This is a genomic window from Zoogloea ramigera (assembly GCF_006539865.1).
Taxonomy (GTDB): Bacteria; Pseudomonadota; Gammaproteobacteria; order Burkholderiales; family Rhodocyclaceae; genus Zoogloea; species Zoogloea ramigera.
The window spans coordinates 1-47,456 of sequence record NZ_BJNV01000037.1 but is presented as its reverse complement, the minus strand read 5'-3'; the positions used below and the strand labels follow the sequence as shown (position 1 = coordinate 47,456).

Sequence of the window (47,456 nt, the reverse complement as noted above, 5' to 3'; positions counted from 1 at the left end):
AGGACACTTGGGGCGGCCCTGCGTTTCCTTGAGAGCGCCTGACGGGCCAGGCCGCCCGCCAGCGCCGTGGCGCTGCGGCGGATGGGCCCGGCGGATCAGCCGCCGCCTGCCGGGTTGCGGCGGGCGACCCAGTAGATCGCACCCTCCGGGCCGTAGCGTTCGGCGTGGGGCAGGCCGGCGGGCAGGCTGAAGCGGTCGCCGGGCCGCAGGTGCTGCGTCTCGGCGCCCACCTCCAGGTGCATCTCGCCCTGCACCAGCACCGCCTTCACTGCAAAGGGGTGAGTGTGCTCGGCCAGCACCGTGCCCGGCGCCCACACCCGCTCGAGGACTTCGTCGAAGCCCTCCGCCAGGGCCTCGGCCTCGAATGCTGCAAAATCCGGATCAGGCATTTTCGCCTCCTTGATATCCGCGCGTTGCAAGAAACGGCGTGTCGAGCTTAGGTCATCCGCGGCGCCCGGGCCAGCGACGGATCGGTAAGGCGTGCCGGTTGCGGCCTAGCGCGGCCTGGGGCGCGCCTAAAGATGGGGTGCCGGTTTCCGATATAGGCAACATGACATTTCTCCCGTTGTGCTGAGCCCATGGGCCGCACGCTTGCCTTTTCCCCGGGGTGCGGTCGCCGCACGTGGCGTGCCGTCCGGCTGCGCCGCGTCGCCGCCGCGCTGTGCGGGGCGGGCTTGGCGCTGGCGCTCCTGCAGCCCTTGGCGGCGGGCGCCCAGGCGGTGCCCGAGCCCCAGCTGCGGGCGGCCTACCTGGTCAACTTCCTGAAGTACGTCGAATGGCCCGGCGGCGGGGTGACGGCCACGATCTGCCTGTATGGCCGCGACACCCTGAGCGCTTACCTGGCCCCCTACGAGGGGCGCAGCGTGCAGGGGCGGGAGCTGCGCGTGCGCCGCATCTTCCAGTTCGATCAACTGGCCGATTGCCAGGAACTCTACGTGGCCGAAACCGACGAGGAGCGTCAGGCGGCGGTGATCAAGGCCGCGGCGCGCCTGCCGGTGCTGACCGTCGGCGAGACCGCGGCCTTTGTCCAGCAAGGGGGTGCGCTGGCCCTGCTGCGCCAGGACGGCCGCATCGTCTTCGACGTCAACATGAGCGTCGTCACGCGGGCCGGCCTGCGCGTCAGCCCGCAGATGCTGCGGCTCGCCCGCGACGTGTCGGGGGGTGCGCGATGAGCCGGCGCTTGCTGCCCGCCCGGCTGCGGGCGCTGATCCGGCGCCTGCCGATCCACCGCAAGCTGTCGGTGATCGTCGCCATCGCGGTGGCCACCAGCCTGGTCTTCGTGTTCGTGATCGTCGGCGTGGTGCAGCTGCAGGAGCAGTACGCCGCGCGGGTCGCCAAGCTGCGCGCGGTGGCCGAGGTGGTGGCCTTCAACGCCTCGGCGGTGCTCGAATTCCAGGACCCGGTGGGCGCCGGGCATCTGTTCCGCGCCCTCGAGGGCGACCCGGCCATCGTGGCGGCCCATCTGGTGCAGCGCGACGGCCCCTTCCGCCACACCTATGTGGCCAGCGGCTGGGCCGAGCCGCTGCCGCCCGAGGTAAGCACGCTGCACCACGAGATGGCCAGCTACCTGGGCGGCTCGACCCTCGCCGTGGCGGTGCCGATGTACCGGGACGGCGAGCTGATCGGTTCGCTGTCCGTCGTCAGCCGCATCGACAACATCTGGGGCGCGATGCTGATGCGTTTCGGGCTGTTCTCGCTGGCCCTCGGGCTGGCCTTCCTGCTCGCCACGGCCATCGCCCGCTGGCTGCAGGGCGGCATGACTCGGGCCATCACGACCCTCACCGAGACCGCCCAGCAGGTGTCGGCGCGGCGGGATTTCTCGCTGCGGGCCAAGAAGACCAGCGACGACGAGATCGGCCAGCTGGCCGACGCCTTCAACAGCATGCTGGCCGAGCTCGCCGCCCGCGACCGGGAGCTCGCCGCCCACCGGGAGCTGCTCGAGGAGACTGTCCAGCTGCGCACCCGCGAGCTGCGCCTGGCCAAGGACGCGGCCGAGAGCGCCAACCGCGCCAAGAGCCAGTTCCTGGCCAACATGAGCCACGAGATCCGCACCCCGATGAACGGCATCATCGGCGTCGCCGAGCTGCTCGAGGCCAGCGCCCTCGACCCGCGCCAGCGCGAGCTGCTCGGTAATCAGCGCTCGTCGGCGACGACCTTGCTCCACCTGCTCAACGACATCCTCGACTTCTCGCGCATGGAGGCGGGCAGCCTGCAGCTCGAGTCACTGGTTTTCAACCTGCGCGAGATCGTCGTCCAGACGGTGGCGGTGTTCCTGCCGATGGCGCGCAAGAAGGGGCTGACCCTGGGCTTCGAGATCGACCCTTCGATGCCCGACCTGTTCCGCGGCGACGCGCACCGGATGCGTCAGGTGCTCAACAACCTGCTGAGCAATGCGATCAAGTTCACCGAGCACGGCGAGGTGCTCGTCACCTGCCGTCAGGGCCAGGCCGACGGCGCCCCGGTGGTGCTGGAGGTCCGCGACAGCGGCATCGGCATCGGGCCGGCGGCCCTCGACAGCATCTTCGACCCCTTCCGCCAGGCCGACAACAGCACCAGCCGGCGCTACGGCGGCTCCGGGCTGGGGCTGGCCATCGTGCGCGATCTGGTCGAGCTGATGGGCGGGCAGGTGTCGGCGCACAGCCGGCTCGGCAGCGGCTCGGTGTTCACCCTGCGGCTGCCCCTGCCGCAGGCCGAGGCCGCGCGCAGCCGGCCCGGCTGGGCCGAGAAGCTGCGGGGCCGGCACATCGCGGTGATCTGCGGCAGCGCCGAACGGGCCGGGCACTGGTGCGCCATGCTGGCCGCCGGCGGTATGACGGCCACCGCCTTCACGGCCTGTGGCGACATCCTGGCCGGCCTCGCCGAGGCGCCGCCCGACGCGATCCTCGTCGAGGAGGACATGTGTCTCCGCATGGCGGCCGAGCACCCCGATTTCGCCGGGCCGGGCGGGCTGCCGGTGCTCTTCGTGCGCAGCTGCCTGCTGCCGGCGGACGAAGACCTCGGCCTGCCGGGTTGGGTGAGCGGCGAGATCCACGAGCCTTTCTCCGACAGCGGCCTGTGGCGGGCGCTGGCGGCCCTGTGGGGGCTCGACCCGGACGCACGCCCGGGGCGCGCCGCCGCGCGGGAGAGCGGGCGCGGGCTGAGCGTGCTGATGGTCGAGGACAACGAGGTGAATCGCCTGGTGTTGAGCGAGATGCTGCAGGGCTTCGGCTGCCGGTGCACCGTGGCCGGCAATGGCCAGGAGGCCCTCGACCACCTCGCCGCGGCGCGTTTCGACGTGGTGCTGATGGACGTCCAGATGCCGGTGATGGACGGCCTCACCGCCACCCGCCGGCTACGCGAGCGGGAGACCGCCGAGGGACTGCCGCATCAGCTCGTCATCGCCCTCACCGCCAACGCCCTGGCCGGCGACCGGGAGATGTGCCTGGCGGCGGGCATGGACGACTACCTCACCAAGCCGGTGACCTTCGACAACCTGTGCGGGGCCTTCCGCCAATGGCTCCCGGACATCCCGGCCGCCAGCGCGGAAGCTGCCGCGACGCCGGCCGCCGCGCCTGCGCCCGGGGCGGAATCCGCCGTGCTCTTCGACGTGGATTACCTGCCGAGAACCCTCGGCGAAGGTGCCGAAAAGATCATCCCGGCGGTGCTCGCCTCCTACCTGAAGGAGGCTGGCCGCCACATCGAGGCGCTGGCCGACCCGGCCGGCGACTTCGAGCCCCGGCGGACGCTGCGCCGCCTGCATAACCTGAAGAGCGCCAGCGCCTCAATCGGCGCCCAGGCCTTCTCGGCCCTCTGCAAGCAGGCCGAGACCGCTGCCCGCACCGACGCCTGGGACGAGGTGCACGCCCTCCTGCCCGCCCTGATCCACGAGTTCGCGCCGCTGCGCGATGCGGTGGACGAACATCTCAAGTCCCTCGGAGGGGCTGCCCATGAATGAAGTCCGCATCCTCGTCGTCGATGACGAGCCCGTCACCCGCATGATCACCGAGTCGGTGCTGGCGGCGCAGGGTTTCATCGTCGAGGCCGCAGAAACGGCCGAAGTGGCGCTGGAGATGCTGGCCGACGGCTTCGTGCCGCAGGTGATCCTGCTCGACGTGATCATGCCGGGCATGAGCGGCTACGAAGCCTGCCGCCGGCTGCGCGCCGACCCGCGCTTCGAGCACCTGCCGATCGTGATGCTGACCGCCCTCGACGACCAGAAATCCATCGACGAAGCCTATTTCAGCGGCGCCACCGACTTCATCACCAAGCCCCTCAACATGCCGCTGCTGCCGCACCGCATCCGCTACCTGCTGCGCTCGGCGATGACCTTCCAGCAGCTCCTCGAGAGTCGCGAAACCCTCATCAACACCCAGAAGATCGCCCGCCTCGGCGACTGGGAGCTCGACGGCGCCGGCGCCCTGGTCAATTGCGCCGAGCAATACCGCGCGCTGCTCGGCATTGGCCGCCTCCCGCGGCCGGCGGCGGCGCTGCTGGCGCGGGTGCACCATGAAGACTGCGCCGCGCTCGAGGCGGCGCGCAGCGGGCTGCTGAAGGGCTTCCCCTACCAGCTCGACTACCGCGTCACGGCCGCTGACGGCAGCGTTGCGCACCTCCACGAGGTGGGCTACCCGAAGCCGGGGCAGGGCGCGACGGGCGGCTACGGCTACACCCAGGACATCACCCAGCGGGTCGTCGCCGAAGAGCAGGTGCGCCGCCTGGCCTGGTACGACCCCCACAGCGGCCTGCTCAACCGCTCACGCATCAGCGAGCTGACGGCCCGGGACATGTCCGGGCCGGAAGGCCGCCCGCTGCCCCTCGGCCTCTTGTTCATCCAGCTCAGCGGCCTGCGCAAGGCCTCGCTGCTGCTGGGCCAGGCCACCGCCGACGCGGCCCTCTTGATGTTGTGCGAGCGCCTGCGTCAGTTTGCCGAGCGCGCCCTGGTGACCACCGCCGACGGCCCGCAGCAGTCCCTGCGCCGGGCCCGGCTGGGGCGCTACGACGAGGCGGATTTTTTGATCGCGCTGCCCGGCGAGCTGCCCCGGGCTGCCTGGCAGCAGCTCGCCGAGCAGCTGCTGGCGGAGATCTCCGCGCCGCTGGAGGTCGACGGTGAGGCGCTACAGCTGGCGCCCTCGATCGGCATCGCCCGCAGCCCCGACGACGCCGCCGACGTCCAGGAACTGATCCGCTGTGCGATGCGCAGCGCCAACCTGGCGGCCGGCGACCCGGCGGTGCACATCGTCTTCTACGACCCGGCCCACGACGCCGAGGAGGCCTCGCTCCACCTGCTGGAGCGCCAGCTGCGTGCCGCCATCGACAGCGGCGACCAGCTGCAGCTGTATTTCCAGCCCAAGGTGGATGCCATCAGCGGCCTGCCGGTGGGCGCCGAGGTGCTGATGCGCTGGCCCCAGCCCGAGCGGGGCATGGTCAGCCCGGGCGAGTTCATCCCGCTGGCCGAGCGCACCGGCCTGATCCGGCCGATGACCGACTGGCTGCTGCTGCGCGCAGTGGAGCAGATCGCCGCGTGGCAGGCGGCCGGGCTCGAACCGGGCAAGATCAGCGTCAACGTGTCGGCCCACAGCTTCTACGGCGGCGGGCTGGTGCGCCATATCGACGAGCTGCTCGCCAGGAGCGGTGTGGCCGGCGAGCAGCTCTTCATCGAGATCACCGAGAGCATCCTGATGCACGACCGCGAGGCCGCGGTGCAGGTGCTCAGCGACCTGCGCGAGCGCCACATCGGCATCTCGGTGGACGACTTCGGCACCGGCTATTCGTCCCTCGGCTACCTGCAGCGCTTTCCGGTGGACGAGATCAAGATCGACCGTTCCTTCGTCATCGACGTGGACAGCAAGGCCGGCAACCAGGCCCTGGTCAGCGCCATCGTCGGGCTGGGCCGGGCGCTGGGCCTGTCGGTGGTGGCGGAGGGGGTCGAGACCGATGCCCAGGCGGCCCGCCTGCGCCACCTGGGGTGTGACGTGCTGCAGGGTTTTCTGTATGCCCGGCCGATGCCGGCGGACCAATTCACGGCCTATATCGCGGGTGCTACCGGGAGGGCTTCGCCACCATGAGCCGCCGACCCCTCGCAGTTTCACTCCCTCGCCGGCTGCTGGTGCTGGTGCTGGCCGGCTGCGCGCTGGGCCCCGCCACCGGCCAGGCCACCGCCCGCCTCGATGCCCTGTCGATGTCCCTCGAAGAGCTCACCGCGGTGCGCATTCTGGCCACGCCCAAGTTTGCCGAAGACGCCGAGCACTCGCCCAGCTCGGTCTCCATCCTCACCGCCGCCGAGATCCGCAGCTTCGGCTGGCGAACCCTCGCCGACGTGCTGCGCTCGCTGCAGGGCTTCAACGTCACCGAGGATCACACCTACGCCTACGGAGGCGTGCGGGGCGTGTCGGCCCCGGGTGATTACCGCCAGCGCTTCCAGGTGCTCATCGACGGGATGAGCGTCAATGAGAACGTCTATGCCAGCGTGCCGGTGGATTCCGCCTTTCCCCTCGACCTGGAGCTGGTCGAGCGCATCGAGGTGATCCGCGGGCCGAGCGCCTCGGTGTATGGGGGCGACTCGATGTTCGGCGTGGTCAATGTGGTGACCCGCAGCCTTGACGGCGGCGAGGCCTCGCTGGCGGCGGGCAGCGGCCGTCACCTCGAGGGCCGGGTCGCCCGGGGCGGGCAGACCGACGGCGGCCTCGGCTACCTGCTGTCGGCCAGCGGCTTCCGCGCCCACGGCCACAGCCTGGCGTTTCCCGACATCGCCGCCGGCGGCTACGACGGCACCGCCCGCGAGCTGCGCGGCGAGACCGGCGGCCGCCTGTTTGCCCGCCTGCGCAGCAGCGACTGGCGCGCCACCCTGGTGCACTCCGAGCGCGACCGCGTCGTGCCCACCGGCAGCTACGAGACCGAGTTCAACGACCCGGCCCACCGGGAGCGCGACGACTACACCCTGGCCGAGTTCGCCGCCGACCAGTCCGCCGACGCCCACACCACCCTGCACCAGCGTGTTTACGTCGGCAGTTATCGCTACCGCGGCAACTTCCCCTATGCCGCGCCCAGCTACCACCTCAACCGGGACGGCGCCGAGGGCCGCTGGTGGGGCCTCGAAGGGCGCCTCGTCAGCCGGGCCCTTGCCGGGCAGCGCTGGACGCTCGGCTTCGAATACCGCGACAACCTGCGCCAGTACCAGAAAAACGCCGACCTCGGAAACAGCTGCTACGACGCCAGCCTCGCGCTGCTGCCCGGCGCCTGCCTCGACAGCCGCACGAGCAGCCACCTCGCCAGCCTGTACGCCCAGGACGAGATCAGCCTGAGCCGCCAGACCCTGCTCACCGCCGGGCTGCGCTTCGATCACCGCAGCCGCGGCGGCGGCCAGTGGAGCCCGCGCCTGGGCCTGGTCCACGAAACCGAGGGGGCGGGCATCTTCAAGCTGCTCTACGCTACCGCCTTCCGCGACCCGTCGGCCTACGAGCGCTTTTACTCCGCGCCCACCTTCGACTACGGCAACTCCGCGGTGCACTCCGAGCACATGCGTTCCCTCGAGGCGGCCTGGGAGAAGCGCCTCGGCAACGGCCGGCTGAGCGCCTCGGCCTATTTCTTCAGGCTCCACGACATGATCGCCCCCGACGCCAGCGGCATCGTCCGCAACAGCCGGGCCCTCACCGGGCGCGGGCTGGAACTCGAGTTCGAGCAGCGCTGGGCCGAGCGTTTCTCCCTGCGCGCGGGCTACACCCTGCAGCTGCCCAGCGGCGAGGGCGGCCGCCCGGACAACGCGCCGCGCCAGATGTTCAAGGCCAACCTCGCGGCGGAGCTGGGCGGCGGCTTTCATGGCGGCCTCGAGGCACAGCACGTCACCCGCCGCCTGGCCGCCTCCGGCACGCAGGCGGTGGGCGCCTACACGCTGGTGAACCTCAACCTGCGTTACCAGCCACCGGCCCGGCGCTGGGCGCTGTCGCTGGGGCTCTACAACCTGCTCGACCGGCGCTTCAGCGATCCGGTGGCCGAAGACAGCACCATCGCCGGGCCGCGCTGGAGCATGCCCCAGCTCGGGCGCACGGCGCTCCTGAGGGGCAGCGTCGATTTCTGATCACGCCGCCCGCCTCGTAAGGCCGGGCCGCCAGTGGGGTTTTCACGAGGTTTCCTTTGCTTGGATCAAGGATTGCTCCCGAATTGGGGCGTAGAATCAAACAATCCCGTAATCCCGAGTCAAGCCCATGGATGTTTCCCGTCGCCGTTTTCTGGGAGGTCGCAAGCCCGGCCCGGCGCCGTTTCGCCCGCCGTGGAGCGTTCCTGAGGCTCGTTTTGTCAACACCTGCACCGCCTGTGACGACTGCCTGAAAGCCTGCCCGACCGGCCTGCTGCAGCGGGGTGAGGGCGGTTTGCCGGTGGCCGATTTCGCCGCCGCGGCGTGCACCTTCTGCGGCGACTGCGCCCGGGCCTGCACCACCGGCGCCATCGGCCGCGACAGCACCGCGGCACCCTGGGCCTTCGGCATCGCCATCGCCGAAGGCTGCCTGGCCGCCCAGAACGTCGAATGCCGCGTGTGCGGCGAGGCCTGCGACGTCTCGGCGATCCGTTTTCGTCCCCGCATCGGCGGCGTGCCGCTGCCCGAGGTGGACAACACCGCCTGCAACGGCTGCGGCGCCTGCATCGCGCCCTGCCCGGTGAGCGCCGTGCAGCGCATCGCCGGCGTCGGCGGCGTAACCCCCAACCCGGAGCTTCCATGAACATCGTCAGTCTCGTCCTGCGTATCCACCCCGAGACCCGCGCCGAGGCCGAAGCGGCGCTCACGGCCTATCCCGGCGTCGAATGCCACGGCATGTCCGACGACGGCAAGCTCGTGGTCACCGTGGAGGACGCCGAAGGCGCCGCCATGTCCGACACCCTGATCGCGCTCCACCGGGTGCCCCAGGTGCTCGCCGCAACCCTGGCCTACGAACACACCGACGCGATGCTTTCGGCCCCCGTGCCCGCCAGCCAGTCCCAAGCCACGTAATTCACGCCATCACCGAATCCCCCTGCGAGGAGGCTCAAATGACCATCAACCGACGCGACTTCATCAAGACCCAGGCGATTGCCACCGCCGCCGCCACGGCAGGCATCTCCGTGCCTGCATTGGCAGCCAAGGAGGCCGCCCCCGCCGCCGAAAACACCACCGCGGTGCGCTGGGACAAGGCCGCCTGCCGCTTCTGCGGCACTGGCTGCTCGGTGCTGGTGGGTGTCCAGAACGGCCGCGTGGTGGCCACCCAGGGTGACCCGGACGCGCCGGTCAACCGGGGACTCAACTGCATCAAGGGCTACTTCCTGTCCAAGATCATGTACGGCGAAGACCGCCTCACCAGGCCGCTGCTGCGCATGAAGGACGGCAAGTACAGCAAGGATGGCGAATTCACCCCGATCAGCTGGAACCAGGCCTTCGACATCATGGCCGAGAAGTGGAAGGACGCGCTGAAGACCACCGGCCCGGCCTCGATCGCCATGTTCGGCTCCGGCCAGTGGACGATCTGGGAAGGCTACGCCGCCTCCAAGCTGATGAAGGCCGGCTTCCGCTCCAACAACCTCGACCCCAACGCCCGCCACTGCATGGCCTCGGCGGTCACCGGCTTCATGCGCACCTTCGGCATCGACGAGCCGATGGGCTGCTACGACGACATCGAGCAGGCCGACGCCTTCGTGCTGTGGGGCTCCAACATGGCCGAGATGCACCCCATCCTGTGGACCCGCATCACCGACCGTCGCCTCACCAAGACCGACACCCAGGTGCACGTGCTGTCCACCTTCGAGCATCGCAGCTTCGAGCTCGCCGACAACGGCATGATCTTCGTGCCCAACACCGATCTGGCGATCCTCAACTACATCTGCAACCACATCATCCAGTCGGGCAAGGTGAACCAGGAGTTCGTCAAGGCCCACGTCAACTTCAAGGCCGGCGAGACCGACATCGGCTTCGGCCTGCGCCCCAACCATGCGCTCGAGAAGGACGCCAAGTTCAACGGCTACCCCGGCGCCGACGGCAAGCCCAAGAACAACCCCAACGACGCCCGGCCGTCCACCTTCGAAGAGTTCAAGAAGTTCGTCTCCACGTATACGCTCGACTACACCTCCAAGCTCTCCGGCGTGCCCAAAGACCGCCTGCAGAAGCTCGCCGAGCTGTACGCCGACCCGAAAAAGAAGGTCGTCAGCTTCTGGACGATGGGCTTCAACCAGCACACCCGCGGCACCTGGGTGAACAACATGATCTACAACGTCCACCTGCTGGTGGGCAAAATCTCCACCCCGGGCTCCGGCCCCTTCTCGCTCACCGGCCAGCCCTCCGCCTGCGGCACCGCCCGTGAAGTGGGCACCTTCGCCCATCGCCTGCCGGCCGACATGGTCGTCACCAACCCCGAGCACCGTCACCACACCGAAGAAATCTGGCAGCTGCCCGAAGGCACGATCCCCGACAAGATCGGCCTCCACGCCGTCGCCCAGAGCCGCGCCCTCAAGGACGGCAAGCTCAAGTGCTACTGGACCAGCACCACCAACAACATGCAGGCCGGCCCCAACATCAACCAGGAGATCTACCCGGGGTGGCGTAACCCGGCGGCCTTCGTGGTGGTGTCGGACGTGTACCCCACCGTCTCGGCGCTGGCTGCCGACCTGATCCTGCCCTCCGCCATGTGGACCGAAAAGGAAGGCGCCTTCGGCAACGCCGAGCGGCGCACCCAGGTGTGGCGCCAGCAGGTCAAGGCACCGGGCGAGGCCAAGTCCGACCTGTGGCAGTACATGGAGTTCTCCAAGCGCTTCAAGGTCGAGGAGGTCTGGCCTGCCGAGCTGATCGCCAAGAAGCCCGAGTACAAGGGCAAGACCCTCTACGACGTGCTCTACGCCAACAAGGTGGTGAACAAGTTCCCGAAGAGCGAGCTGGCCCGGGTTAACGAACACGCCATCAAGAACTACACCAACGACGAGTCCGAGGCCTTCGGCTTCTACGTGCAGAAGGGCCTGTTCGAGGAATACGCGATCTTCGGCCGCGGCCATGGCCACGACCTCGCCCCCTTCGACGTCTATCACAAGGCCCGCGGCCTGCGCTGGCCGGTGGTCGATGGCAAGGAAACCCTGTGGCGCTTCCGCGAAGGCTACGACCCCTACGTCAAGAAGGGCGAGGGCGTGAAGTTCTACGGCCACAAGGACGGCAAGGCGGTCATCTTCGCGCTGCCCTACCAGGACCCCCCCGAGAAGCCCGATGCCGAGTTCGACATGTGGCTGTGCACCGGCCGCGTGCTGGAGCACTGGCACACCGGCACGATGACCCGCCGGGTGCCCGAGCTGCACAAGGCCGTCCCCGAGGCCCAGGTCTTCATGCACCCCGACGACGCCAAGAAGCGCGGGCTCCAGCGCGGCATGGTGGTCAAGGTCCAGTCCCGTCGCGGCGAGATGATCGCCCGCCTCGAGACCAAGGGCCGCAACAAGCCGCCGGTGGGCCTGATCTTCGTGCCCTTCTTCGATGAATCGAAGCTGGTGAACAAGCTCACCCTTGACGCCACCTGCCCGATCTCCAAGGAAACCGACTACAAGAAGTGCGCAGTGAAGGTGCTTCGCGCCTGATCGATCCGCCTGCCCGTAGGTCGGGTTGCAACCCGACACCCGACCTCCTGGCGGCGCACGCATCAAAGAAGACACATCATGGACACCGGCAAGAAACCCGCTCGTCCCGCAGCCGCCGAGCCTCCGGCCTCGGTTGCCCGGCGGAAGTTCATCAACAGCGTCGCTGCCGCGGCCGGTGGCGGCTGCCTGTTGGCGCTGGGGGCAGGGCTCTACTCAAAGAGCGCCTCGGCGCTGCCGGCCCAGGCCTTGCGCCCGCCCGGCGCGTTGCCCGAGGCCGACTTTCTGGCCGCCTGCGTGCGCTGCGGCCTGTGTGTCCGTGATTGCCCCTACGACACCCTGCGGCTCGCCGACCTGGGCGACCCGGTGGTGGCGGGCACGCCGTATTTCAACGCCCGCCAGGTGCCCTGCGAGATGTGCGAGGACATCCCCTGCGTCAAGGCCTGCCCGACCGGCGCTCTTGACCGGGAGCTCACCGACATCAACAAGGCCCAGATGGGCCTCGCCGCGCTCGTCGACCACGAGAGCTGCCTCAATTTCCTCGGCCTGCGCTGTGACGTGTGTTACCGCGTGTGCCCGGTGATCGACAAGGCGATCACCCTCGAAACCCAGCACAACCCCCGCTCCGACCGGCACGCCATGCTGCTGCCGACGGTGCATTCCGATGCCTGCACCGGCTGCGGCAAGTGCGAGAAATCCTGCGTGCTGCCCGAGGCGGCGATCAAGGTCTTCCCGCGCAAGCTGGCCCAGGGCGCGCTGCCCGCCCACTACCGCAAGGGCTGGGAAGAAAAGGCCCGCCATGGCGGCTCGCTGATCGGTGAGCAGGTCGAGCTGCCGGTGCGCGGCTTCGAAGGCCCCACCGCCGGTCGCTCGGCCACCGAAACCGTGGTGGCGCCGGCCGCCCCCGCGGCCCCCATCGTGCCGGATGCGCCGTCTGCCGCGCCCCGCAAGGCACCGCCGGGCATCAACTCGAACTGGAAGCCCTGAGCCATGGCCACCTCGACGATTTCCGTTGATACGCTGAAGGCCAGCCGGCGCGGCTTCCTGGCCCGCAACCGCTGGCTGCTGCTGCGCCGGGCGAGCCAGCTGCTGGTGCTGCTGGCCTTCCTCACCGGCCCGTGGTTCGGGGTGTGGATCGCCAAGGGCAACCTTTCATCATCCCTCACCCTGGGCGTGCTGCCCCTCACCGACCCGCTGCTGGTGCTGCAGACGCTGGCCACCGGCCATCTGCCCTATTCGTCGGCGTTGATCGGCGCGGCGATCGTGCTGGTTTTTTACCTGCTGTTCGGCGGGCGGCTGTTCTGCAGCTGGGTGTGCCCGGTGAATGTGGTCACCGACGCCGCCGCCTGGTCGCGCCGCCGCCTCGGCATCAAGACCGGCCGGGTGCCCGACGCCAACACCCGCAACTGGCTGCTCGGCGGCATCCTGGTGGCGGCGGCGGTCACCGGCACCCTGGTTTGGGAATGGGTCAATCCGGTGTCCCTGCTGCACCGGGGCCTGATCTTCGGGATGGGTGGCGGGCTGTTCGTGATCGTCGGCATCTTCATCTACGACCTGCTGATGGCCAGCCGCGGCTGGTGCGGCCACCTGTGCCCGATGGGCGCCTTCTACGGGCTGCTCGGCAAGAAATCCCTGGTGCGCATCTCGGCCGCCAACCGCAAGGCCTGCGACGACTGCATGGACTGCTTCGCGGTCTGCCCCGAACCCCAGGTGATCCGCCCGGCCCTCAAGAAGGTCGGGCAGGAGAGCCCTCTTATTCTGGCATCGGACTGCACCACCTGCGGCCGCTGCATCGATGTGTGTGACAAACAGGTTTTCAAAATGACCCATAGGTTCGACCAAAGGAGCGAGTGATGAACAAGCCGACCTTCAAATCCACCCGCCTGCGCGCAGCCGCGCTGGCCCTGACGCTGTCTGCGGCCCTTGGCCAGGCTCTCCTTGCTCCCGCCGATGCGTTTGCCGCCAGCGAACCCGCCATCAAGCTCATGACCCTGCGCGGGGCCGACATCCAGGCCAGCGACCCGGAGGGCGATGGCACCCGCTACGGCCGCGATCAGGCACCGCTGCCCCGCGACTTCGTGCAGCAACCGCCGCTGATCCCGCACACGATCAAGGGCTACACGGTCACCAAGAACTTCAACAAGTGTCTTGACTGCCACGCTTGGGCCCGCGCCAAGGAAACCGGCGCCACCAAGATCTCGGTGACCCACTTCAAGACCCGCGAGGGCGAGGAGCTCTCCAGCGTGTCGCCGCGCCGTTATTTCTGCAACCAGTGTCACGTCCCCCAGAGCGATGCCAAGCCCCTGGTCGGCAACAGCTTCAAGCCAGGCACCGGCATGCGCTGAGCGCATAACAATGGAGTTCGGATAAATGGATACCAACAAAAAGGGTTTGATCGGCCGTATCCGATCACTGGGCTGGGGCTTCGCCGCGATGCTGTTCATTGCCGGCGTGCTGTTCTGGGGCGGCTTCAACACCGCGATGGAATGGACCAACCGGGAAGAGTTCTGCATCTCGTGCCACGAGATGAAGGACAACGTTTACCAGGAGTACCGCAACACCATCCACGCCTCCAACCGCTCCGGCGTGCGGGCCACCTGCCCGGACTGCCACGTGCCGAAGGAGTGGGGCCCCAAGATGATCCGCAAGATCCAGGCCTCCAACGAAGTCCTGCACAAGGTGCTGGGCACCATCGACACGCCCGAGAAGTTCAACGCCAAGCGTCTCGAACTGGCCAAGCACGAGTGGGACCGGATGAAGAAGACCGACTCCCGCGAGTGCCGCAACTGCCACAACTTCGGCAGCTTCGACTACGCCGAGCAGGGCCGCCGTTCGTCCAAGATGCACCAGACCGGCCTCAACGAGGGCAAGACCTGCATCGATTGCCACAAGGGCATCGCGCACTCGCTGCCCGAGGTCGAGCAAGCCATCGGCTCGCCGAAGGAAGGCGCGACGCCGGAAGAGTTCCACCCGGAGACGCCCAAGCCTGAAGCGCCGAAGGCCGACAAGGGCTGAGCCCCGGGGCAGCCGTTTAGCAGCAGCGGCCGCGCCCTCCGGGGCCGGCTGATGGGGAGTGGGCGGGCCGCATTGCGGCCCGTCTGCTTTTTGGCGCGTCGGGTGGGCGGTGGGGGCGAGCAGCCCCCGGCACGTCAACACACTCAAGCCCGGGCCAGGCGCGTGGCCGGATGGGGTTCCCGGGGCGATGAGCGTAAGCTTGCCTCTTCGAACCCACGTCCTCCGGGAGGCTCCCATGTCCGACACTGCCCTTGCCGACAAACGCGTGCTCATCACCCAGGCCGATGCCTTCATGGGGCCGGCCCTGTGCGAGGTCTTTACCGCCCGCGGGGCGACCGTGATCGCCAGCACCGAGAGCCTCCTCGACCCCGCCGCGCCGGCCGTCGTCGTCGAGGCCGCCGGGCAGGTGGATGTGCTCGTCGCCAACCTGGCCATCCCGGCGCCGACCACCCCGGCCCTGGAGGTGGACGAGGACGAATGGCGCGCCGTGTTTGCGGCCCTGGTCGCCCCGCTGCCGCGCCTGTGCCGGGCGGTGCTGCCCCAGATGGTGGCCCGCGGCGCCGGCAAGATCGTGGTGATGGGCAGCGCTGCGGCCCTGCGCGGCATGAAGCGGGCGTCCACCTACAGCGCGGCCCGCGGCGCCCAGCTCGCCTACGTGCAGGCGCTGGGCGTCGAGATGGCGCCTCACCACGTGCAGGTCAATGCCATCGCCCAGAACTTCGTGGACAACCCCACCTACTTCCCGCCCGAGGTGCAGGCCAATCCGCGCTTCCAGGAGCGCCTGCAGCGCGAGGTGCCCCTGGGCCGGCTGGTGGCAGCCCACGAGGACGCGGCCTTCTGCGCCTATCTGGCGAGTGCCGCGGCCGACTGTTTCGTCGGCCAGGTCTTCCCGATGTGGGGCGGCTGGGTGCCGCGCTGAGGGCCCGCCGCGGCGGTTTCTGCCGCCCGGCCGCGGTGCTATCCTCCGCCCAGGTGCAGGGCAGATTCACGAGGCCGACATGGACAACAAATCCCCGCTGATTTCCGACGTGCTCAGGGAGCGCCCCGGTGTGTACGACACCGGCACCGGCGCCCTCAAGACCATCGAGGCCAACCCGGGCTTCCCGGGCATCGAGCGCGTCACCATCACCAGCTATTGCGGGCGCCACGCGGACGACCGCCGCTACTATCGGCTGGCTGCCGATCGCACGCGCACTTTCCCGACCCTCCAGGAAGCCCTCGCCGCCCGTCCGGTGCGCCTCACCTGACGCTGCGCCGGCCCTGCGCCACGGGCCCGCTCCGCGCCTTTTCGCTACCCGACGAGCCCGCCGGGGCGGCTGTCTGGCAGTGCCCGGCGGCGGGCAGCGCGCGCCACGCCGCGCTCCACGCCCGGCAGATATGCCGCTGTCCCGGTGTGATCCGACGTCCTTGACCACAGTCAAGGACGTCACCCCCTCCCGCAGACGAACATCCGCCCCAAGCTGCGCCGTGCAGCGAAGCCATCCAGGGAGGTTCCATGAGCGGGACATTCACCAAATCCATGGCGCGAAACATCTTCTTCGGGGGCACCGTATTCTTTGCGCTCCTGTTTCTCGCGCTGACCTTCGATTCGTTGCAGACACTTCCCAAGCGGGACAACCGGGCCAATCTCACGCCGGCGGTCACCGCCGGCAAGAAGGTGTGGGAAGTCAATAACTGCATCGGTTGCCACACCCTGCTTGGCGAGGGCGCTTACTTTGCGCCGGAGCTGGGCAACGTCTACAAGCGGCGCGGGCCCGAGTTCATCAAGGCCTGGATCCAGGCTCAGCCGACGGGCGCCCCCGGCCGTCGCCAGATGCCCAACTTCCACCTGACGGAACAGCAGCTGAACGATCTCGTTGAATTTCTGAAGTACATGTCGGAAATCAACACGGCGAACTGGCCGCCCAACATCGAAGGCTGATTGCCGATCAGAAAGGGACCCAAACCATGCAATATTCCTCGCAGGCGGTCGCGAAGCCATACTTCATCGCCGCCATCGGACTCTTCACCGGACAGGTTCTGTTCGGGCTCATCATGGGCCTGCAGTACATCATCGGTGACTTCCTGTTCCCCGCCATCCCGTTCAACGTCGCGCGGATGGTCCACACCAACCTCCTGATCGTCTGGCTGCTGTTCGGCTTCATGGGCGCCGCCTATTACATGATTCCGGAGGAAACCGAGACCGAGCTCTATTCGCCGAAGCTGGCGTTATTGATGTTCTGGATCTTCCTGGTCGCCGGTGCCGCCACCATCCTGGGCTACCTGCTGGTGCCCTACGCCACCCTGGCGCAGATGACCGGCAACGACATCCTGGAGACCATGGGCCGGGAGTTCCTCGAGCAGCCGCTGCTCACCAAGATCGGCATCGTGGTCGTCGCGCTGGCCTTCCTGTTCAACCTGAGCATGACCATGCTCAAGGGCCGCAAGACCTCCATCGCCATCGTGCTGATGCTGGGTTTGTGGGGTCTGGCGATCTTTTTCCTGTTCTCCTTCTACAACCCGCACAACCCGGTGCTCGACAAGTACTTCTGGTGGTGGGTCGTGCACCTTTGGGTTGAAGGCGTCTGGGAACTCATCCTCGGCTCGCTGCTGGCCTTCGTGCTGATCAAGGTGACCGGTGTCGACCGCGAAGTGATCGAGAAGTGGCTGTACGTCATCATCACCCTCACGCTCGTCACCGGCATCATCGGTACCGGCCACCACTACTTCTGGATCGGTACGCCGGAATACTGGCAGTGGTGGGGTTCGGTGTTCTCCGCCCTCGAGCCGATCCCGTTCTTCGCGATGACCGTGTTTGCCTTCAACATGGTTAATCGCCGCCGTCGTGAGCACCCCAACAAGGCCGCCACCCTGTGGGCCCTGGGTACCGGTGTGATGTCCTTCCTGGGCGCTGGCGTGTGGGGCTTCCTGCACACCCTGGCTCCGGTCAACTACTACACCCACGGCACGCAGATCACCGCGGCCCACGGCCACATGGCCTTCTACGGCGCCTATGCGATGGTCGTGCTGTGCATCATCAGCTACGCCATGCCCATCCTGCGCGGCCGTGCCGCCAACAGCGAGAAGTCCCAGGTGCTGGAGATGTGGGCGTTCTGGCTGATGACCGTGGCAATGGTCTTCATCACCCTGTTCCTCACCGCCGCAGGCATCCTGCAGGTCTGGCTGCAGCGCTACAGCGCCACGCCGATCCCCTTCATGGCGGCGCAGGACCAGCTGACGATCTTCTACTGGCTGCGTGAAGGTTCTGGCGTGATGTTCCTCATCGGCCTGCTGGTCTATATCGCCAGCTTCTTCGTCGGCGGCGAGCCGCGGAAGGCCGCTGCCTGAGCCTGACCAAGCCTCTGTAGCACCCCAAAGCCCGGCCATGTGCCGGGCTTTTTCTTGTGGGTGCGTCCGGCGCCGCATCGCACCACGTCGGTGCCCTGAAGGTGTTTGTCGCCTCATTCGGGAGCGCCGGATGCTTCGGCGCGGGGGTTTTTGGCTGGATCTGCGTCGGCACAAATTTTGCTGCGAGTGCCCAGCAGCCAGTCAAAGTGGCTTCCGCCCGCACCGAAACCCGAAACAGAAGGAGCTCCCATGGAATCCGACTCCGTCCTCTACGGCCTCCTCGGACGCATTCATCTGCTGATGCGCCGGGCCGCCAACCGCATCATCGACATCGAATACATGCGGATCAACAAGGACTATGCCCGCGAGATCGTCCGCGTCGGCGTGGCCACGGGCCATGCCGAACTGATCGAGCTGTGCGACCGGCTGCGCCAGGCGATGGAGCTGGACCCGCCGGCTGCCCCCGCCGAGCCCCGCCGCGAGGCGCCGCCCGGCCTGCTCGAGCGCCTGCGCAGCGCCCGCTCCGGCGCGACCCACCCGACGCAGCGCTACATCGGCTCCTTGCGCTAAGCCCAGGGCCGAACGCGAGGCGGGTCTTCCGGGGGCTCGGTTAAGATGGGAGACTTTTCCGCCTCCCCGGCCCATCCGGTTTCAGCATGGCAAAACACCCGACAGCGCAGGGCGCCTCTTCGGCACCGCGGTTCGTTGCCGTGGGCATCGCGCCCACCGACGAGCAGATCGCCATCCAGACCAGCCGCGCCCGCCACGTCATCGCGATGGCCAACGCCGGCGCCGCCAAGACCACCACGCTGGCGCTGCGCATCGCCGAGTCGATCACCCGCGGCGTGTGGCCCGAGAGCATCGTCGCGCTCACCTTCTCGTCAGAAGCGGCGCGTGTGCTGCAGGCCAGGCTGATCGAGATCGGCGTCGATGCGAAGGTCGCCCGCCGCGTCCGCTGCGTCACCTTCGACGCCTTGGCCCAGCAGGTGCTCAACGATTTCGAGGGCGTCCAGCCGCCGTTCCTGGCCAGCAACGAAGCCCTGGCGCCCCATGTGCGCGCCACCGTCGCCAGGCTTCAGCTCGAGAACGCCCAGCGCCGATCACCGCGGGAGCTCTGGCTGCCCGAGCACAACGACCTGATCTTCGAATTCCTCACCCTGGCCCGGCAGATCAAGGCCCGCATGGTGAGGCCGGAGCTCGATGACGGCGAGACCATCGAGGAGCGCGCCGAGCTGCTGGGCATCCCGGAGGGCGTCTTCCTGCTCTACCGCCATCTGGAGCGGGAGCGTGCGGGCGACGGCGTCGGGCCGCGCTGGCGCACCGAGTTCGACGCGACCTACGATCTGGCCTGCCTGCTGCAGGCCGGCGAGGTGCAGGTTCCGCTGCCTGAATACCGCATCGTGATCGTCGATGAACTGCAGGACATGAACCCGGCGACCTACGTGGTGCTGGAGCACTTGCTGGCGCGGGGCAAGGCCTTCTTCACCGGCGCCGGTGACTTCGACCAGGTGATCCACCGCTGGGCCGGTGCCGACGTCAATTTCATCCGCAGCCAGTTCGGCCAGGGCTGGCGCAACGTGGAATCCCTGCCGCTCACCCGCACCTACCGCCACGGCCCGGTGATGGCCCTGGCCACCGCCGCGCTGAAGAACAAGGCGGTCGTATCGGGGCGCGTGCACGAAACCCGCCTCCGGCTCGTGCCCTACGCCGACCCGCGGGACGCCGCCGACAAGGTGGTGGCCGACATCCTCGACTGGAAGAGCCGCGGCGGGCAGCTCGATGCCTGCGCGGTGGTGTTGCGCGCGCCCTACCAGTCCATCCACATCGAAAACGCGCTGCTCGAGGCCGGCATCGGCTGGCGGGTGGAGGGGCTGGAAAGCTACCTGCTGCGCTCCGAGATCCTGATGCTGCGCGGGGTCATCGCCTTTGCGCTCGAAGACTACGAATCGATCCCCGGCGTCGACAAGCGCCTCAAGGTGCTGCACGCCTTGCTGCTGTGGCAGCAGTTCGACTGGGGCGCCCGGCGGCTCGAGGACAGCGCGCTGAAGACGGCCGCCGCCCAGCCCGAGCTGTTCGACGCCTTCCTCAAGGGGCTGCTGCTCAAGCCCCAGACCCGCGCCGACAAGCAAGCCCGCCATCTCTCCGACGACGAGGCGGCCGAAGCGGATGCGCGCTTCCTCGAAAAAATCAACGCGCTGCGCCAGAGCGGCCGGGGCGAAGAGGCCAACACCCTGCTCAATCTCCGCCGGGCCGACGCCGAGACCATCGACGAAAGCTCCGCCCAGCGCAACGCGCGCCTGCGGCTGGAACAGGCCCTCGCCATGCTCCGCGCGGCGCCCGCCGACGCACCGGCCCATGCGCTGCTGGAGCGCGCCGTCGACATGCTCCAGCTCCGGCGGGTTGCCCGGGACATCTTCATCGCGCCTAGCCGGGCCCTCATGGTGACCCGCTCCATCGAGGGCTTCATCGACGCATCCCGCCGCCGCAACCTGTCCCTGCACGACTTCGCCCACTGGCTGCGCAAGGCGGAAGTGCGCGAAGCCCGGCTGCGTGCCGCCGGCGCCGTGCTGCTGTGCACCGTCGAGGCGGCCAAGGGGCAGGAATTCCAGGCCGTGATGCTGCCCTATCTCGAAGCCGGTGCCTTCCCGATGGCGGGTTGCGACCGTGCCGAGGAGAGCAACCGCTTTTACGTCGCGATCACCCGGGTCCGCGACGAGCTCAGCCTTTACGTCCCTGCGGCAGCCGAGCGGGTCAGCCCCTTCGTCGAGGCGATGCAGGTCGGCAAGGCCGTCGCCCGGGGGCGCCTGCAGGTCGACGCCCATTTTTGATCGGCGGGCGCCGGTTCGGGGCGGCCTGCTTGATGCGCAGCCCGGCGGCCGGGTGCAGGCTTAATCATCTTGGTAACCGCAGTTGACCGCTTGCCGCAACCTCGCGATTGCGGCCCTCGTGGGGGGGCGCCGCGTCGCGGTATCTCCGGAGGGCTCGCTCCAGGCGGCTGCCCATGCGCACCGCGGGACGCGCCCGACGCTCATTTTCAGCGTGAAGCCGGGCGGCTGCGCGCGGCCTACTTTGCCGTCAGCGCGCCGATGCGGTATTTGGGCAGCAAGGTGTCGGCGTAGGGGGAGTGCGGCCGGCCGCGGGTCTTGGTGCGGTAGGCCTCGCTGGCGTCCTTGCCGCACCAGGGCTGGATGACGGCCGGGTCGGCAGGGTGGCCGGGCAGGTAGGCGGTGAAGTCGTACACCTGGCCGTTGATGCCCATCCAGCAGTCGCCGGGCGTGGCGTGCTTCGCCACATCCTGCAGGCTGTATTGCTTGTCGGCCGGGGCGGCCACGGCGCGCTGGCCAACGGGTTCGGGGGCGAGTGCGGCGGCCAGCCAGAAGCCCGTTACCGCGATGCCGAACAGCAGGGTCGACGAAATGAACAGTTTTTTCATGATCTGAACTCGAAGCTTTCGAAGTGGATGGCTTCGGGGGGCACCCCGGCCCGGCGCAGGGCTCTGCTTGCGGCGGCGTTGAGGCCGGGTGGGCCGCACAGCCAGGCTTCGCGCCCGGCGAGGCCGGGCACCGCAGCCAGCAGCGGGCCGATGTCGGGCGGGCTGTCGCCGGAGGCGACCGGCACGAAGCTCAGGTTCGGCGAGCCGGCTGCCAGCGCCTGGATCTCGTCGCTGAAGCCGGCGTCGTCGGCGTGGCGGAACAGGTGGATCAGGTGGGTGGGCTGGGCGGGCAGCCGGCTGCGCAGCACGGCCAGAAAGGGCGCGATGCCGATCCCGCCGGCCAGCCACAGCTGGGGGCCGTCACCGGCCGCGGCCAGGAAGTCGCCGAAGGGGCCTTCGAGGCGCAAGGTGACGCCCGGCGTCAGGTGCTGCAGGTGGCGGGTGCATGGGCCGAGGGCCTTGATGTCGAGCTTCAGCACGCCGCCCGGGCCTATCCCGCTGACCGTGAAGGGGTGGAACTCGCGGCAGCCGTGGAAGCCCTCGCCGTCGCCGAACGCCGCCAGCACGAACTGGCCGGGCGTGGCCGCCAGGGCCGCCGCGCAGGGGGCGAGGGTGACCTCGACCAGGTCGGTGGCCGGGTGGCGCACCGCGCTGACCCGGTAGGGCCGGGCGAGGGCGCCGAAGTCGCTCACCACCAGCCGCCAGCCCAGGGCCGCCAGGGCGATGCCGATCGCGCCGAGCACGCCGAGGCTGCCGCCGAGGATCGCCCACAGGTGCGCCAGCCCGAGCAGCACGCCCAGCCCCAGCAGGTAGTGCAGCGCCCGCCAGCGGCGGTAAGGCAGGCGGGGCATGAAAGTGCTGGCGAGGCCGGCCATCAGCAGCAGCAGGCCGAGCCAGCCGAGCCACTCCGGCCAGTCCTGGGCCAGGGGCGAGAGCGTCTGCCAGGCCACCTGCGGGGATTCGTCGAGGCCGTCGGTGGCGAGGGCCAGGGGGTGGATGAGCAGCAGGCAGTAGCCCACGGTGCCGCTGCGGTGGTGCCAGCGGTAGAGGCTGTCGAGGCCGCCGAGGGCTGCGGCGAAGCGTGGGTCGCGGACCATCAGCACCAGGCTGGCGAGCAGGGCGCCGCAGCCGGCCCAGGCGCTCAGGATTGATACGCTGCGCCAGGGTGAAAGGCCCACGGGCCAGGCCCAGGCCATGCCGGCCAGGGGCAGCGCGAGGCACAGGGCGGGGGGAAGCCAGCGCTGTGGCTTCATTTGAGGTCTCCACGCTCTCGCAGGTCGTCGCACGGCGAGCGGGCGCGGGGCCGGAGGCTGCGGCCCGCGGCCTGGGCGCGGGCCTCCATTTGTGCGTGGTGGGCCTGCTGGTAAGCGCGGCAGGCTTCGTAATCGGTGAAGCTGCGCAGGCGGCGCTGGTGCTCGATGCGCTCGGCGGGGCTCATCAGCTCCCAGCCGCGGCTGTTGTCGGGGTCGGCCCGCCAGGGGCCGGCGTGGGCGGTGGCGGCGAGGGTCAGCAGCAGGCCGGCGAGCGGCATGTGCAGGGTGCGGAGGAGGTGGGGCGTGCGCATCGAATGAGTTCCGACCAACCCGGATGGATCACCAGCTTACGCCCTGGGGCCGCGCCTGCCCTGTTCTGGATCAAGCATCGGGATGCACAGCGGGGCTTCGTCGGTAGCCAGGGGTTCGACCCAGTCGAGCTGGCGCTCGAGCACTTCGACGGTGGCCTCGGAGGCGTCGTGCTGGCGGGTTTCGAGGCGGTGGCGCATCTCGTCGAGCGGTGCGCTGCAGGCGAGGATGGCGAAATCGGCACCTCGCTCGGCGGCCAGGGCGCGGAAGCTGTCCCGCTCGTGGCGCTTGAGGAAGGCCGCATCGACGACCACCGACCAGCCGGCGTCGAGCACCATCGCGGCGGTGGCGTGGAGCAGGGCGTAGGTGCGCCGGGTGGCTTCGGCGGTGTAGATGCCGCCGGCCGGTGTCGAGTGGCTGCGCTCGAGGGGCGCCAGGCCGTGGAGGCGTTTGCGTTCGACGTCGGAGCGCAGGCGCAGGGTCGTGGCGCCCGGGCTCGAACGTAACAGGGCACCGCTCTGGGTGCTCTTGCCCGAGCCGGACAGCCCGAAGGTGATCGTCAGCCGGGGCGGCGGCGGGGTGGCGATGGATTCGGCGAGGGCCAGGTAGCCGCTGGCCTGGAGGCCGGCACCGCCCAGCGCGGCGACCTTGGCGCGCACCAGGGCCTTGTAAACGCTGTAGAAGCGCAGCACCGGCACGGCTGAGAAGTCGCCGGACTCGTGCAGCCAGGCGTCGAGCAGCCAGGCGGCCAGGTCGGGGCGCCGGTGGTCGAGGAGGTCCATGTAGGTGAAGGCGAGTTCGGAGGCGACGTCGATCCAGCGCAGATCGTCGCTGAACTCGATGCAGTCGAAGGGGCACACCTGGCCGTCGAGGAGCACCAGGTTGCCCAGGTGCAGGTCGCCGTGGCATTCGCGGATGCGGCCGCCGGCCTTGCGGGCGGCAAGTGTGGGCTCGATGCGGGCGAACTCGGCGCGGGTCCAGGCTTCGAGGGCGTCGAGGCGCGGGGCCTGGCCCGGCAGCCGGGCGCGCAGGGGGGCGAAGTTGTCGAGAGCCGGGGCCAGCACCTGGGCGGGCTCGCCGAAGCGCGTGTCGGGCCCGGCGACCGCCGCCGCGTCGTGGAAGGCGACGACGAGCCGGGCGAGCTGGGATAGTTGCTCCAGGCTAAGCTCGCCGCGGGTGCAGACGTGGTCGAGGCGCTGGCTTTCGGGGAAGCGCCGCATCCGCACCGCCCATTCTTCGGTGCCATCGACGGCGTCGAGCCCCAGGTAGAGGCCGGGCGCAAAGCGGCGGTTGAGGCGGAGCTCTTCGGTGCAGAAGTGCCGCCGCAGCGCGGGCGTGCCGTAGTCGAGGAAGGGCAGGGTGAGGGGCTTCTTGAGCTTCCAGGCCGTGTCGCCGGCGAGGAGCAGCCAGGAGATGTGGGTCTCGACCACCTCGGCGCCGAGGCGGTGGCGGAAGGCTTCGAGCCAGGCGGGGAGGGGGGCGGTCATGGCTGGATTATCCCCCGGGCCGGGGCGGTCGGCGTCATGCCCACCAGTAGCGCACGATGTGGAAGAAGATCGGCGCCGAGAAGCTGAGCGAGTCGACGCGGTCGAGCATGCCGCCGTGGCCCTCGATCATCGCGCCCCAGTCCTTGACGCCCCGGTCGCGCTTGATGGCCGACAGCACGAAGCCGCCGAAGAAGCCCATGATGTTCGCGACGAGGGCGATCAGGCCGGCCTGCAGCGGCGTGAAGGGCGTGATCCACCACAGCGCGGCGCCTACCGCGGTGGAGCTGAGCACGCCGCCCACCAGGCCTTCGACGGTCTTCGACGGTGAGATCGCCGGCGACAGCCGGCGGCGCCCGAGCAGCTTGCCCCACACGTACTGGAAGACGTCGCTCGACTGCACGGTGAGCACCAGGAAGACCACCAGCAGCGCGTTGCGGCCGGCGTAGCCGGGGATGTCGAGGGTGAGCAAGGCCGGCACGTGGGACAGGCAATACACGCAGATCATCAGACCCCACTGGACCTTTGCCGCCCGCTCCAGAAAGCGCGTGGTGTCGGCGCCGAGGGCGGCCGAGATCGGCAGCAGCAGGAAGGCATAGACGGGGATCAGGATCGCGAACAGCCCGTACCAGTCGATGGCGATGAGGGTGTACTGCAGCGGCAGGAACACGAAGAACACCCACAGCAGGGCCCGGTGGTCACCGAGCCGGGTGTGGGTGAGGGAGATGAACTCGCGCAGGCTCTGGAAGGAGATGAAGGCGAAGAGGGCGATCACGCCGCCCTTGCCGGCCCAGATCGCGGCGCCGATGAGCAGGATCATCGCCCACCAGGCCTTGATGCGCGTGTTGAGGTTGTCGATGACCGGATGGGCGGCGGCGGGTGACAGGCGCCACTTGAGCCCGGCGCCGATCAGGCTGGCCACGGTGAGCAGCGCGAAGATGCCGCCGAAAACGCTGATGAGGTCGCGGGTGGTGTCCATGCTTGGGCGGGGGCGTGGGTCAGTCGGGGGGCGGGGCGAGGGCCAGCAGGGCGTCCCGCGCGCGGCCGAGGAAGTCTGCGCGGTTTTCGCCCGCAATGGGCGCCAGGGGTGGGCCGAAGCTGAGGGTGCACAGCAGCGGCACCGGGATCACGCTGCCCTTGGGCATCACCCGCCCGAGGTTCTCGATCCAGACCGGGACGAGCTCGGCCTCGGGGTGGGCGCGGGCGAGGTGGTAGAGGCCGCTCTTGAAGGGCAGCAGGCCCTCACCCAGGTTGCGGGTGCCCTCGGGGAAGAGGATCAGCGAGTCGCCGGCCACCAGCGCCGCGCCCATCTGCTCGACGGGGTTGGGGCCCTGACGGTCGGGGCGGCGGTCTATCGTGACGCCGTGGAAGACCCGGTTGATCAGGAAGCGCCGCAGCGGCGAAGTGAGCCAGTAGTCGGCCCCCGCCACGGGCCGGGTGCGCTGGCGGAGGGCCGGCGGCAGGGAGGCCCAGATCAGCACGAAATCGCCATGGCTGCGGTGGTTGGCAAAGTACACCCGGGTGCGGGCGACGGGCTCGCTGCCCAGCCAGAGGGCGCGAACGCCGGTGAGGAGCTTGGCGAAACCGCACAGGCTGGCGGCGATGAGGTGGTCGACGGACATCCGGGTTCCTAGACGATTCGGGTGACGAGGGCGGCCAGCACCAGGAGGCCCTGGCAGGCGAGCGCCAGGGCCTGCCGGCGCAGGAGGCGCAGGGCGCCCCGGGCCCGGTCGTCGAGGGTGCGTGGAGTGGCCGCATCCGGCGTGTCCGGGCGCATTCCGAAGCAGTGTGCCAGGGCCTGATCGAAGGCGTCGAGGTCGGCATCGGGCAGGCTGCCGACGGGCCAGTGCCGGGCCCAGTGGGCGAAGATGTGTGAATCCAGCCCGCAGCGGAAGGCGTGGTAGGCCTGGACGCCGGCGGGGATGAGGCTGGCCAGCAGCAGCCCGCAGGCGGTGGCGCCGAGCTCTGGCAGCAGCAACGCCGCGAGGGCGAGGAGGAGCAGCCCCTGGCTCAGCCGGTCGAGGCTGCGCCCGTGGCCGAGGCTGGCGGCGACGAGGGCGGCGGTGGCCGCCGCGCGGTGGGGGTCAGGCGCCACCGCTGATCTCCACTGCCGGGCTGAGGCTGGCGAGGGCCTTGCGGTGGGCCGGGCCGAGCACGACCCGGGGCCGCGCCCGCTGCAGGATGGCAGCGGCCTCGTCCACCGAGGCCGCACGCCGGGTAAGGATCAGCCACGCGGCCACCGCGCTGGCGCTGCGCGAGTAGCCCAGCGCGCAGGCGACCAGCACGGGGCCGCCGGGCTGCAGGCGGGCGATGTGGCGGGCGGCGGCGTCGAGCTGGCTCGCGGTTGGTGCAATGAGATCGAGCCAGGGCAGGCCGGCATGGGCCCAGGTGCCCGTGGGCGCGGGCAGTTCGGCGGTGAGGTCGACCAAGCCGTGAAAGCCGCCGGCCCGCAGGGTGGCTGCGTCGGGCAGGCGGCCGAGCCAGACACCGTCGGTAATCTCGTCGGGCTGGGGATGGCGGCGTGTCCACAGCCAGGCGTTGAGCCGCGCAGCCAGGGTGTAGGGGAGCAGCAGGGCAGCGCTGGCGAGGCTGTGGCGGCCGGCGTGTTTCTGGAAGCCTGCGGGGCCGATGAAGGCGTAGTTGAGCGCCACCAGCGCCGTGGCCAGCCCGGGCCAGCCCAGCCACAGGCCGGCGCCGCCGAGACGGAGGGCGAGGGCGATGCAGCCGAGGCTGGCGAGGCCGTATAGCAGGGCCAGGCACCGGCGCTGAGGCGATGGCGTGAGCCGGGCGCTGGCGAGGGGCGCCGGGCCTTCGTCGGGCCACAGCCACAGGCACAGCAGGCCGACCAGGGCGCCGGTGGGGAGGTCGATGAAATGATGCTGGTAGGTGGTGAGCACCGAGGCGGCGATGAGTGCTGCCCAGAGGTCGACGGCGAGGCGCGCCGGGCCCCGGCTGGCGCCAGCAAAACGCACCCAGATGATGACGAGCAGGCTGATGTGCAGCGAGGGCGCCTGGTTGTAGGGCTGGTCGAAGCCGGCGAGGGCGTCGAACAGGCCTCCGAACAGCCCGTCGGTGGCCGGGCGGGCGAAGCTGAAGGTGAGCGGGAAGGCCAGAAAGCAGGCCACCGACAGCAGCTGGGCGGTGAGGAGGCGCAGGGCGTGGCGGTCGACCTGCTGCACGCTGCGGCAGAGCAGGAAGGACAGGCCGTAGAGCAGATCGATGGACCAATAAGGCACGATGGTCCAGGGAATGAACGGGATATGCCGCTCCCAGTCGTAGACGTGCGCCTCGCTCACCTGCCAGCGGCCGGCCATGTTGTTGGCGAAGCCGTAGCTGATGAAGAAGAAGGGCCCCAGGAAGAGCAGCCAGGCGACGCCCCTCTGCCAGGGGATCGCCGCGGCCGGGGCGCTGGCGGGCGTGTTCATGGCGCGCGCCGGCGGGCGAGGGCGACGGTGAAGATGCCCCATTCGTCGATGCGCTGGGTGAGTTTCTCGAAGCCGGCGTGGTCGACCAGTTGGTCCATTTCGGCCTGGCTGCGTCGGCGCATCACCCAGGCCTGGCCGCCCCGGTGGCTGGTGAGGGCGCGGGCGATGAGTTCGAGCTGGGGGTGCCAGGGCTGGCAGGTATAGATGAGGTAGCCGCCGGGCTCGATGGCCTCGGCGAGGCCAGCCAGGGAGCGGACGACCATGCCGTTGTCGGGGAAGAGCTCATACAGGCCGGAGACGATGCCGATGGTCGGCTGGGGCGTTACCGATGCTATCGAGGCCGGGTCGAAGGCGTCGCCCTTCTCGAAGTGGGCGATGCCGCCCAGCCCCTTGCGGTCGATGAGGGCACGCCCGTCGCGCACGTTGATGTCGCTGAAGTCGCGCAGCAGGATGGCGTCGGGCTGGCAGGGCGCGCCTTCGAGGGCCTCGAGCACGTAGCGCCCGTGGCCGGCGGCGATGTCGAGGATGCGGCGCGGGCGCCCGGTGGCCTGCAGGCGGGCCAGGGCCAGGCGCAGGAGTTCCTCGAGGTGCAGCTTGCGCTGGCGGATGCCACGCCAGCCGATGGCGTCGAGGTAGTGCCGGTCGATGGCTCGCCCGATGGGGCCGCGGCCGGCGGGGGTGTTGCGATAGACGTAGTCGAGGGTGCTGCCGGAGTCGAAGCCGGTTTGATGGCCCAGGCGCACACCCTCGGAGAGCAGGCCGCCGAGCTTCATGTTGGCCCGGTAGGCCGACCAGTACAGCGCCCCCGGGCTGAGCCGCGGCAGCGGGCGGGCGAGGGCGTCGGACTCGTCGCGGGTCGGGCCGAAGCGGTCGGCGTCGCGCAGGTCGGGGGGCTCGGGTGGGTTGTCGAACTGGCGCAGGATGAAGCGCCGGGCCTTGCCGACGGCCAGGGCGCGGTCTTTTTCGCCCAGGGTGTCGTGGTAGAAGCCGGGCAGCACGTGCTTTTCTTTGACCGGCGAGCCCAGGCCCTTGAAGAAGGCGTGCTGCGGGCCGTGGTGCACCACCCAGTCGGCGCCGGAGATGAGCAGCTGGGTGGGCAGAGTGATGGCCTGGGCGTCGGCGACGACCCGCTCGGCGGCTTCGTAGAGGCCGAGCAGGATATTGACCGAGATGGCCCGGGCGATCAGCGGGTCGGTGTCGTAGGAGGCCTGGCGGGCCGGGTCGTGGGTCAAAAACTTGGCCTTGACGTAGCTGTTCACGAAGAAGTTGCCGCGCAGCTTCTGCAGGAGGGCCAGGCCCGGGCGGGCGAAGGGGACGTAGAGCTTGACCTTGAAGGCCGGCGAGGCGAGCACCAGGCAGCGCACCCGGGGCGCGTAGTCGTGGGCCCAGGTGGCCACCAGCACAGCGCCGACGCTCTGGGCCAGCACCGCGATGTCGGCCGGGTCGACCCCGTATTGGGCCCGGATGTGCTCGATGAAGGTCTGCACGTCGCGCACCGAGGTGCCGAAGCTGGGGGAGTGCCCGCGCTCGCCGGGGGAGAGGCCGTGACCGCGGGCGTCCCAGGCGAAGAAGTCGAAGTCGGGCAGGTCGAGCTCGTCGATCAGGTGGGCCAGGCGGCCCGAGTGTTCGTGGCCCCGGTGGAACATGACGACGGCGCCGCGCCGGCGGCCCTGGGCCGGCCGGTGGCGGTAGAACAGCGAGACCCCGTCGTGGGTCTGGAAGTGGTTTTCGGCCATGGTGTGGGGCGCGGGCATCGGGGGCTCCTGGCTAACGGGGGCGGGCCTGGCGGGTGCCGTTGCGGACTCGCTTGAACACATTGATGGCGATGGCCACGGCCACCGCGGGCATCAGCCAAAGGGCCCAGCCCGGCAGGCTGCCGGCGAGCCCCAGCCAAAGCCCCAGCGCGCCGAACACGAAGGCCCGGTCGCTCTTGCCCATCGGGCCGTCGTACTGGCGCGGGCTGCCGACCATCGGCCCGAGGGCGCCGGCCATCTCGGAGACCGCGGAGAGGAAGATCACCGCCCCGACGCTGCCCCAGCCGAAGGGCGCGATCGCCACGAAGGGGAGGTAGAGGGCAGCGTCGGAGACGACGTCGGAGAGCTCGTTGAGGTAGGCGCCGAGGGCCGACTGCTGGCCGAACTCCCGCGCCAGCATGCCGTCGACGGCGTTGAAGGCCATCCGCAGGAACATCCACAGGGGCAGCAGCAGGAAGGCCAGGGGCTCGGGCCACAGGAACAGCCCGGCCCCGAGGGCGATCGACACCGCCATGGCGGCGAGGGTGACGCCGTTGGCGGTGACTCCGGCGGCAGCGAGACGGCCGACCAGGGGCCGCAGCAGGGCCTGGAAGCGGGGTTTGAGCTGGTAGATGCTGAGCATGGCCGGCTGCACAGATGACTGTATTTATAAACAGTTTAGAGGCATGGGGCGCCCGTGTCGAGGCGTGATTTCATGTGGATGGAATTGCACGGGGCGACGCCTCTGGGCGGGGCGTGCGTCTGCCGGGTGCCGCAGCCGGGTGGTGCAGGCAGGCTGCCTGCAGGCGCTTGCTCCCGTCTTCGGAGTGACTTTATACCGTTCGGCCCAGCCTGGGCAGGTGGCGCGGTAGAGCCCTCTGGCAGGAGGGCCCGGAGCCTTCAGCGCGGCAGCAGCTTCAGGCCGAAGACGATCAGCGCCGCGTAGGCCCCGGCGACGCAGAGCGCACCGAGCAGCGCGGGGATGGCATTCACCCGGTCAGTCGGCGGCCCCCAGTGGTTGTCTGCCGTCTGGCCGGGCCAGGTGAGCAGGATGAGGATGAGGGCGATGCAGAGGCCCAGGCCGGACCAGGCCTGGTTGGCGGGGGAGAGGCTTGCAGCGAGCGGGTCGAGCCCGCCGAAGGGCAAGGCCGCGATGGGGACGCAGGCCAGCGGCGGCAGGAGCGCCCATTTTCCGCTCAGCCCGACGTCATGGCAGCGCATCCAGGTGGACCGCAGCATGCAGAAGCCCGTGAGCAGCAGGGTCAGCCCCAGCGCCAGCGCCATCGTCGGCCCGCCCCAGCGCTCGGCGCTGAGCGTCAGGCTGGCCGGCACGAGGATGCTGGCCATGATGAAGATGCAGCAAGCGGCCTTCAGGTAGGCATCTCGCCCGAGCCGCCCCTGGAAGTCGAGGCCGAAAACCGGGGGGCTGCCGGCCTCCGCACGGGCTGCGCGACGGGCGCCGGGGTGAGGCGCCAGGCCATCGGCGTCGGGCCCGGCCGGGGCCGGCGAGCGGGTGAGCGGGGGCGGGTCGATCATCACCTTCAGGCCCAGGCTGTTGAGCTGCTGCCGCCAGAGCTCCGCCTCGTCGGCGCTGAGGGCCTCGCGCAACCTGACCTCGGTGCCGGAGAACATCTCGTTCATCTCGGCCTCGGAGCACTTGAACGAATGCTGTATGGCCCGCCGGACCGTCAGAGGGTCGAAACCGGGTAGGGTCTTGCCGAAGCACAGGATGGCGTGGGTGTCGTGCATGATGGGGGCTCGAGGAATCTCGGCATATTCTAATCGCCTATCGGGCGAATGACGCAGGCAATCGTCTCCTGATGTGGGGCGGCTTGGCCGGAGGCGCCCGGGGGTGCTATCGTCGCGACCCCTCCGGAGCCCGCCATGACCGCCACCGTCCCCTTCGATCAACGCCCCGCCAGCCTGGCCGAGGCCGAGGCGCAGATCGCCGAGATCCGTGCCCTGCTGGATGCGGCCGGCCATGCCCATCGCAACCCGCCACCGCCGCCCACCACCTGCTGCGGCCGCGGCTGCAACGGCTGCGTGTGGGAGGGCTACTACACGGCGCTCCACTGGTGGCGCGAGGACGCGCGGGCGCTGCTGGGCGGCTGAGGCGGCCGTGCGTGGCACTGGCTTGGCAGACCACCTGAAAACCCCGTAAAATCCGCACCTTGCCGAGGAGCGTTGCGACCTGCTCATCCCCCGGATGACGTGCAGGCCAGGCTCGGCAACCGATCAACGGCGCTCGCAAACCTTCCGGTTTGTCGCGCCGTTTTTCTATTGCGCGCCCCGGCCGTCTTTTCAAGGAACCGTCATGCAACCCGACCGCACGCCCGAACTCCAGTCCCTTCTCACCCACCGCATCCTGATCCTCGACGGGGCGATGGGCACGATGATCCAGCAGCACAAGCTGGGCGAAGCCGACTACCGGGGCACGCGCTTCGCCGAGCACGCGAAAGACCTGAAGGGCAACAACGACCTGCTGGTGTTGACCCGCCCCGACGTGGTGGGCGGCATCCACCGGGCCTACCTCGAGGCCGGCGCCGACATCATCGAGACCTGCACCTTCAACGCCACCCGCGTGTCGCAGGCCGAATACGGCCTCGCCGACGTGGCCTACGAGCTCAACGTCGAGGGCGCCCGCCTGGTGCGCGAGCTGTGCGACGAATTCACCGCCGCCAACCCGGCCAAGCCGCGCTTCTGCGCCGGCGTGCTCGGCCCCACTTCGCGCACCCTGTCGATCAGCCCCGACGTGAACGACCCGGGCTACCGCAACATCAGCTTCGACGCGCTGGTGGACGACTACTACGATTCGGCCAAGGGCCTGCTCGAGGGCGGCGCCGACATCCTGCTGATCGAGACCATCTTCGACACCCTCAACGCCAAGGCCGCGGTGTTCGCCGTCGAGAAGCTGTTCGCCGACCTGGGCCAGGAAGGTGGCAACCGAGTGCCGGTGATGATCTCCGGCACCATCACCGACGCCTCCGGCCGCACCCTGTCGGGCCAGACCGCCGAGGCCTTCTGGAACTCCCTCAGCCACTCGCAGCCGATCAGCTTCGGCCTCAACTGCGCGCTGGGTGCCAAAGAGCTGCGCCAGTACGTGGATGAGCTCTCCAGCGTCTGCGACACCTTCATCTCGGCCCACCCCAACGCCGGCCTGCCCAACCCGCTGTCGCCCACCGGCTACGACGAGACGCCCGAGCAGCTGGCCGGCGAGATCGTCGAATGGGCCCGCTCGGGCCTGGTTAACATCGTCGGCGGCTGCTGTGGCACCTCGCCGGCCCACATCAAGGCGATCGCCGACGCGGTGAGCCTGGTCACCCCGCGCACCGTCCCGTTCGTCGAGAAGAAGCTGCGCCTGTCGGGCCTCGAGCCCTTCAACGTGGGCGCCGACTCGCTGTTCGTCAACGTCGGCGAGCGCACCAACGTCACCGGCTCGCGGGCCTTTGCGCGGATGATCCTCGAGGGCCGCTTCGACGACGCCCTGGCGGTGGCCCGCCAGCAGGTCGAGAACGGCGCCCAGATCATCGACATCAACATGGACGAGGCGATGCTCGACTCCATGGCCGCGATGGAGAAGTTCCTTAAATTGATCGCCTCCGAGCCGGACATCTCCCGCGTGCCGATCATGCTGGATTCGTCCAAGTGGAGCGTGATCGAGGCCGGCCTCAAGTGCATTCAGGGCAAGGGGGTGGTCAACTCGATCTCGATGAAGGAGGGCGAGGCCGAGTTCCTGCGCCAGGCCCGCCTGTGCCGCCAGTACGGCGCCGCGGTGATCGTGATGGCCTTCGACGAGAAGGGCCAGGCCGACACCTACGCCCGCAAGACCGAGATCTGCCAGCGCGCCTATAACCTGCTGGTTGGGGTCGGCTTCCCGCCCGAAGACATCATCTTCGACCCCAACATCTTCGCCATCGCCACCGGCATCGAGGAGCACGACAACTACGCCGTCGACTTCATCGACGCGGTCGAGTGGATCAAGGCCAACCTGCCCCACGCCAAGGTGAGCGGCGGCGTTTCCAACGTGAGCTTCAGCTTCCGCGGCAACGACCCGGTGCGCGAGGCGATCCACACGGTGTTCCTCTACCACGCCATCAAGGCCGGCATGAGTATGGGCATCGTCAATGCCGGCATGCTCGGCGTTTACGACGACCTCGCGCCCGAACTGCGCGACAAGGTGGAGGACGTGGTGCTCAACCGCCACCCGGGCGCCGGCGAGGCGCTGGTCGAGTTTGCCCAGACCGTTAAGGAGGGCAAGGCCAAGGATTCGGGGCCCGACCTCAGCTGGCGCGAGCAGCCCGTCGAGGCGCGCCTCAGCCACGCGCTGGTCAAGGGCATCACCGACTTCGTGGTGGCCGACACCGAGGAGGTCCGCGCCAAGCTGGCCGCCGAGGGCCAGCCGCCGCTGGCGGTGATCGAAGGCCCGCTGATGGCCGGCATGAACGTGGTCGGCGACCTGTTTGGCGCCGGCAAGATGTTCCTGCCCCAGGTGGTCAAGTCGGCCCGCGTGATGAAGCAGGCGGTGGCCCACCTGATCCCCTTTATCGAAGAAGAGAAGCTGCGCACCGGCGCCGCCAGCAAGGGCAAGATCGTTATCGCCACCGTCAAGGGCGACGTGCACGACATCGGCAAGAACATCGTCGGCGTGGTGCTCGGCTGCAACGGCTACGACATCGTCGACCTTGGCGTGATGGTGCCCTGCGACAAGATCCTGAATGCCGCCCGCGAGCACGGTGCCCAGGCCATCGGCCTGTCCGGCCTCATCACCCCGTCGCTCGAAGAGATGAGCCACGTGGCGTCCGAGATGCAGCGCCAGGGTTTCGACGTGCCGCTGCTCATCGGCGGCGCCACCTCCAGCCGCGCCCACACCGCGATCAAGATCGCTCCGCACTACGCGCAGCCGGTGATCTACGTGCCGGACGCCTCCCGCGCTGTGGGTGTCGTCACCAAGCTGCTGTCCGAAGGCCAGCGCGCCAGCTACGCCGCCGAGGTGGCCGCCGACTACGAGAAGCTGCGCGCCCAGCACGCCTCCAAGAAAGGCGTCACCCTCGTCAAGCTTGCCGAGGCCCGCGCCAACGCCTTCCAGTGGAACCTCGACCCGGCCTACCAGCCGGCCAAGCCGGCGCAGCTGGGCGTGCAGTCCTTCGACATCGACCTCGCCGAGCTCGTCGACTACATCGACTGGGGCCCCTTCTTCCAAACGTGGGACCTCGCCGGCAGCTACCCGAAGATCCTCGACGACGACATCGTCGGCGAGACCGCCCGCGAGCTCAAGTCCGACGCCGAGGTGATGCTCGCCCGCATGGTCGCCGAGCAGGACACCCGGCCGTGGGTGCGCGCCAAGGCGGTGTTCGGCTTGTTCCCGGCCAACGCGGTGGGCGACGACATCGAGATCTACGCGGATGAAACCCGCAGCGAGGTGCTGATGAGCTGGCACGGCCTGCGCCAGCAGCACGAACGCCCGGCCGGCAAGCCCAACTACTGCCTGGCCGACTTCGTGGCCGGCAAGGCCAGCGGCGTCGCCGACTACATCGGCGCCTTCGCCGTCACCGCCGGCCTCGACATCGAGGAGCGCCTCGCCGCCTACGAACGCAGCCACGACGACTACCACGCGATCATGCTCAAGGCCCTCGCCGACCGCTTCGCCGAAGCCGCCGCCGAATGGCTGCACGCCAAGGTGCGCAAGGAGTTCTGGGCCTACGCCCCGGCCGAGACGCTGGCCTGCGACGAGCTGATCAAGGAAGCCTACCGCGGCATCCGCCCGGCCCCGGGCTACCCGGCCTGCCCCGACCACACCGTGAAGGGCCCGCTGTTCAAGCTCCTCGACGCCCCGGCCCGCACCGGCATGGCCCTCACCGACAGCTTCGCGATGACCCCGGCAGCGGCGGTGAGCGGCTTCTACTTCGCCCACCCGGACGCCCACTACTTTGCCGTCAGCAAGATCGGCCGCGACCAGCTCGAGGATTGGGCGCAGCGCACCGGCATGACGGTGGCCGAAGCAGAGCGCTGGCTGGCGCCGCTGCTGTAAGCCGGGCGCGGGCTGCGGCACAAGCAAAAAGGGGCGGCCGAGGCCACCCCTTTTTGCTTTTGATGGCTCAGATTGCCGTGGTGACGACCAACTCCTCGCCCAGCATGTCGATGATCTTGACCGCCACGGTCGACCCCGCAGGCGGCGCCGGCAGTTCGTAGCGCCCATTCACGAGGTCTTGCTTCCGCTCGGGGACATCGGCCAGGGTGACGTTGAAGACCTGGCCGTCGAACTGCGTGTCGATCAGGATGCAGTCCACCACTGCACGCCAGTCGGTGATCTGGGCGCGGAACACCCCTTGTTCCAGGTTCAGGCGCTGCATGATGGTGGGCGACACGACGTCTTGAAGCTCCACCACCAACTGGGCGTCGGCGCCTTCGCCCACGCGCTGGGCGCTGACCTGGGCGCTCAGTGGTTCGTGCTTGATGATCCCGCCGAGCTTGCGGTCGGTGCGCAGCTCCACGACATGCAGCTTGTTCACGGGGCGGTTGCGGTTGTAGCTGTCCACCCAGGCCCGGGCGTCGTGCTGCCAGCCCAGGCAGACCAGCATCACGTCGCGTTCTTCGGTGGGGCGGGTCTTCAGCTCGTTGCGCACCGCCTCCAGGTCCAGCGGCGTCAATGGATGGTTGAAGGGCACGATCTTGACCAGGCGGCCGCCCTGGGTACCTTCAAAAAATGAGTCCGTGCGCGTGCGGGTGACGCCGAGGTATTGGCAGGCCAGTTCGACCGCCTCGTTATGCTGGATCTGCAGGTCGTAGTCGTTGACCCGATAGGTGGCAAAACCGAGCTGGCACGGCTGCTGGGTGGGCTCGGAAGTGCCGATCAGGTCGCCTTGCTGGGGCATGCCGGCGGTGGAGGCCTGAGCTCGCATCAACTCCTGAAGGCGCTTCGCGGTGGTCTGAATGGCGCCCTTGTTGATGTCGCAGCCGATCCAGCGGCGGTTCAACTGCTGCGCCACTGCCGCCGTAGTCCCCGACCCGATAAAGCAGTCTAGAACTATGTCCCCTGGGTTCGTAGAGGACCGAATCAAGCGTTCGAGTAGCGTGACAGGCTTTTGCGTTGGGTACTCCTCGCGCTCGTCTGCTTGACTGTTGACCGGCATGACGTCATCCCAAATCGACTGAATTGCACGACCCTTTGTTTCATCAAGGTACTGTTTGAGGCGCGGCCAACCACCCTCTTTCTCCGGCCAGTAGATACGGCCTTCCTGATCTAGTCTATCCAACTCGGTCGGCACCACCTTCCAGTGGTTTCCCTTCGACGCGGGGTTAAAGCCTCGCCATGGCGTTCCTGTGGCGCCATTTCTGAGCCCCGCTTGAGTTGCGTCTTTCGAGGCGAATCTGCGCCCGTCGGCATCTTTCATCCCGAAGTACTTGTCCAGATAGGCCTTTTCATATGGTGTAAATTGCTCGTTGAACGTCGGAGCATTCCCCTTGGAATAGAAGAGGATCACGTCGTGAATGTGGTTATAGAACTTTGAGTCACTGCGTGCCGAAGTGCGCTTCCAGATGATCTCGTTTCGGCAAAATTCTGCGCTGAATACTTCGTCTAAAACCATCCGAAGTTGGTGGCTGCGATTCCAGTCGCAGTGAAGATACAAAGCACCTTCGTCGCTCAGGAGCTCCCTCAACATCAACAGCCGCTCATACATGAACTGCAGGTAGTTGTCGTTCGCCCAGATATCGCTGTACTGCACCTGCTCGCCCAGCGTGTAGTCCTCGCCGTCGATCTTGACGGTGCCCTTGGCGCCGCGCAGTTGTACCTTGCGCACGTAGTCCGCCCCGCTGTCGAACGGCGGGTCGATGTAGATCAGCTTGACCTTGCCGCGAAAGCCGTTGGCGAGCAGGTGGGCCAGCACGTCCTTGTTGTCGCCGTGGTACAGCAGGCCGCCCTTCGGCACATCCTTGGGCCAATCGCTCCAATCCGCTTCCTGCAGGGCAACGGCCCCGCCGGCCGTCGCGTCGAATCGCTCGATGGCTTGTGCTGGATAGGCCCTCACGCGGGCCAGCGGCTTTTTGCCGACCCAGGTGAGCATGGGGCGGCCCTTGGCCTTGGCGATGCTCACGTCCTTGGGTTTCTTGATGTTTTCGGTCATGGTCTGTCAGTGTTCTTTGCGTTGCTGCTGGCGGATCAGGTGCCGCGGATGAAGTCGCGGACTTTGGCGTAGCCCTCGGCCTTGATGTCGGTGTCGGCAAACATCACGTGGTAGGCGAGCGTGTCGGGGTTCAGGCCTTCCCAAGCCTTCAGCGCCACGGCTTTCTGGCCTTCCTTTGTTTGTGCCGCTTCGCCCCGGGCGAGGCGGTCGAGGTCGCCCTGGATGTCGGGGCTGTAGCTGTCGCGCTTGATCTCCACCACCAGGTGCTTGCCATCCGCGCGGCGCAAGACGAAGTCCGGCGTATAGCGGTGCCACCGGCCGTCGTCGCCCAGGTATTCGGCGTAGAGGTCGGTCTTGGCGGGGTCGGTGATGCCGCCGGTGAACCAGACCCCCTCGATCTGATGGGCCTCGCCCTGCAACTGGGCCAACGCCCATTGCAGAAATTCAGCCTCGGGGCCGGAGTCGAAGTTGTAGCCCTCGTAGTGGAAGCTGTTGGCCAGGGCGTGCGCAGCATCCGGCGTGTCGCGCGCCATCAGGTACAGCGGCTCGCGTTCCTTGGCAAAGCTGATGCGGGCCGTGTAGACCGGCTGGCCGCCACGCTCGGACCGCTCGAAGCCCTCAGCCTTGACCAGCGCGATGGCCACGTCGATCTCCTCGAAGTGCTCTTCGTAGTCCGAGCGCTGGGCTTCGATCTGTTGGCCCAGGGCATCGAGGTGGTAGTCGGGGATGTCGGCGCCCGCACCATAGGCCCGGCGCAGTGCGGCCAGCACCTCGGCCGTGGGCAGGTGGTAGTTGGCGGCCAGCTCGGCGGCGGCGGCGTAGCTGTCCAGCTCGGGTGGCGGCGCCGGCAATACGTCGTCGCCGCCGTCCACCTTCTGTAGCGCAGTCTTGCCCGATGCGGTTTGCACGGGCGTCAGGGTCTCGATGCTCACGCCCGCTGGCGCGGCCACGTCTGGCACCGTGAGGTGAAGCGGCGCCGCCGTGCCCGGCTCTGCTTTGCGCCGGTAGCGCAGCACGCGCTTCTTGATCAGCAGGGGCGGCAGGTTGGGCCGATGCAGCACGATTTCCCGCTCTACCCGCTCGGCCTGTTGGGCGTTCAGGTCCTTGAGCGAGGTGCCATAGGTCTCGGCAAGCTGAGACTCGAGCGTCTTGCGGTTGCTGTCGGTCAGGTAGACCCGGGCCGGGTGCTTGTTGCCGGGCACCTGGCGCAGGCAGCGGGTGGCGGCCTGGAGCACGAAGTTGTTGCTGTTGGCCAGCTTGCGTACCAGCGCCGTGGCGAACAGGCTTGGGCAGTTCCAGCCTTCGGTGCCCATGTTCACCAGCAGCAGCACCCGTTCGGGGGCGTCGGGGTTACGTGCCACGGCCTCGAACTGGCGCCTTGTGGCTTCGTTGCTCTTGCCGTCCACGGCGAGGAGGGTGTCGGTGCCGATGCCGCGCAGTGCGAGGGCCGATTCGACAGCGCCGCGAAGTTCGTCGCGGGTCTCGATGTTGGGGAAGTACAGCGCCAGGCGCGCCGGCGCGCCGTTGGGCAGGCTCACTGCCCAGTAGTCACGCACGAAGTCTTCGATGACCTTGGACACCAGGGTGTCGGCTTCACCGTCGCCCAGGTCGAGCACCTTGATGTTCCTGGCCAGCTCCTTCAGCACGCCGTCGCGGATGCCTTCGCCCAGGCCGTACCAGACCACCACGTCGCGCAGCGGCTGGCGCTCGAAATACGGCGTGCCCGTGGCGTTGATGACGACGATGAGGTTGGTTTCCTCGGCCAGATAGTCGATGGTGCGCCGGACCTTCTTGATGCCGTCATCCTTGAAGACGAGTTCGCCGGTCTCCTTGTCCTTCTCCCACTTGCCCAGCAGCTTCTGACCGTAGGTGTGGTGGGCCTCGTCCGAGAAAACGGCCAGATGCGGCAGCGATGCGACGGCTTGCAGGCGCAGGTTGGCGAGCTCGGTCTGTTCTTCCACCTTCGTGCCGGCGAAGAGCGGTATCTGCTTGCCGTTGCTTCGCAGGTTGGGTTTCTGGATGCGGATCTTCTCGGTGTTGGTGACGATGACGTTGAAGCTGCTGCCCCAGACGATGGGGATCTGCTTGTCACCGTCGCGCGTGAAGGTCAGCTTCAGGCTGGCGGCGAACGGCTTGTGCATGCGCGGCGGCAGCAGCTTGTCGTAGGGCACGTCGGACAGCTCGCGCAGCGCGCTGAGGATTGTCTTGCCCGGTGCAAAGATCAGTGCGTTTTGCACGAAGGGACCATCCGGATACTCCATGGCCATCGCGAATTCGGTGGCCACGATGGAGCCCATCAGGATCGTCTTGCCCGCCCCCATCGCCAAGGCCAGGATGTAGCTGGCGTAGTCGAGGGTCAGGGATTCGCGCAGGCTCTCCAGTGCGTACTGGCGGACGAAGGCGTTGTCGCTCCTGACGCGTTCCAGGCAGCTTTCCAGGCCCTCGTCTGCAATGAAGCTGACGATGTCCGGATGGGTCAGGCCCATCGCCTCGCGGCGATCCTTCGGCTTCGGGAACAGCTTGGCGTAGACTTCCGGAATCCGAGGGGTTTCGAGAACCAGCCGGAGGTACCAGTAGGTTTCCAGGGCTCGGAACTGGGCGCGCCGGAGGTAGCGAAGTTGGGCAGCCTCCCCGTCCTCGGTGGCGAACTCAAGAATCTCGCGAATCGCAGGGTAGTGGTCGCAGGAATAGTTTGCTGCGCGCCAGGTAGCCACTCGCTCGGCAAGGGCTTGGTAGAGGTAGGACATACAGGTTTGGCGGGGATCTCGCGTAGTGGCATCCGACCACGGCTAGCCGACCTTCAACGAAGGTTGGCAGGGGGCGGTTAATAACCGGTACCGGATGGTACTAGCCTCGACGTGCTCAACCAACACTATGCGGTGCATCAGGCGGTCTCGGGCAGCCTATCGCTGGGTGCTTTTTGCGGTCGCACTGATGCTTTTTTGATGCGCAGACTTGAACTGTCGATGCCCGGACTTGAACCCGCTCAAGTTTGACTTGAGTGAGTTCAACTTTGACTTGAACGAGTTCAAGTCGGACTTGAAACAGTTCAAGTCCGGGCTCGGCGAGTTCAAGTTTTACCTTTGAATGTTCAAGTCCGACTTGAACATTTGCAGCTCGGACTTGAACGAGTTCAAGTCGAACTTGAACATGCGGGGCTTAGACTTGCGATCGTTCAAGTCGGACTTGGGCCGTCCGGCCCGAAGGTTGAGCCTGTCAGCGTTTTACTGTTCCAGGCGGCGCCTCCGTCGGCGCGTCGGTGGTTGGGAGAACCCATGAAGCATGTGCGGCTGTTGATCCTGCTGAGCCTCGCCGGCCCCGCTGCCGGGGCAGAAGGGGGGCCGTTGGTGCTCACCGACCTGGCTGGTGCCTACGCGCCGGGTAGCCTGCCGGCGGGGGGCGGCTGGCTGGCGCTGGAGTGCGGGCCGGCCGGCTGCGCGCTGCGCTCGACGCGCCTGCAGCTGAGCCGCAAGACGGTGCTGCATCTGGATGAATTTCGCGTGCCGCTGGAGATCCCCCGGGTCAAGGGCAGCCCGCTGGCGCTGCTGCACGGGCTGGCGCTGAGCCCCGGCCCGGTGACGCGCTGGCATGGGGCCGGCAAGGACGTTGACCGCGTCGCCGATCAGCTGCGGCGGCGCGGGAGGTGGACGGTGCCGGGGGATGCGCGGCAGCTGGCCCTGTCGTGGGTGCGCCTGCCCGAGCAGGGGGGCTTCCGCTACCACCTGGGCGACGGCACGACGCGGCAGTTCTTGTTTGCGACGGCGTTCGAGGGCCACTACGGCGGCGACACGACCCCCCGCGTGCGATGGGCGGGCGACCTGGATGGGGACGGCCGGGCCGACCTGCTGCTCAGCCTGCCCGACGACAACTGCGGTTTCGACGACCGTTTGTATCTTTCTTCGCTGGCCGGGCCCGGGCAGCTGGTGGGCTTGGCGGCCCGCTTTGCCGGGCGATATCCCGCCTGCGGGTGCTGAGGGGGCGCGTCAGCGCCGGGCGGCCCTGTCGCGGGGGGCTTTGCGGCGGGGGCTGGCAGAAGCAGTCAGGCGGGCTTCGATCTGTCGCAGGGTGTCCTGCGCCGTGTCCAGCGTGGGGCCGCCGAGGGCGACGGCTTTTTGTGCCGCGTCGCGGGCTTCGCGCAGGCGCCCACGCTCGAGCAGGAGGTTGGCGAGGTTGTTCCAGGCCGCGGCCGCGTCGTGGCGGCGGGCGGCGTTCTTGAACACGGTTTCGGCTTCGGGCAGTGCGCCGGCTTTGTAGAGGCTGTTGCCGAGGCCCATCGCCAGGGTGAGGCTGCCGGGCCAGCGTTCGAGGGCGCTGCGGTAGGCCGTGGCGGCGCGGAGCGGCGGGGCGGTCTTTTCGAAGGCGACGAGGGCGGTGGTGGTCTGCGTCTCGCCAGCGCTGGCGGCGAGCTTGCCGGGCGGCAGCACCACAAAGGCCCAGTTGCCGCCGCGGGCCCAGGTGCGCTCGAGGGTCTCGAAGGGCAGCACCTGGCGTTCGATGGGGCCGGAGCGGAGCAGGAAGGCGGCTGCGTCGAGGTCGTAGCCGATCACTACCGCGTAATGCCACGACGGCGCCCACGACAGCCCCAGGTTGAGCAGCACGACCACCGGGTGGCCGGCAGCGGTCTCGCGCAGCAGTGCGTCGAGGCTGCCGGGGATCTCGACGGCCAGCGCGCCGTTGCGGCGGGCGCCGGTGACCATCTCGACCTGCAGCGTGCCCTGCCGGCCGGGCAGGAAGATCTGGCGGGCGAGCTGTTCGGGCGGCGTTGCCAGCCCGGCGGCGCCGAGTGCCATGGCCAGCGCGGCGGGGCCGCACTGGAAGTCTTCCTGGGGGTAAAAGGGTGTCGCCGCCAGCTCGACCCGCCGCGGCAGGCCGGCGGGCGGTGCGCTGCGCAGGGCGGCGGTGCCGGCGGCGCCGAGGCTGGCACAGCCGGCCAGCCCGCCGAGTGCCAGCGCGCCGGCCGCGGCAAGCAGCCGGCGCCGCCCGGGGTGGGCCGTCATGGCCTAGCGGATGGAGCGGGTGAAGGGGAAGACCTTGGTGAAGCCGAGGATGTCGGTGACGAGCAGCACGAAGAAGACGAACAGGATCACCTCGATGATGCCGCCGGCCGGGGCCTTGTCGATCTCGCCGGCGAGGCGCGTGGCTTCGTCGTCGGTGAGGGCGGCGACGCGCTCGCTGGCGTCGCGGCTATCTACGCCGAGGGCCTGCAGGCGGGCCTGCACGTCGGCGCGGGCGAAGGCGTCGTTGAGCTGGCTGCGGGCCTCGTCGGCGGAGCGGGCGGCGGCGCCCTGGCTGGCCTGGGCGACCGCTTCGGTGCCGACCATCGCGGCCTGGGCGGTCTGGACGAAACCCACGTGGGTGGTGCTGACGATGAGCAGGGCGGCGAGTGTCTGCTTGAGGCGCATGGTTGTTGTTCTCGGCAAAAAGGGACGGGGCTGGATCGTCCCATCACCGGCGGCCGGCTTCAAGCGGCGCGCTGTAACACGGCGTTAAGCGAGGCCGGCCGGGTGGGGCCTCATTTTTTCGTGGGCGTGTCCAGCGTCTTGCCGTCCGGGAGCTGGCTCTCCAGGTAGCGGCGGCAATCGGCGGCGGCCTGGCCGTAGGCCACGGCGGTGCCAAGGGCGCTCAGCAGGTCGAGGGCGGCGGGTTGGCCGTGGCCTTCGGCCAGCGCCACCATGTTGTTCATGGCGCCCACGTACATGCGCTGCTGGATCGCCGCGCTGCGGCAGGCGGCGGCGGGGCCGTCGGGCGCCTCGCCGAAGGTCTTGTCGATGCGCTGCACCAGCGCCTCGGCGTCCCGCTCGGCGCCGAGCCGGGCGGCGAGCGGCTTCTTGAACCACAGCCGGGTCGGCTCGATGGGCTTCACGATGTCGGCGTAAAGGGCGCGGAGCTGCTTGAGGTTGAGGGGGCTGGCGCCGGGCGCGGCAGCGGGGGTGATGGTGATGGGGCTGGAGATGGAGCGGGAGTAGGTCAGGGACGGCGGGGCGTCCACCGCCGCTGCCACCGCGGAGGCGGACAGCAGCAGGCCGGCGAGGAGGAGTCGGTTCATTCTTGGGCTTGGCTTCGGCATGCAACGTTGAGGGGTAACGGCCCCCGCTCGGGGTGGCCGACCCGCAACATACCCGCCGGAAGCCCGCCAGAAAAGGGCTTTTGGCGCAGCCGTGCCTAGCGGCCGAATGTAGCCTTGACCACCTCGAGGAGCGCCTCGGCAACTTCCACGTCGTCGGTGAGGCTCTCGACCAGCGCCGAGCGGCACGCTTCGACCGGGTCGAGGCCGACCTTGACGAGCTTGGCCGCATACACCAGCAGGCGGGTGGACACGACCTCCTCGAGGTCCACGTCCTTCAGGCTGCGCAGGCGCTGGGCGATGGAGACGAGCTGCCTGGCGAGCAGCGGGTCGCAGGCGGCCTCGCCCAGGAGGATGGACTCTTCGCGGGCGGCGCTCGGGAAGTCGAAGCGCAGGCTCACGAAGCGCTGGCGGGTGGAGGGCTTGAGGCCCTTGAGGAAGTTCTGGTAGCCCGGGTTGTAGGACATCACCAGCATGAAGCGGTCGGGGGCGTGGAGCAGCTCGCCGGTGCGGTCGATGGGTAGCACGCGGCGGTCGTCGGCGAGGGGGTGGATGACCACGGTGGTGTCGCGGCGGGCTTCGACCACCTCGTCGAGGTAGCAGATGCCGCCCTCGCGCACGGCGCGGGTGAGGGGGCCGTCGCACCACACCGTCTGGCCGTCGCCGAGCAGGTGGCGGCCCACCAGGTCGGCGGCGGTGAGATCGTCGTGGCAGGCCACGGTGTACAGCGGCAGCCCCAGCCGGGCCGCCATGTGGGCCACGAAGCGCGTCTTTCCGACGCCGGTGGGGCCCTTGATGAGGAGCGGCAGGCGGTTCTTCCAGGCCTGTTCGAAGACTTCGATCTCGTTGCCGGCGGCTTCGTAGAAGGGGGTGTCAATGGTCATTGTGGTCATCGGGGCGTTCATCCCAGTCCCGCCCGGCCGCCCGAAGGGACTGGGCGCCCCCTCGGGGGGCAGCGAAGGGACTGAGCGTGGGGGTTGTCATTTCAGTGCGATCCAGTAGGCCAGCGCGATCAGCGCCGAGACGAGCAGCAGCCAGCCGATCAGCAGGCCGCGCCAGAAGAATTTGACCCCGCGCAGGCCCATGAAGTCCAGCGCCACCAGCCGGCCCTTGATGAAGCTGATGACCAGCAGTGCGGTCATCGCCAGCGGGCCGACGATGCCGAGCTGCGCGCCGACCTCGCCGATGGCGTAGGTGGCGAGGGTCGCGAGCATCAGCACGACCCACACGAAGTTGAGCTGGCGAGTGTTCATCATCGTGCTCCCTGCAGGGCGGGTGGAAGCCGGGTGGCGTGGGTTTTCATCAGTGCATCACATACACGAGGGGGAACAGCACGATCCACACCAGGTCAACCATGTGCCAGTAGGCGGCGCCGCTCTCGATGCCGTTCATGTTGCCCGGCCCGTAGGCGCCCTGGCGGGTCTTCCACCACAGCGCGACCAGGATCACCATGCCCAGGATGACGTGCATGAAGTGGAAGAAGGTGAGCGACAGGTAGAACATATAGAAGGTGTTGGTGGACAGGTTGATGCCCGCCCCGAACTTGGCCGCGTACTCGAAGCCCTTCACCACCAGAAAGCCGCCGCCGCAGGCGATGCCCGCCGCCAGCCAGCGCGCGCCGGTGGCCGAGCGGCTGCGCTCGACGGCCTCGACGGCCCGCGCCACGCACCAGCTGCCGGTGATCAGCAGCACGGTGTTGAAGGCCCCGGCCTGGCGGTCGAGGGTCTGCTGCATCTCGTTGAAGAGCGCCACGTTGTGGGCCCGACCGAAGGCGTAGGCGGCAAAGAACACGCCGAAGGCCAGCAGCTCGGCCAGGATGAAGAACCAGATCGCCAGGTCGCCGGGCGGAGCCGCCGCGGGGCCGGGATGGACGGTGTCGGGGTGGTTTTCCATGTTCGGCAGGATCGCAGAAGGGCGCCGCATGGGCCTTGATTTGTCACAAGTTCGCCGGCAGGCTCGATCGGGGGTATAACCCTCAAGTTTTTGCGCGGCGCAGCGTTAGAAAGAGCTGGGCTTGGTCACGGGTGGAGAGGTCGGGATGCGTGTGTTGTTCGTGGACGATTCGTGTTCTGTGCGGGTCGCCTTCAGTGCCAGGCTGAAGGCGATGGGGCACGAAGTCGTTCCCGCCGCCGATGGCGCCGAGGCGCTGGCCCGCTTCCGTGAGATCCCCCCCGACCTGGTGTTCATGGACATCGAGATGCCGGGGATGAACGGTTTCGAGGCGGTGCGGCACATCCGCGCCTTCGAAGCCACGCGGCAGTGGGCGTGGACGCCCATCATCTTCCTTACCGCCACCAACACGCCCGAGAACCTGGTGGCCGCCATCGATGCGGGGGGAGACGCCTTCATCGCCAAGTCGGTGCCGGCGGCGGTGTTCGAGGCCAAGATGAAGGCCATGGCGCGGATCGCCGCGCTGCGGGCCGAGCTGTCGCGGGCCAACCGCAAGCTGGCGGCGCAGGCCAATCTGGACGGGCTCACCGGCCTCTTCAACCGGCGTTACATGGACCAGCGCCTCGACGAGCTGTGGGCGGTGCTGTCCCGCGAGGCGGCCCCCTGTGGTCTGCTGATGGTGGATGTGGACCACTTCAAGCGCTACAACGACCGTTACGGCCACCTGCTCGGCGACGATGCCCTGCGCCAGGTGGCGGGCGCCCTCAGCCGGGTCGTCGAGGGGGCCAACGCCGAAGGGCTGCGGGAGGCCTTCGTGGCACGCTACGGGGGCGAGGAGTTTTCGGTGATCCTGCCGCGCTGCCCGGTCAAGGCCTTTCCCCGCATCGCCGAGGCGCTCAGGGCCGGAGTGGTGGGGCTGGCGATCCCCCACGAGTCCAATGAGCCCTGGGGGCGCATCACCCTCTCGGTGGGGGGCGCGTATCAGCCGCGGGCCGAGGGCGCGCTGGCACAGCTGTTCCGCAAGGCCGACGCCAAGCTCTACGAGGCCAAGCGGGACGGCCGCAACAGGGTCGAGCTGGCGATGGCATGAGTTGCGGTCGTGGGCCGCGCTGCCTGACAAAGCCGCCGTGGTGCCTCAAGGAACCACAGGGCCGCCTCAGGTTTCATCCACCCCCGCGGCGGGCGGGCTGGGCGACGCCCGGCCCGGGCGCTCAGTAGATGAACGGAATCAGCTTGCGCACCCGCCGCCGGTAATCGGCGTAGGCCGGGAAGCGGGCGGCCAGCCAGGCCTCCTCGCGGCGTGACTTGATGTCGAAGAAGACCACCAGCAGCGCGGCCCACAGCAGGCTGAGCACCCCCTGCACGTATAGCGCCCAGCCGAAGGCGGCGAGGATGATGCCGCAGTAGATCGGGTGGCGCACCCAGGCATAGAGGCCGCTGTCGATCAGTTCGCAGCTGTCCTTGGGGTGGGGCAGGGGTGTGAGGTGGGGCCCCAGATGCAGCGCCGCGGCGGCCGAGATCAGCCCGCCGACGACGATCAACGCCATACCCGCCGGCCCGGCAAGCGCCGCCAGGGGCGCCGGCCACGCCGAACCGCCAGTTGGCCCGAAGACCACCAGCGCAAACAGGCACAGCTGCAGCGCGACGTACCATTCGCCACGTCGCCCCCGCCACCAGGGGTGTTTTTCCATCGGGGCCTCCGGAATGACCGCCCCGGGGCCGGGCTGGCCCGGAGCGCCGGGCAGTCTGCCACGCCGGCGGGCCGGCGGCCAGCCGCCAGCCGGAAAGCGCCGGGCCGCCCCAAGCTTTCCGGCCTGCCCCCTCGGGGGGCGGTGCTGGTGCGCAGCGCC

The 47,456-nt window shown here is 68.8% G+C and carries 42 protein-coding genes and 1 riboswitch; of the genes, 21 read left to right on the top strand and 21 right to left on the bottom strand.

The annotated features are described in order from the left end of the window. Positions 1-95 precede the first annotated feature (95 nt). Entirely contained in the window at positions 96-389 is a 294-nt protein-coding gene (locus ZRA01_RS11460; RefSeq protein WP_141352275.1) for a cupin domain-containing protein, read from the bottom strand. 189 nt (positions 390-578) lie between these two features. Between ZRA01_RS11460 and ZRA01_RS11455 the strand changes: the two genes are divergently transcribed. The 17 genes from ZRA01_RS11455 to ZRA01_RS11375 all read left to right on the top strand — a co-directional run bounded on the left by ZRA01_RS11455 (position 579) and on the right by ZRA01_RS11375 (position 20,720). Beyond that, on the top strand, positions 579-1,172 hold the full coding sequence (locus ZRA01_RS11455) for a YfiR family protein (protein WP_141352272.1): 594 nt from the start codon (positions 579-581) through the stop codon (positions 1,170-1,172). Beyond that, positions 1,169-3,934 (top strand): ATP-binding protein, encoded by a 2,766-nt coding sequence (locus ZRA01_RS11450; protein WP_141352270.1) that lies wholly within the window; start codon positions 1,169-1,171, stop codon positions 3,932-3,934. The genes ZRA01_RS11455 and ZRA01_RS11450 overlap by 4 nt, the downstream gene beginning before the upstream one ends. Then, a complete protein-coding gene (locus tag ZRA01_RS11445; RefSeq protein ID WP_170182956.1) occupies positions 3,927-6,044 on the top strand; it encodes a putative bifunctional diguanylate cyclase/phosphodiesterase in 2,118 nt (705 codons plus the stop codon). Before ZRA01_RS11450 ends, ZRA01_RS11445 begins: the two co-directional genes overlap by 8 nt. Beyond that, positions 6,041-8,053, top strand: a complete 2,013-nt coding sequence (locus ZRA01_RS11440) for a TonB-dependent receptor plug domain-containing protein (RefSeq protein WP_141352266.1) — start codon at positions 6,041-6,043, stop codon at positions 8,051-8,053. Before ZRA01_RS11445 ends, ZRA01_RS11440 begins: the two co-directional genes overlap by 4 nt. 127 nt (positions 8,054-8,180) lie before the next feature. Then, entirely contained in the window at positions 8,181-8,693 is a 513-nt protein-coding gene (napF, locus tag ZRA01_RS11435) for a ferredoxin-type protein NapF (RefSeq protein WP_141352264.1), read from the top strand. Further along, positions 8,690-8,962, top strand: coding sequence for a chaperone NapD (locus ZRA01_RS11430; protein ID WP_141352262.1), 273 nt, complete (start codon positions 8,690-8,692; stop codon positions 8,960-8,962). The genes napF and ZRA01_RS11430 overlap by 4 nt, the downstream gene beginning before the upstream one ends. Before the next feature lie 38 nt (positions 8,963-9,000). Then, positions 9,001-11,553, top strand: a complete 2,553-nt coding sequence (gene napA / locus ZRA01_RS11425) for a nitrate reductase catalytic subunit NapA (protein WP_141352260.1) — start codon at positions 9,001-9,003, stop codon at positions 11,551-11,553. 78 nt (positions 11,554-11,631) lie between these two features. Continuing rightward, positions 11,632-12,537 carry a ferredoxin-type protein NapG gene (gene napG / locus ZRA01_RS11420; RefSeq protein ID WP_141352258.1) on the top strand — a complete coding sequence of 302 codons (906 nt, stop codon included), beginning with the start codon at positions 11,632-11,634 and terminating at the stop codon, positions 12,535-12,537. Positions 12,538-12,540: 3 nt separating this feature from the next. Beyond that, positions 12,541-13,404 carry a quinol dehydrogenase ferredoxin subunit NapH gene (gene napH / locus ZRA01_RS11415; protein WP_141352256.1) on the top strand — a complete coding sequence of 288 codons (864 nt, stop codon included), beginning with the start codon at positions 12,541-12,543 and terminating at the stop codon, positions 13,402-13,404. Continuing rightward, positions 13,404-13,895, top strand: a complete 492-nt coding sequence (locus ZRA01_RS11410; protein ID WP_141352253.1) for a nitrate reductase cytochrome c-type subunit — start codon at positions 13,404-13,406, stop codon at positions 13,893-13,895. The genes napH and ZRA01_RS11410 overlap by 1 nt, the downstream gene beginning before the upstream one ends. Before the next feature lie 25 nt (positions 13,896-13,920). After that, on the top strand, positions 13,921-14,565 hold the full coding sequence (locus tag ZRA01_RS11405; protein ID WP_141352251.1) for a NapC/NirT family cytochrome c: 645 nt from the start codon (positions 13,921-13,923) through the stop codon (positions 14,563-14,565). A 235-nt stretch (positions 14,566-14,800) separates the two neighbouring features. Beyond that, the gene (locus ZRA01_RS11400; RefSeq protein ID WP_141352249.1) at positions 14,801-15,484 is read left to right on the top strand and encodes an SDR family oxidoreductase; all 684 of its coding nucleotides are present in this window, start codon (positions 14,801-14,803) and stop codon (positions 15,482-15,484) included. A 79-nt stretch (positions 15,485-15,563) separates the two neighbouring features. Beyond that, on the top strand, positions 15,564-15,812 hold the full coding sequence (locus tag ZRA01_RS11395) for a hypothetical protein (RefSeq protein WP_141352247.1): 249 nt from the start codon (positions 15,564-15,566) through the stop codon (positions 15,810-15,812). Between the two features lie 248 nt (positions 15,813-16,060). Next, positions 16,061-16,486 carry a c-type cytochrome gene (locus tag ZRA01_RS11390; RefSeq protein ID WP_141352245.1) on the top strand — a complete coding sequence of 142 codons (426 nt, stop codon included), beginning with the start codon at positions 16,061-16,063 and terminating at the stop codon, positions 16,484-16,486. A 26-nt stretch (positions 16,487-16,512) separates the two neighbouring features. After that, complete coding sequence (locus ZRA01_RS11385; protein WP_141352243.1) at positions 16,513-17,892, top strand: cbb3-type cytochrome c oxidase subunit I; 1,380 nt, start codon at positions 16,513-16,515, stop codon at positions 17,890-17,892. 249 nt (positions 17,893-18,141) lie between these two features. Then, positions 18,142-18,462 (top strand): hypothetical protein, encoded by a 321-nt coding sequence (locus ZRA01_RS11380; protein ID WP_141352241.1) that lies wholly within the window; start codon positions 18,142-18,144, stop codon positions 18,460-18,462. A gap of 140 nt (positions 18,463-18,602) precedes the next feature. Beyond that, entirely contained in the window at positions 18,603-20,720 is a 2,118-nt protein-coding gene (locus ZRA01_RS11375; RefSeq protein WP_170182955.1) for a UvrD-helicase domain-containing protein, read from the top strand. Positions 20,721-20,956: 236 nt separating this feature from the next. Here the strand turns inward: ZRA01_RS11375 and ZRA01_RS11370 are convergent, their stop codons facing one another. From ZRA01_RS11370 to ZRA01_RS11320, 11 genes are all read right to left on the bottom strand, one after another. Continuing rightward, positions 20,957-21,325, bottom strand: coding sequence for a cytochrome b5 domain-containing protein (locus ZRA01_RS11370; protein ID WP_218028704.1), 369 nt, complete (start codon positions 21,323-21,325; stop codon positions 20,957-20,959). After that, positions 21,322-22,578: a ferric reductase-like transmembrane domain-containing protein gene (locus tag ZRA01_RS11365; RefSeq protein ID WP_141352237.1), complete on the bottom strand. Its 1,257-nt coding sequence runs from the start codon at positions 22,576-22,578 to the stop codon at positions 21,322-21,324. Before ZRA01_RS11365 ends, ZRA01_RS11370 begins: the two co-directional genes overlap by 4 nt. After that, on the bottom strand, positions 22,575-22,889 hold the full coding sequence (locus ZRA01_RS11360; RefSeq protein WP_218028703.1) for a hypothetical protein: 315 nt from the start codon (positions 22,887-22,889) through the stop codon (positions 22,575-22,577). Before ZRA01_RS11360 ends, ZRA01_RS11365 begins: the two co-directional genes overlap by 4 nt. Before the next feature lie 36 nt (positions 22,890-22,925). Then, positions 22,926-24,374: a bifunctional aminoglycoside phosphotransferase/ATP-binding protein gene (locus tag ZRA01_RS11355; protein WP_141352235.1), complete on the bottom strand. Its 1,449-nt coding sequence runs from the start codon at positions 24,372-24,374 to the stop codon at positions 22,926-22,928. A gap of 34 nt (positions 24,375-24,408) precedes the next feature. Then, positions 24,409-25,350, bottom strand: coding sequence for a phosphatidate cytidylyltransferase (locus ZRA01_RS11350; RefSeq protein WP_141352233.1), 942 nt, complete (start codon positions 25,348-25,350; stop codon positions 24,409-24,411). Positions 25,351-25,369: 19 nt separating this feature from the next. After that, on the bottom strand, positions 25,370-25,993 hold the full coding sequence (locus tag ZRA01_RS11345) for a lysophospholipid acyltransferase family protein (RefSeq protein ID WP_141352231.1): 624 nt from the start codon (positions 25,991-25,993) through the stop codon (positions 25,370-25,372). A gap of 8 nt (positions 25,994-26,001) precedes the next feature. Next, complete coding sequence (locus ZRA01_RS11340) at positions 26,002-26,466, bottom strand: hypothetical protein (RefSeq protein ID WP_141352229.1); 465 nt, start codon at positions 26,464-26,466, stop codon at positions 26,002-26,004. After that, entirely contained in the window at positions 26,456-27,796 is a 1,341-nt protein-coding gene (locus ZRA01_RS11335; protein ID WP_141352227.1) for a phosphatase PAP2/dual specificity phosphatase family protein, read from the bottom strand. The genes ZRA01_RS11340 and ZRA01_RS11335 overlap by 11 nt, the downstream gene beginning before the upstream one ends. Next, the gene (locus tag ZRA01_RS11330) at positions 27,793-29,550 is read right to left on the bottom strand and encodes a bifunctional alpha/beta hydrolase/class I SAM-dependent methyltransferase (RefSeq protein ID WP_141352225.1); all 1,758 of its coding nucleotides are present in this window, start codon (positions 29,548-29,550) and stop codon (positions 27,793-27,795) included. The genes ZRA01_RS11335 and ZRA01_RS11330 overlap by 4 nt, the downstream gene beginning before the upstream one ends. Positions 29,551-29,563: 13 nt before the next feature. After that, positions 29,564-30,172, bottom strand: coding sequence for a CDP-alcohol phosphatidyltransferase family protein (locus ZRA01_RS11325; protein ID WP_141352223.1), 609 nt, complete (start codon positions 30,170-30,172; stop codon positions 29,564-29,566). A gap of 257 nt (positions 30,173-30,429) precedes the next feature. Then, positions 30,430-31,278 (bottom strand): DUF805 domain-containing protein, encoded by an 849-nt coding sequence (locus ZRA01_RS11320; protein WP_170182954.1) that lies wholly within the window; start codon positions 31,276-31,278, stop codon positions 30,430-30,432. A 135-nt stretch (positions 31,279-31,413) separates the two neighbouring features. Between ZRA01_RS11320 and ZRA01_RS11315 the strand changes: the two genes are divergently transcribed. Continuing rightward, entirely contained in the window at positions 31,414-31,641 is a 228-nt protein-coding gene (locus ZRA01_RS11315; RefSeq protein ID WP_141352219.1) for an oxidoreductase-like domain-containing protein, read from the top strand. A 58-nt stretch (positions 31,642-31,699) separates the two neighbouring features. Continuing rightward, positions 31,700-31,783: riboswitch (S-adenosyl-L-homocysteine riboswitch) on the top strand. Between the two features lie 60 nt (positions 31,784-31,843). Then, a complete protein-coding gene (gene metH, locus ZRA01_RS11310) occupies positions 31,844-35,557 on the top strand; it encodes a methionine synthase (protein ID WP_141352217.1) in 3,714 nt (1,237 codons plus the stop codon). A gap of 67 nt (positions 35,558-35,624) precedes the next feature. Here metH and ZRA01_RS11305 read toward each other — a convergent pair whose 3' ends face one another. Further along, on the bottom strand, positions 35,625-37,652 hold the full coding sequence (locus ZRA01_RS11305) for a site-specific DNA-methyltransferase (RefSeq protein WP_218028702.1): 2,028 nt from the start codon (positions 37,650-37,652) through the stop codon (positions 35,625-35,627). A 35-nt stretch (positions 37,653-37,687) separates the two neighbouring features. Beyond that, positions 37,688-40,399, bottom strand: a complete 2,712-nt coding sequence (locus ZRA01_RS11300) for a DEAD/DEAH box helicase family protein (RefSeq protein WP_141352215.1) — start codon at positions 40,397-40,399, stop codon at positions 37,688-37,690. Positions 40,400-40,927: 528 nt separating this feature from the next. Here ZRA01_RS11300 and ZRA01_RS11295 point away from each other — a divergent pair. Next, complete coding sequence (locus tag ZRA01_RS11295) at positions 40,928-41,626, top strand: hypothetical protein (protein WP_141352213.1); 699 nt, start codon at positions 40,928-40,930, stop codon at positions 41,624-41,626. 9 nt (positions 41,627-41,635) lie between these two features. Here ZRA01_RS11295 and ZRA01_RS11290 read toward each other — a convergent pair whose 3' ends face one another. The 6 genes from ZRA01_RS11290 to ZRA01_RS11265 form a co-directional block, all read right to left on the bottom strand. Continuing rightward, on the bottom strand, positions 41,636-42,649 hold the full coding sequence (locus tag ZRA01_RS11290; RefSeq protein ID WP_141352211.1) for a PA2778 family cysteine peptidase: 1,014 nt from the start codon (positions 42,647-42,649) through the stop codon (positions 41,636-41,638). Positions 42,650-42,652: 3 nt separating this feature from the next. After that, complete coding sequence (locus ZRA01_RS11285) at positions 42,653-43,054, bottom strand: PA2779 family protein (RefSeq protein WP_141352209.1); 402 nt, start codon at positions 43,052-43,054, stop codon at positions 42,653-42,655. 110 nt (positions 43,055-43,164) lie between these two features. Further along, positions 43,165-43,698, bottom strand: coding sequence for a hypothetical protein (locus ZRA01_RS11280; RefSeq protein ID WP_141352207.1), 534 nt, complete (start codon positions 43,696-43,698; stop codon positions 43,165-43,167). 116 nt (positions 43,699-43,814) lie between these two features. Beyond that, a complete protein-coding gene (locus tag ZRA01_RS11275) occupies positions 43,815-44,609 on the bottom strand; it encodes a CbbQ/NirQ/NorQ/GpvN family protein (protein WP_141352205.1) in 795 nt (264 codons plus the stop codon). 87 nt (positions 44,610-44,696) lie between these two features. Next, positions 44,697-44,969, bottom strand: coding sequence for a cytochrome C oxidase subunit IV family protein (locus ZRA01_RS11270; RefSeq protein ID WP_246093645.1), 273 nt, complete (start codon positions 44,967-44,969; stop codon positions 44,697-44,699). 49 nt (positions 44,970-45,018) lie between these two features. Next, positions 45,019-45,639 (bottom strand): cytochrome c oxidase subunit 3 family protein, encoded by a 621-nt coding sequence (locus ZRA01_RS11265; RefSeq protein WP_371859299.1) that lies wholly within the window; start codon positions 45,637-45,639, stop codon positions 45,019-45,021. Positions 45,640-45,754: 115 nt separating this feature from the next. Between ZRA01_RS11265 and ZRA01_RS11260 the strand changes: the two genes are divergently transcribed. Then, complete coding sequence (locus ZRA01_RS11260) at positions 45,755-46,696, top strand: GGDEF domain-containing response regulator (protein ID WP_141352201.1); 942 nt, start codon at positions 45,755-45,757, stop codon at positions 46,694-46,696. Positions 46,697-46,817: 121 nt separating this feature from the next. Here ZRA01_RS11260 and ZRA01_RS11255 read toward each other — a convergent pair whose 3' ends face one another. Then, the gene (locus ZRA01_RS11255) at positions 46,818-47,297 is read right to left on the bottom strand and encodes a methyltransferase family protein (RefSeq protein WP_141352200.1); all 480 of its coding nucleotides are present in this window, start codon (positions 47,295-47,297) and stop codon (positions 46,818-46,820) included. Positions 47,298-47,456: the final 159 nt, after the last annotated feature.

Excerpts from the sequence above, each read along its gene's own strand:
- ZRA01_RS11360 (WP_218028703.1), bottom strand. The coding sequence starts at position 22,889 with ATGCGCACGCCCCACCTCCTCCGCACCCTGCACATGCCGCTCGCCGGC.
- ZRA01_RS11315 (WP_141352219.1), top strand. The coding sequence starts at position 31,414 with ATGACCGCCACCGTCCCCTTCGATCAACGCCCCGCCAGCCTGGCCGAG.
- ZRA01_RS11385 (WP_141352243.1), top strand. The coding sequence starts at position 16,513 with ATGCAATATTCCTCGCAGGCGGTCGCGAAGCCATACTTCATCGCCGCC.
- ZRA01_RS11450 (WP_141352270.1), top strand. The coding sequence starts at position 1,169 with ATGAGCCGGCGCTTGCTGCCCGCCCGGCTGCGGGCGCTGATCCGGCGC.
- ZRA01_RS11290 (WP_141352211.1), bottom strand. The coding sequence starts at position 42,649 with ATGACGGCCCACCCCGGGCGGCGCCGGCTGCTTGCCGCGGCCGGCGCG.
- ZRA01_RS11350 (WP_141352233.1), bottom strand. The coding sequence starts at position 25,350 with ATGGACACCACCCGCGACCTCATCAGCGTTTTCGGCGGCATCTTCGCG.
- ZRA01_RS11445 (WP_170182956.1), top strand. The coding sequence starts at position 3,927 with ATGAATGAAGTCCGCATCCTCGTCGTCGATGACGAGCCCGTCACCCGC.
- ZRA01_RS11400 (WP_141352249.1), top strand. The coding sequence starts at position 14,801 with ATGTCCGACACTGCCCTTGCCGACAAACGCGTGCTCATCACCCAGGCC.
- ZRA01_RS11390 (WP_141352245.1), top strand. The coding sequence starts at position 16,061 with ATGAGCGGGACATTCACCAAATCCATGGCGCGAAACATCTTCTTCGGG.
- ZRA01_RS11295 (WP_141352213.1), top strand. The coding sequence starts at position 40,928 with ATGAAGCATGTGCGGCTGTTGATCCTGCTGAGCCTCGCCGGCCCCGCT.
- ZRA01_RS11280 (WP_141352207.1), bottom strand. The coding sequence starts at position 43,698 with ATGAACCGACTCCTCCTCGCCGGCCTGCTGCTGTCCGCCTCCGCGGTG.
- ZRA01_RS11405 (WP_141352251.1), top strand. The coding sequence starts at position 13,921 with ATGGATACCAACAAAAAGGGTTTGATCGGCCGTATCCGATCACTGGGC.
- ZRA01_RS11460 (WP_141352275.1), bottom strand. The coding sequence starts at position 389 with ATGCCTGATCCGGATTTTGCAGCATTCGAGGCCGAGGCCCTGGCGGAG.
- ZRA01_RS11395 (WP_141352247.1), top strand. The coding sequence starts at position 15,564 with ATGGACAACAAATCCCCGCTGATTTCCGACGTGCTCAGGGAGCGCCCC.
- ZRA01_RS11380 (WP_141352241.1), top strand. The coding sequence starts at position 18,142 with ATGGAATCCGACTCCGTCCTCTACGGCCTCCTCGGACGCATTCATCTG.
- ZRA01_RS11345 (WP_141352231.1), bottom strand. The coding sequence starts at position 25,993 with ATGTCCGTCGACCACCTCATCGCCGCCAGCCTGTGCGGTTTCGCCAAG.
- ZRA01_RS11305 (WP_218028702.1), bottom strand. The coding sequence starts at position 37,652 with ATGACCGAAAACATCAAGAAACCCAAGGACGTGAGCATCGCCAAGGCC.
- ZRA01_RS11285 (WP_141352209.1), bottom strand. The coding sequence starts at position 43,054 with ATGCGCCTCAAGCAGACACTCGCCGCCCTGCTCATCGTCAGCACCACC.
- napG (WP_141352258.1), top strand. The coding sequence starts at position 11,632 with ATGGACACCGGCAAGAAACCCGCTCGTCCCGCAGCCGCCGAGCCTCCG.
- ZRA01_RS11355 (WP_141352235.1), bottom strand. The coding sequence starts at position 24,374 with ATGACCGCCCCCCTCCCCGCCTGGCTCGAAGCCTTCCGCCACCGCCTC.
- ZRA01_RS11335 (WP_141352227.1), bottom strand. The coding sequence starts at position 27,796 with ATGAACACGCCCGCCAGCGCCCCGGCCGCGGCGATCCCCTGGCAGAGG.
- ZRA01_RS11365 (WP_141352237.1), bottom strand. The coding sequence starts at position 22,578 with ATGAAGCCACAGCGCTGGCTTCCCCCCGCCCTGTGCCTCGCGCTGCCC.
- ZRA01_RS11265 (WP_371859299.1), bottom strand. The coding sequence starts at position 45,639 with ATGCGGCGCCCTTCTGCGATCCTGCCGAACATGGAAAACCACCCCGAC.
- ZRA01_RS11260 (WP_141352201.1), top strand. The coding sequence starts at position 45,755 with ATGCGTGTGTTGTTCGTGGACGATTCGTGTTCTGTGCGGGTCGCCTTC.
- napA (WP_141352260.1), top strand. The coding sequence starts at position 9,001 with ATGACCATCAACCGACGCGACTTCATCAAGACCCAGGCGATTGCCACC.
- ZRA01_RS11440 (WP_141352266.1), top strand. The coding sequence starts at position 6,041 with ATGAGCCGCCGACCCCTCGCAGTTTCACTCCCTCGCCGGCTGCTGGTG.
- ZRA01_RS11410 (WP_141352253.1), top strand. The coding sequence starts at position 13,404 with ATGAACAAGCCGACCTTCAAATCCACCCGCCTGCGCGCAGCCGCGCTG.
- napF (WP_141352264.1), top strand. The coding sequence starts at position 8,181 with ATGGATGTTTCCCGTCGCCGTTTTCTGGGAGGTCGCAAGCCCGGCCCG.
- ZRA01_RS11455 (WP_141352272.1), top strand. The coding sequence starts at position 579 with ATGGGCCGCACGCTTGCCTTTTCCCCGGGGTGCGGTCGCCGCACGTGG.
- ZRA01_RS11430 (WP_141352262.1), top strand. The coding sequence starts at position 8,690 with ATGAACATCGTCAGTCTCGTCCTGCGTATCCACCCCGAGACCCGCGCC.
- ZRA01_RS11275 (WP_141352205.1), bottom strand. The coding sequence starts at position 44,609 with ATGACCACAATGACCATTGACACCCCCTTCTACGAAGCCGCCGGCAAC.
- napH (WP_141352256.1), top strand. The coding sequence starts at position 12,541 with ATGGCCACCTCGACGATTTCCGTTGATACGCTGAAGGCCAGCCGGCGC.
- ZRA01_RS11300 (WP_141352215.1), bottom strand. The coding sequence starts at position 40,399 with ATGTCCTACCTCTACCAAGCCCTTGCCGAGCGAGTGGCTACCTGGCGC.
- ZRA01_RS11255 (WP_141352200.1), bottom strand. The coding sequence starts at position 47,297 with ATGGAAAAACACCCCTGGTGGCGGGGGCGACGTGGCGAATGGTACGTC.
- ZRA01_RS11330 (WP_141352225.1), bottom strand. The coding sequence starts at position 29,550 with ATGCCCGCGCCCCACACCATGGCCGAAAACCACTTCCAGACCCACGAC.
- ZRA01_RS11325 (WP_141352223.1), bottom strand. The coding sequence starts at position 30,172 with ATGCTCAGCATCTACCAGCTCAAACCCCGCTTCCAGGCCCTGCTGCGG.
- ZRA01_RS11370 (WP_218028704.1), bottom strand. The coding sequence starts at position 21,325 with ATGAAAAAACTGTTCATTTCGTCGACCCTGCTGTTCGGCATCGCGGTA.
- ZRA01_RS11320 (WP_170182954.1), bottom strand. The coding sequence starts at position 31,278 with ATGCACGACACCCACGCCATCCTGTGCTTCGGCAAGACCCTACCCGGT.
- ZRA01_RS11270 (WP_246093645.1), bottom strand. The coding sequence starts at position 44,969 with ATGAACACTCGCCAGCTCAACTTCGTGTGGGTCGTGCTGATGCTCGCG.
- metH (WP_141352217.1), top strand. The coding sequence starts at position 31,844 with ATGCAACCCGACCGCACGCCCGAACTCCAGTCCCTTCTCACCCACCGC.